This window comes from Aliiglaciecola litoralis (assembly GCF_039523355.1).
In the GTDB taxonomy this organism is placed as follows: Bacteria; Pseudomonadota; Gammaproteobacteria; order Enterobacterales; family Alteromonadaceae; genus Aliiglaciecola; species Aliiglaciecola litoralis.
The window spans coordinates 1-57,671 of the sequence record NZ_BAAAFD010000011.1; the positions used below are offsets into that span (position 1 = coordinate 1).

The following is a 57,671-nucleotide window of genomic DNA, read 5'->3' on the forward strand; positions in this document are numbered from 1 at the left end:
GGTGTTCATAGCTTTGACCCGTGACGCTGTCTTCTCCACACAAATACGCCCGACGCACACAACGCGACACACAATGATAATACGGCGTATCGGTCAAACTGATTTGGCGCTTTCTAGGAAGAGCCATACACACGTCCTTTGAGAATTGATAGACCTAAAGCCTAACTGAATTTGTCTAACAATGAGGTCCAGTTCTGCGTCCAGTTTGAGTGGGTGTCCTGACTAATAGCTATAAAAATCTAAAGGATGGGTGGGTGTCCTTGCTCTACTTGCACGGCAGTTTTACTTAAGGATTACTTTTGACCTTTTGGTGGGCGCTTTGAACCAATTTCCATTGGTCCTTTGCTTTTTGTAGATAATCGCCAATATCATTCCCTCCAGCCATTTCTTTCGCTATGTCGTTGATCATTTGATCGCGTTGAGCAATAAGTGCATCGGATCGAGCAAACAAATTTTGCGCCTCAGGATAGATCAATTTAATATCTTGAATCCCTTCAAGGGCAAGATAGCGACGTTCAAAAGCTGCAATAAAGAGTTGGCGTTTAGCCAAAAACAACATGTAATTTAGGCCTCTCTCATCAGAAAGGATTTGGATTTCAGCATCAGGAAGTTGGGCCGCATTTGCAATTTCAATCGCTTTCGCTTGGAGCGTTTTAGCAAGCTCAATATCGCTATCCATCACGGCCTTTTGCATGCCATCTTTGAATTCATCATTCTGTAATATATCTAAATAACTGAATTTTGGTTCAGTTATCGATTGGGATGAGATTGGTGATGGCAACACCGTTACTGGCGAAACTGAGGGAGTATTAGAAAAAGTCACATAGAGTAAAACAGCAACTACAACAACAGCGAAAAAACCCAACGTGAATTTCTTTGACATATACGGAAAACGACCTGTGCTAGATATAAGATGCAGGAAAAGGAAAATATTTGCGCACCGAGGATGGTGCGCAATTATCAATTACATATTCGTTGGTTCAGTATTCTCAACTCGACTTTTCAGTTTTTGACCCGGCCTAAAGGTCACAACTCTACGTGCTTTGATTGGAATATCTTCACCGGTTTTAGGATTTCTGCCCGGACGTTCGTTTTTCTTTCGCAAGTCAAAGTTACCAAACCCTGATAGCTTTACTTGCTCACCTGACTCCAGTGCCTCTCGCACTTCCTCAAAAAACGATTCAACAAGTTCCTTTGCGTCGCGTTTATTGATCCCTAGTTTTTCAAACAAATGTTCAGCCATTTCAGCTTTGGTTAACGCCATATGGTTAATCCCTCAATGAAGCCCCAAATTTTTCTGATAAATGGGACAGAATGTCTTCAACTACAGCTTGAATCTCGTTTTCTTCAAGCGTTCTCGATTGGTCCTGTAAGGTAAGAGAGATAGCCAAGCTCTTATAACCGGCCTCGATACCCTTTCCTCTATACACATCGAACAAGTTTAGGCCAACTAGTTGATTTCCGCCAAATTTTTCGATGTAAGATAATATTTCGCCTACCGCTTTATCTTCCTCTACTACAATCGCAATGTCACGCCTGTTAGCAGGAAATTTTGAAATTTCATCGGCCATGGGTAACTTTTTGGGACCTATTGCAGTGAAATTCAATTCAAAAACGAAGGTTTTTCCATTTAAGCCTAGTATTTTTGTAAATTTGGGGTGCACCGCTCCTACGTACCCGACTAAGGTTCCATCACGAAAAATCGCTGCGCTTTGGCCTGGATGTAATGACGAATGCTCAGCAGATTCAAAATGGAATGCAGAACCCACAGAAGTGGTCGCCAACAACGCTTCCACGTCGGCTTTAATATCGTAAAAATCGACACTAGCATCAGGCATATCCCAGTGCTCATTGTGACGATTACCGCTAATTACACCGGCAATAACTTGTTCTTGTCTCACCCCTGTTTGCTGAGTTTCATCTGGAACGAATCGCAGACCAGTTTCAAATAGTCTAACTCTACTTTGCTGCCTCTTTTGATTGTATGAGACGGCTTGTAATAACCCGGTCCACAAACTCACCCTCATAACTGACATATCGCTAGAAATGGGATGAGGAAGCACTAAACCTTCTACTTCAGGAAATAATGCTGACTGAGCTTTTGGGTCTACAAAGCTATAGGTAATTGCTTCTTGATACTCCCTTTCAACTAACGTCTGTTTTAGTCTACCTAAGGTTAAGTTTTGTTCCCGATGTTCGGACATTTTTAATTTTGCAACAGGCGACACTTCAGGAATATTGTTATATCCATAAACTCGGGCCACTTCTTCTATTAGATCTTCTTCGATGCTAATGTCAAAACGATAAGCAGGAACAATCGCTTCCCACTTATCTTGTGCAAAAGTTACTTGCAATCCTAACCGATACAGAATGTCTGTAACATTAGCCGCGTCCACTTCTATCCCTAATACTCGATTGAGTTTGGCAATTCTTAAAACAACATGACGCTGCACAGGCATTGCATCTTCATTAATGCTTTCAATTATTGGCCCAGCTTCACCTCCTACTATATCTAAGAGGAGTTGCGTGGCGCGCTCCATAGCGATACGTTGCAATTGAGGATCAACGCCCCTTTCGTAGCGATGAGACGCATCAGTGTGCAGCCCATATTGTCGAGCTTTCCCCATTATTGCGTCAGGCGTGAAAAAGGCACTTTCTAAAAAGATATTGCGAGATCCGTTAGTCACGCCAGAATCTAGGCCACCAAAAATCCCCGCCATCGCCAACGATTTTTGTTGGTCGGCAATGACTAAAGTGTTGCTTTTTAACTTGATTTCATTGCCATCAAGTAACGTTAAACTTTCGTCTTCATTAGCAAAACGAACAACAACATCGCCTTCCAGCTTATCATTGTCAAATGCATGCATAGGATGCCCAAGTTCAAGCAGCACATAATTAGTAACATCGACAACAGGATCAATACTACGAACGCCACAACGTCTAAGTTTTTCCTGCATCCATAGAGGTGTCGGTGTATTTAAATTTATTCCTTTAATGACACGCCCTAAGTACTTAGGACACGCTTGCGGATCCAATAGTTGAATGTTGCGAAAGTCTGCAATTGAGGCGTGTACGGGATCAATTTTCGGCGAACACACTTCAACCTGGTTTAACACCCCCACTTCACGTGCTAGTCCTCGTATCCCAAGACAATCCGCTCTATTGGGTGTTAAATCGACTTCTATAGTGACATCATCTAACTCTAAATATTCTCTAAAATCCACACCGTTAGGAGCATCTTCAGGAAGCTCTAAAATGCCTTCATGATCTTCAGAAATTCCTAATTCTGAAAAGCTACAAAGCATTCCATGGGATGGCTGTCCACGTAATTTTGCTTTCTTGATCTTAAAGTTACCAGGAAGAACTGCCCCTACCATGGCCACAGCAACTTTTAATCCTTGGCGACAGTTAGGCGCGCCGCAGACGATATCAAGTAACTCATCTTGTCCTACGTCGACTTTAGTTACTTGCAACTTGTCAGCATCGGGATGTTGTCCACACTCGACGACCTCACCAACGACAACGCCAGAGAACTCTGCCGCGACTGGCTCTACACCGTCAACTTCAAGGCCAGCCATACTCAATTGTTCTGACAACACTTGAGTAGAAATCGATGGGTTAACCCATTCTCTCAACCAATTTTCACTGAATTTCATTATCTTGGTCTTCCCTATTTAAACTGCTTGAGGAAACGTAAATCGTTTTCGAAGAATGCTCTAAGATCATTGACACCATAACGCAACATGGTCAACCGCTCTACTCCCATACCAAAGGCAAACCCTGTGTACTCTTCGGGATCGATATTTACCGATTTAAGGACATTTGGGTGAACCATTCCACAACCCAATACTTCGAGCCACTTACCGTTTTGCCCCATCACATCCACTTCCGCAGACGGTTCGGTAAATGGAAAATAGGAAGGTCTAAATCGCACTTGTAGATCAGCTTCAAAAAAGTTATTCAAAAAATCGTGTAGGATCCCTTTAAGTTCAGCAAAACTCACGTTCTTATCGACCATCAAGCCTTCAACCTGGTGAAACATAGGTGTATGGGTTTGATCGTAGTCATTACGGTATACTCGGCCAGGAGAAATAATTCGCAACGGCGGCTTTTCAACTTCCATGGTGCGTATTTGCACACCCGACGTCTGAGTTCTGAGCATCACATCGGGGTTGAAATAAAAAGTATCATGATCTGCACGAGCTGGATGATTAGATGGGATATTCAGCGCATCGAAATTATGAAAGCCATCTTCAATTTCAGGACCCGATTTAACACTGAAACCTAACTCGCCAAAAAAGCTCTCAATTCGACTGATGGTGCGAGTCACAGGATGAAGACCGCCAAGCTCACTGCCTCGCCCTGGCAAAGTGACATCTATAGTTTCGTTTGCTAGCTTTGCATTTAATTCAATGTCTCTTAAAGCCTCACCTCGAGCCGAAATGAACCCTTGGATCTTTTGCTTAGCTAGATTTATTTTCTGCCCCACAACCGGCCGTTCTTCAGCAGAGAGTTTGCCTAAGCCTTTTAACAGCTCCGTCATTCGCCCTTTTTTACCCATAAAGTCGACGCGCACAGCATCGAGTGTTTGAGCGTCTTGAGCGGCGTTAATTTGCTCTTCAGCTTCTTTGATTATGGCATCAAGATCCATAGTTTCCTCGGATTGGATTACGTAATTGGCCTTTTGAAAGCGGTGAAAATTCACCTAGGCATATGAAAAAATAGCGGGTAATTGTACACGAAGAAAGGCTTGAGTTGCTACCGAAATGCGTTAAAAGATCCCCTAACTTGTTAAAAACTAAGTTGTTGCTTTAGATGATTTCACATAACCACGAATCGACAATATATGTTCTGCTTTGTAAATGAATTAGTGTTAGTTTAATTTCTTCAAAAAATTTGATTTCAAATTAGAAAATTACCAATGAAACTAAAAATTGTTCAATTATTAATATTCTTGCTTTTAACTGGCTGTAATCCTGCTGTTGACGCTCCTCCTAATTCTAAGTCCACAACAGTAATAACAGCGCCAAGCAATACCCCTCTCAATGCGACTGCAGATAACCTACCTATCCCAAATAACTCAGAAAATAACCAATATGCCATTTTGTTCATTGGGAATAGCCACGTTTTAGGCTTAAGTGTAATTTTAAGAGAATTACTACAAAAAGGAGTCCCACAAAAAAACTTAGGGCAAATCGTAGTAAATACGGGAGATTATTTAGCTGATCGCTTGGACGACGGCCGCTCTTTAGAAACACTTCAAAATAACGATTGGTCTCATGCCATCTTCCAAGCTCAGAAATACTCTCAAAGTGGAAGTTTTGAATATCCTACAACAGGGGCGCAAACATGGATTCAATATGCTAAAGCACAAAATACCACACCAATTTTATTTCCCGAACATCCACAACGAAATAACAAAATAGAAGGCACAATGGTTCACAATTTACATGTCAGCATCGCTAAAAAACAAGCAAGCTGTGTTGCTCCTGTTGGATTAGTCTGGGATCGCGTAATTGCATTGAGACCCAATCTAGCTTTATATCAGGAAGACGGAAACCACGCTTCAAACTTGGGACGGTTTTTAACTGCATTGGTATTTTACGAAATAATCAGTGGTCAACCCGCCGATTTATTGCCTTATATAAGCAATGCAGATGCAGACTTAATTATACAGGATTTTATGGGACAAATTGTAACTGAAGTAATTGCAGCAAATCCTCCTTGCGAATACTAGTTCATTAGTATGCTGAATAGGTTTCAATAAGCACTCGTCTACAAATTAACTGGCGCTGTCCTAATAGCGACCTTAATAAACGACTTAGATAGCTGTTTTAGTATAAATTATTGTTCGAAAACAACAGAATACAATGGTTATCGATGCTACAAGAGTGGGTGCCCTCATTATGGTGGCTGGCCTCGTTAAATTGCGCGCGTAAAAATATTCCTTGGAGTGGGTGTCCATTTAACTATCGATGCTACAAGAGTGGCTGTCCACTTAATATGCATTAAGAGTGGGTGTCCTCATTATGGTGGCTGGCCTCGTTAAATTGCGCGCGTAAAAATCCACCTTGGAGTGGGTGTCCATTTAATACTAGAGTGGGTGTCCATTTAACTCCTAGAGTGGGTGTCCATTTAACTCGGTGTCCATTTAACTCTAGAGTGGGTGTCCATTTAAAAAGATGAGCGTAAACGAAAAAAGGCGAACCATCCAGGTTCGCCTTTTTCCGAAAGAACTTAAACTTAATTGTTAAAAATTAAGCCAATGCGCCTTTTGCTGCTTCTACTAAAGCAGTAAACGCGTTTTTGTCATGCACTGCGATGTCGGCAAGGATCTTACGATCGATTTCGACAGACGCTTTCTTCAAACCGTTGATAAAACGGCTGTAAGACATGCCGTTTTGACGTGCAGCAGCGTTGATACGTGCAATCCACAATTGGCGGAATTGACGTTTGCGCTGACGACGGTCACGGTATGCATATTGACCTGCTTTTGTTACTGCCTGGACAGCAACGCGATAAACTCGACTACGAGCTCCGTAATAACCTTTGGCTTGCTTTAGTACCTTTTTGTGTCGGGCACGTGCAACTACGCCGCGTTTTACTCTTGCCATTATTCAGTCTCCTCTATCTTAAACGTAAGGCAACATGCGTTGAATCAACGCAGTGTCAGCTACATGGGCCAATTTCTTGCCACGTAAGTGACGTTTACGCTTAGAACTCTTCTTGGTCAAAATGTGACGCAAGTGAGACTGTTTGCTCTTGAAGCGACCTGAAGCGGTTTTTCTAAAACGCTTAGCAGCTCCACGGTTGGTTTTCATTTTAGGCATTGCTAAAACTCCGCATTGTTAAGACCACTCTGTATTTTAGTGACAGGGGTCATTGTTACAAACTAGCAGCAAGGTGAACTAGGGTGCAGATCCGATTTTACGGTCCTTAGTTACTTGTAAACCTTTACTACTTCTTAATTGGGGCAAGCACCATGATCATCTGACGACCCTCAACCCGATGTGGGAAAGACTCGCAGTTGGCAATGTCTTCTAAATCCGTGCGAACACGTTTCAGTAAATCAATGCCGATCTCTTGGTGGGCCATTTCACGTCCGCGAAAACGGATCGTAACTTTAGCCTTATCACCCCCTTCTAGAAAGCGACGCAGGTTGCGCAGTTTTACCTGGTAGTCGCCTTCATCAGTGCCAGGGCGGAATTTAATCTCCTTGACCTGAATTTGCTTTTGTTTCTTCTTCTGCTCTTTTTGAGCCTTACTCTTTTCGAAAATGAACTTTCCGTAATCCATTACTTTACATACAGGCGGCTCAGCATTTGGACTAATTTCTACTAGATCCAAATTTGAAACGTCGGCAAGAGCTTGTGCATCGTTTAACGATACAATCCCTAACTGCTCACCGTCTTTACCAATTAAACGAACTTCGTTCGCCGTGATTTCTTCATTGATGTTGGCTTTATCGCCTTGAGCCTTATTATTAGCGCCTTTAATGTGTCGTTCCTCCACGAAATTAATCTAGTTGCTTAGACGCCACCTGTTGGCCAATCATTTCAATAAACGCATCTATTGAGAATTTGCCAAGGTCGTCGCCTTTGCGTGATCGCACTGCCACTTCACCGCTTTCCATTTCTTTATCGCCAACGACGAGTAAAAACGGAACACGCCTAAGAGTGTGCTCGCGGATTTTAAAGCCTATCTTCTCATTTCTCAAGTCAGACTTTGCTCTAAATCCACTTTCTTGCAATTTTTTTGCAATATTTGTCGTATATTCGGCTTGTTTGTCAGTAATATTCATCACCACCACTTGAATTGGTGCCAACCAAGTTGGAAACAGCCCCGCATATTCTTCGGTTAAAATACCAATAAAGCGCTCTAATGAACCCAAAGTCGCTCTATGGATCATCACCGGTGTCTTTCTTTCGCCATCTTCAGCCACATAAGTAGCGCCTAATCTTCCTGGCATAGAGAAATCTAACTGTACCGTACCGCATTGCCATGCTCTATCCAAGCAATCGTGTAACGTAAACTCTATTTTTGGACCGTAGAATGCGCCTTCACCTGGTAAGTACTGAAAATCAATGTCTTTGGACTTTAATGCATCGGCTAATTTCTGCTCAGCTTTATCCCAATCTTCATCAGAACCTACCCGTTTTTCTGGACGAGTTGAGAGTTTGACCACGATTTTGTCAAAGCCAAACACCTTGTAAACGTCGTATATCATTTCAATACACTTCGCGACTTCATCCTGGATTTGCTCTTCAGTACAGAAAATATGGGCGTCATCTTGGGTAAATCCGCGTACGCGCATCAGCCCGTGCAAAGCACCCGATGGTTCATTTCGATGACAACAACCGAATTCAGCCATACGTAAAGGAAGGTCGCGATAGGATTTTAAGCCCTGATTAAAGATTTGCACATGACCGGGACAGTTCATCGGTTTGATTGCATATTCACGTTTTTCTGATGTTGTGGTGAACATGTTTTCAGCGTACTTGTCCCAGTGCCCCGACTTTTCCCACAATACACGATCCATCATCAGTGGGCCTTTGACCTCACCGAATTCATACTCACGTTGTTTTACGCGAATGAATTTCTCCAGCTCAGTATAGATACTCCAACCGTCAGCATGCCAAAACACCATACCCGGTGCTTCTTCTTGCCAGTGGAATAAATCCAGTGTTTTACCAATTTTTCGATGGTCGCGTTTTTCCGCTTCTTCCAAACGGTTAATATAGCTTTTTAACTGTTTCTTATCAGCCCATGCAGTACCGTAAATACGTTGCAGCATTTTATTATCGCTGTCACCACGCCAGTAGGCACCCGCCACTTTCATTAGTTTGAAATGTTGACAAAAACGCATGTTAGGCACGTGAGGCCCACGGCACATATCGATATATTCTTGGTGATGGTACAATCCGGGTTGATCATCTTTACTGATGTTGTCGTCCAAAATTTCCATTTTGTAAGATTCACCGCGCTGTTCAAACGTATCGCGGGCTTGTTGCCAACTTACTTTTTTCTTAACAACGTCATAATTGGTTTTAGCGAGTTCTAACATGCGTTTTTCAAGTTTGACTAAATCGTCATCGTTGAGCGAATGTTCCATATCGATATCGTAGTAAAAACCATTATCGATCGTTGGCCCAATGGCCATTTTAGCGTCTGGGTACAATTGCTTTAACGCGTGCCCAATCAAATGTGCACAGGAATGTCGAATAATCTCAAGCCCTTCATCGTCTCTGGCAGTAATAATTTGCAGCTTGGCATCATCAGTGATCATGTCCACCGCATCCACTAAAACGCCATCTACTTTTCCGGCGATTGTTGCTTTTGCTAGGCCAGGACCTATGTCATTAGCTACATCAAGCACAGACACAGCGTTTTCAAATTGGCGTTGGCTGCCGTCGGGAAGGGTAATTGTTAACATCTTAACTCCTTGCACAGTGGTGACACCTACCAAGCGCCACATGTGAATTAATTTGTCTCATTTCTTGTTGTAATTGCCTTGCAATAAAAAACACCCAACTGGGTGTTTATGGCAAATAAGAGTGAAAACAGATAAAAAATAATTAAACAAATAACATGCTGTCCTGCTACAGTCAGAACAATGCGCTACATAATACCTAACAAGCCCAGTGTGATGCAATGAATCATATCTACAAAAGCAAATGAAGCCATTTACTCCCCTTAGTTTGGGACTACTCGTCAGCTTATTTATATCGGCTTCGGTATTGGCCGATACTGCTGATTTGGCTTGGGAAGTAGCAACCCAAAAACAAGGTATAAGCGTGTTCACTCGCGCCACCGCCAGCGGTTACAAAGAAATTAAAGCAAGCATGACCATAAACGCGCACCCCATGGACTTTGTCAATCTGTTAGAAAACATTGCACTTGCTCCACAATGGATTGCTAATTGTCGTAAAGTTGAATTACTTGAGAAACGAGGGAATTTTGAACGCGTCGTTAAAAGTACCTTTTCAGCTCCTTGGCCGGTGCAAGATCGAGAAATGGTAACCTATTCATTCACCTCTATTGATCCCAACAATGGTAAAATCACGATTGACATAAGCGATATGTCGCAGCGTTATCCAGATGATAAAGACGATGATAATGTAAGGATGCTTAACGTCAGTGGCCAATGGAAATTACTCAAGCTTGAAAATGGACTAACAACGCTAAGTTACCAAGGATATGGCGAGCCAGCGGGAAATCTTCCCATTTGGTTAAGTAACCAACTCGTCGTCTCTTCGGTTTATACGACGTTCAATAATTTACGCGAGATATTGCAAAAATAACCCTCAGAACAGCAACCACAGTGACCACTATTGTTTGAGTATCAATCTATTATCCGCCATGCGATAGCCTAAAGTTAATCTAATTAACCACGTATGTGTCAACTTGGAGGCACAGGCTATTATTTGTTCTGTATTCGGCCGTTTCTTGAATTGATTAGTGCATGTGAGGCTATTAATGAATTTCGCTGGCATTGAGGATTCATCAATTCCTGTTTTTTTATTACTTTTCGATATAAAAATAACCACTGACATAGTGAAATGAACCTTCGCTTTTTAATATGTGTTCCATAATCAACACTCACACGTCTAATTGGTAAACATCATGTGGCATTTTATTAGCGACCAAATTAGTCAACAAATCGGTGAAGATTTTATTTGCGATGATATCCGAGAAGGAAAGCCAGGTGATTCGCATAGTACCTATCGTATTTCTGATGGAAAGCGGCGCTTTTTCATAAAAATCAATGATTTTGAGAAGATCCCCCAATTTGAAGCTGAAGCTCAAGGACTCAAACACATGCAACAGGCCGATATTTTTAAAGTGCCTGAGGTCATTTGCTTGGGTCAAATTGAAGATAAAAGCTACTTAGTATTGGAATACCTAACCTTGTTACAAGGAGATGAGCAAGAATGGTTTGATTTCGGAGATCGGCTAGCACAACTGCACCAATCTCAGACACAAGAAATGTATGGATGGCAGGAAGACAATTTTATCGGGCTCACCCCACAACCCAACCGGTGGAGCAAAAAGTGGTCGCAATTTTTCGCTGAGCAGCGGATCGGTTTTATGTTGCAGCTATTGGCCGAGAAGGGTCATAAATTGGCGGATATAGATCGGGTAGTGACCTCCGTGCACGATTTGCTAGCAGGGCATAATCCCCCCTCATCAATGTTGCATGGCGATTTATGGATTGGAAACACAGGGTTCAATAAAAATCGCGCCGTCTTATTTGACCCTGCTTTTCATTATGGTGACAGAGAAACCGATTTGGCCATGACCGAATTATTCAATAAATTCCCCAATGCCTTCTATCAAGGCTATACACAGCGGTGGCCAATTAGTGAACACTATCAGTATCGTAAAACGGTATATCAGCTTTATCATATCCTCAATCATGCATTGTTGTTTGAGGGGCAATATTTGAAGTCCGCAGAAGCGATACTTAAAAACCTTGACTCTTAGTCTGGTCTTATTAATTGAGCTTATTGGAAACACAACAAATGCGCAGGCTCCTATTCCTTCCAGCGCCCCCTTGTGGAGAATCCTTGTTTTAAAAACAACATGAGAATTATCAGCAAGTTGGACTAGCTAGCGCAAATGAGCAGGTGAAACCTTGCTACAAGGTCCATACTTTGTGTAACGGGAATACTAAAACTCGTTACCAAATTAAGTAAACTACATCATGTACAGGAGAGGACTAGGAGAACCATCCATGAAAATAGCGGAAGGCGAAACACGACAAACTATCGAGTGCCCACACTGTGGCCATCATTTGCATATCATGTTGGATCACAGCAACGGAGACCAAGATTTTTTTGATGAATGCCCTAATTGCTGTCACGATATTCACGTTAAATTCCATATCGATGATCTACACCGGAAGCTTGACGTAACTATTATTTCCGATGACGAACAAGTTTATTAGAAATAGTTTAAGACAACCGTTGTTACATAAAGGGGCACAAATTGCAGGCAGCCAGCAGTTTGCTGATATTAATAAGTTGCGCGATGCTCTCCGCGTGCCGAGCACCGGCGATAGTCAATGATCTTGATACGTATCGACATAGGTTAGCCAATGTACTAAACCAGACCTTTGTTAAAATCGAACCCACAGTATCGTTACGTTTTCCGCCCGCAAGTCAACTAAGGGTTTCGATACCTAGCACTAACATCAGCATGCGCGACTTCTATGCCCTGAATGAATGTCATGTTTCTACTTTAATTGCGCAGCGCAATACCGCACTTGGCAAAGTGCAGCTACCGTCGGTCAGACTGGTTTATGAATATCAATTGATCTTTGGATTAGAAACTTGTTTAGCCAGCACGTCGGAGCAAGAACAACAACAGCGCCGTCAATTACAACAATGGATTGCACAGAAAAAAAAGCACTACCCTTTGGTGTGGGCTGATTTAATTCAAAACAGCAGTGAATTTAAAAATACCTTAAGTAGTAATCAATCATTGTTATCAAATGTTAAACCTGCCGAGCTGCAAGAATATAAGCAGGCATTAAACTACCTGATATCACTTTCACGCGGAGAAGCTGCCGTACCTGAACGCGTAGAAAAGTCACTGGATAGTTTACGCTCTAATCCATTGCTAGCGAAGCTGTGGCGCTCTCAAAGGTTGGTTACAGAACACTTGACTGATATCAATGAGAAATTGGCTCGCGCAGAAAAACAACTTACCTGCTCCTCGTCGCAGTCGAAGCAGCAAGTATCTTATTTAAAGAACGTCTTTAGCTCATATTTTGTTGATCGGATTCAACCTTTTGCGAGCAATATGAATCAAGTCCATTACACCTTATCTCCTATTATCATTGAACTTATGCAACGACCCGAGCTTTCTGCGGCATTTCAGCTGTATTTGTCTAATAATTTACAACAATTCCAAAACTACCAGCAGGCACTGCAAGCACATATTGAGTTTTGGCAGTCATTATTTGACTCCTGCGGGCTGTCACCACAGAAATCCATTTAAACTATCTCGATAACTGTATATAATTACAGTCATGCGCGATACTAACTACCGATATTCAAGACGAACCTGTTTTATTTACAATGCCAATAATGAATTGATTGGCAAAATTCAGTTTCAACGAGATCCACATTTTAAGCGATGGAAAATACAATATCTAAGCGATTCCCTACCCATTCACAGTTATGATAGGCCATGTGATGTGAAGGAAAAATTAGTAGAATTAGATCTGACTTGGGCGTGGGGCGACATTAAACATTACTAGCTAAATCCTCAGTGGGAACCAAGCCGACTCTGCGAGATTGGTCCCCAAAAACTATTGGAGCATGGCAACGGTTAGCTACTTAACAGAAAGCTTAATCAAGCGACCGTTTTCACCATCTTCTAGTACAAATAACTCTCCTTGTTGATTTTGTTCAATCTCTCTAACACGCTGTCCCCATTCATATCTAGCCGCTTCTTTAGCGCGTAAGTGCGGACGTTCTTGGTGCTTTTCAAATTCAACTCGAATAATGGCCTTGGACGATAAACCACCGATAAACCCATCTCCTTTCCAGTTAGGATACTTGTCACCTTTATATATTACAAAGCCAGCGGGACTAATTGCTGGAACCCAAGCGACTACAGGAGAAACGTAAACAGGTACAGTGTCGTGAGATGGGATCTCAACGCCAGAATAGTGTGCTCCCTCAGACACATTTGGGTAGCCGTAATTCCGTGCTTTTTCAATAAGGTTCAATTCATCTCCGTGTCTAGGCCCCATTTCATGGACCCACAATTGTCCGTCCAAATCAAAATCAATGCCAAGAGGATTGCGATGTCCTAACGACCATATTTGATTGGTTATCGGACCGTTTACATAAAACGGATTATCTTCAGGGATCGAGCCATCTTGATTAATTCGCACCACTTTACCCAGATTCATCGCCATGTTTTGCGCAGGCGTGAATTTCTGGCGCTCACCCGACGTGATAAATAACTTACCATCAGGAGACAGCGCCAAGCGATGTGCGTAGTGTCCATTGCCACTGACTTTGGGGGACTGTCGCCAAATTATTTTACGCTCCTCCAGTTTGGCAGCCGAATTGCTCAGACTCAATGTTGCTCGCTCAACCACCGCGCCACTAAAAGCATCATCATTTGGGTCCCGTTCTACGTAGGAAATAAACACTACCCCATTATCGCCAAAATCTGGGTGGACAATGATATCGCCCATACCACCTTGACCACGCGCTGAGATCTCAGGTGCGCCAGCCACAGTCGTTATTTTCTTGCCCGTGTTTTCAACAAGCCATATAGCACCTGATTTCTCTGTTACCAATGCCTGACCACTGGGCAAAAATGCCATTGCCCAAGGGCGATTAAAGGTTTCAAGTTCCTCACCTTGAATAACAACACCATCACTGCTGTTGATATTAACCATTGCCACCGCAGAAAAAGTGATAAGCATCCAGCCACTGAGGATCGTGAACATCCGTTTTGATATTAAAGCAATCATAATAGACCTTTTATTTAAGTTAATTGACATCTCTGTGCCCGTCGTTTACTCGTGAATTCGTTTACGTCATCTTAGCTAGAATAGTTCAATGGTTTTTAAGCTTAGAAGATGGAAGCGCTTCTGTGTATTAAACACCGTGTAAAAATGACGAATGACATTTGAAAAAAGTGCTTATTCAACCTCTTCCGAACTGCCAACTAGTATATTTATTTATTAATTTCAGCACGTTACATTTTGGCATGTGATTCGCATTAGGTTTAGGTGATATAGCCACTAAATTGATATTTTAAGTACCAAGGAGACTTTTATGAACATTTCTACTACTTTACGTCGATTTGCCGTTTTCGCTTTTGTACTTGCTGCACTGTCGGGTTGCGCGACCATTGAAGGCATGGGGGAAGACGTTGAAAATGCAGGTGACCAAATAGAAGATGCTACCGATAATCGTTAAGCAGTAAAGTAAGTAAAAGGCGACATCCTCTCGTGGATGCCGCCTTTTTTTATGGTTAAAAATAGGTTTCTTCTATTTTATTGTAAATATTAATCAATCCCAATTGCATATCATCAATGAATACATGCAATTTATCTTGGATCAGCGCCTGCGGATTAGCATCAGTTAGTTGCTTCTCTAGTTGTTTTATCTCTTTCAAGGGATCGTTGTAATTGGGAAGCAGCTCCAGACAATTAGCTACCTGATGCAAGGTATGCATCAAAGAGCGTGGAAATCGATCTTCCAATAACAGAAATTTCAACACATCCGGCCGTCTTATCCGTAAGCGCATCTCACGTCGGTACATTTGATAGGCAGTAAGCGATTTAAGTACACTCATCCATTGTAAATTTTCAAACGCAGATTGCTCAGTTTCGGTATCTGGCAATAAGCTAGCGCTGCGCACGTCAATGATCCTTGTGGTCATATCTGCCCTTTCTAAGTTTCGACCAATCCGCAAAAATTGATACCCTTCATCATGGGTCATGGTGCCGACTAAAATACCGGTTATTTTTTGATTCGATTCGATGATCTCACTTAAAAACTCGTAACGAGAGCGACGCGCTAAAGCTTTGTGATGGTTATCCTTGGCGAAAAGATACAGTTCGTTTATTTGTTCCCACGCTTCACGAGGAATAATTTCCCGCACTGTTCGGGCATTTTCTCGAGCGGCACTGAGCGAGCTTACAATCGATCCCATATTGCGTTTATCTGCCACCATGTAGTTCACCACACTGCGTTCGTTCGCATCACTGTGGTGAGCATAAAAATCTTCGCGGTTAGAAACGATATCGACAATGGGCTCCCAGCCCAACACAATGCTCTTTGGCAAATCGAGTAATAGGTTAAAATTAACGTTGATTAATCTTGCGGTATTTTCCGCACGCTCTAAATACCGCCCCATCCAACATAAGTTATTCGCTACACGTGACAACATACTAAGCGCCCTCCATGTCAATAATCCAAGTATCTTTGCTGCCACCACCTTGGGAGGAATTGACTACTGTCGAGCCTTTCACCATCGCGACTCGGGTGAGACCTCCCATAGTGACTTTAATGTCCTTGCCACTCAAAATGAACGGCCGCAAATCTAGATGACGCCCTTCGGCGGTATTATTTTCTACCAGAGTCGGAGCCGTCGACAATAACAGCATAGGTTGCGCCACGTAGTTGCGTGGATCAGCTTCGATCAATTTACGAAATTTATTGTGCTCTGTTACACCGGAGTGTGGGCCAATGAGCATGCCATACCCCCCAGATTCGTTTGCCGGTTTAACCACCATTTTCTCGATATTTTCCAGCACATAGTGTCGTTCATCGGGATTAATACATCGGTAAGTAGGTACATTTGGCAGCAATGCCTCTTCGTCCAGATAGTATTCAATGATTTGTGGCACAAAGCTGTACACCACTTTGTCATCAGCAACCCCAGAACCAGGCGCATTGGCTAACGCCACATTGCCCGCTTTCCAAGCTCGCATTAGACCAGGTACGCCTAAGGTAGAGTCTGGATTGAAGACTTCAGGATCTAAAAACGCATCATCAATGCGACGGTATATAACATCCACTCTGTTCAAACCACTAATGGTGCGCATGTACACGCAATCGTCTTCACCAACCACCAAATCGTCACCTTCAACAAGCTCAGCCCCCATCTGTTGGGCTAAATAAGCATGTTCAAAATACGCAGAGTTATAGATACCTGGTGTCAACACCACAATTTCTGGTTCATCGATATCTCGCGGCGACATATTGGCTAACATGTCATAGAGATCAGACGGATAATCGTCCACCGGTAATATATTGTATTCTTCAAACATTTCTGGGAATACGCGTTTCATGACTTGGCGGTTTTCCAACATATAGGAAACACCGGAGGGTACCCGCAAGTTATCTTCTAAAACATAAACAGTGCCCTGCTCGTCTCTTACCAAATCAGAACCGCAAATGTGTGCCCATATGCCATGAGGTGGACTGAAGCCTTTACATTGCGGTAAGAAGTTTTTCGATTTTTTCAGTAACTCAGCTGGGAAGATGCCATCTTTGATAATATTTTGCTCATTGTACAAATCATCAATAAACATATTCAGTGCTTTGACCCGCTGTTTCAGGCCCGCTTCTATTTGCTTCCATTCTTTAACATCAATGAGACGTGGAATAATATCGAACGGCCAGGCTCTATCGATCGACCCCTCTTCATCGTTGTAAACACGAAAGGTGATACCCATCACATGAATAGCAGATTCAGCAGCGATTTTATATTCACTTACCTCACTGTCACTTAAGCCTTTTAAGTAATCACACAAAGCCGCAGCGTAAGCTCTAGGTTTTCCGCGACTTTGGATCAATTCATCGTAAAATTGACCTACTGCGTAGTTTCCCCAACGTATAGCCATGTTCTCTCCGTGCATTACATAAGTTGAATATTTAGTATACGCAGAAGATCGCTGAAAAACAGTCTCACTGATACTTTAAAATTAATAGAACAGTTGTTTTACGTATCAGACCCATTCAGAATGCGAAATGACTTTTATCGTTCGGGATGGCGAAATCCTTAACACCATTACCGACTACTACTTGCGAGAATATTTGTGACTTATTGTTTGGCTGTAAGCTTAAATAAAGGGTTAGTTTTTGCTTCTGATTCTAGAACCAATGCCGGTGTCGATTACGTCGCGACCTACAGTAAAATGAGCCGGTTCGTGTTTGAGAATAATCGAACCCTCGTTTTATTAACCTCGGGCAGTTTAGCCACGTCGCAGGCCGTGCTGAACGCCATCGATAAGGATTTGAAAGATCCCGATGCTGAATTTGATATTAGCCAAGGAGATTACTTGCATGAAGTCGCTCAATATATTGGACAGTTAAGCCAAGAAGAACAAAAGCGTCATGCTGATGCGATGGATAAGTCCAAATCAAATAACGAATCGAGCTTTATTTTAGGTGGTCAAATTGCGGGGCAAAAAAGCCAAATATTTCTCATTTATCCGCAGGGTAACTTTATTTCCGCATCTGCTGAAACGCCCTTTTTGCAAATCGGTGAAAACAAATATGGTAAACCTATCTTGGATCGCTTCATCACCCCCACAACGTCATTAGAAGACGCTGCGCGATGCGCCATTGTGTCACTCGACTCGACGATACGCAGCAATATCTCAGTGGGCCCCCCAATTGAGTTAGCGATTCTGCGGGAAAACGAAATTTGCGAGCCCTATCACAACGTGATGGGCCCTAATAATGCAATGTATAAATCAGTATTGAAACAATGGAACGAAGGACTTAGCAACGCGATTAAACGCCTCCCTCGTTTCGAATGGGAGAAATCAGGCTGAGCTTTTAGCGTCGATGACCAACTCATGCACAAAGCGTAATTTATCCAATGCTGAGATTGAAATCACAAAAGGGTAAGCATCGTCCAACCCCATGCTGCGGTTCAATGCGTTTAGCACTTTGGTTAATTGGCACCAATCATTAAACAAATGAGTGAAGCTGCTAGCCGTGTATACCTGATCGTTGTTGGTTTCCATTGGGATTGGGTTGGCCAGCATGTTGCCAGACACGCTAAAATCATAATCATTAGCGGTTTCCAAGGTATCTATCATGTGTAGATAATGGGCCCAAGTTTCAGCCCAATCTTCCCAAGGATGCATACTGGCATACGCACTTATCCACACATTCTGCCAATTTGGATTTGGGCCATTTTTATAATAACTTTGCATAGCACCGACATAATCTAATCGTTCATCACCAAACAATTTCCTAAATTCCTCAAGCCTGTCACTGTTGGCGATCAATCGGTCCCAATAGTAATGCCCGGACTCATGACGAAAATGCCCAAGCAAGGTGCGATAACGCTCATTCATTTTCTCGCGCATATCGACTCTAGTGCCGTGGTCTGCTTCATTAATATTAATGGTGATCAGCCCGTTAGCATGCCCCGTGGTGACGAAACTTTTAATTGTCAGCTCGTTGCCATATTGGTCCTGAGTTTGATCTTTCAAAAAGCTAAAACCCAATCCACCATTTGGATTTTGTCGCCGACTTTGAATCGGCAAACCGAGTTTTAATAAGGTGTAAAGCAGTCTACGTTTGGCTTGTTCAACGCGAAACCACAAGGTTAAATTGTCGGATTCGTCAAGGTTTGGAATAGTTTCATTTAAGCGGCAAGATCCGCAATAATCCTCACTTTCATCAACAGATACCATCCAGTTGCATACGTCATATTGAGAATAATTTTTACATTGACGATAGAGCAAGCCATTGCTGGACGCTTGGAGGTTGCCATATTGATTGGTAGTAAACGCGCTTAATTGCGTATCTTCTGGAATGAATCCCAATATCAGCCCACATGACACACAACGGCTGTTGGCAAAATGCAGCGTGTTTCCACACTGGCAAGTAAATGTTTTCAAAGGATCCGCCTTTTTATTAAAACAATGGCACGTACTCGCGCTATTCTCATGAAATGATCTTATCAGTTTAGCGAAACACTAAAAATGTCTCAGAGAAACATTAATCAACAGCGCAGAGTAACATAATCCTCTAACAACTAAACCGTCGCGCTTATCTTGAAAGTGATCCAACTGCCGTTTTTGCAATAACGTTAGTGTGGATTTCGATGAACCTTGGGGAAGTCGCTAATGTATTTGATTTCCCCACTGCTTTGCTTAAATTTCCTTATGCTTGGTGGAGCTAAATATGGATCGCAACTGTTCTAGATTTATAGGTTTGAGTAAGCTTCTGTTAATCCCATATTTTGCGGCTGTATCTGAATCGACTTCCTCGCCACTCACTAGACTAATGTCGATAGGATCTGGGCACAGCGCTTCAATTTGTTTTATAAGCTCCAAACCATCACCATCAGGCAAATTTTTATCGACGAATACATGAGTGTAATTATTGTTGTTAGAGAGCTTTTGCAAACCACTTTGGTAATTCAATACAGCTTCAGCGTTAATCTTTAAACTTTGCAGTAGTAATACAATCAATTCCGCTGCGTCCTTGTCATCTTCCACTATTAAGACATGGTTAGATAATCGCTCTGGAACGTGATAGCTGTGGTTATTGTTTTCTTGTTTTTGTCGAGCTAACGAGTCAGCCAGTTGGTCATACAATTCGGTTTGTCGAACCGGCTTGCTAATGACATTATTGAACCCCAGCTGTTTGAGTTCCTTATCGCTACCTTTCATCCTCGCAGCGGTAAGAGCAAAAATCGGTTTGGCGAAGCCCTGTTTACGAATATTCACAATGGCTTGTTTACCATCCATGACGGGCATATGAATATCCATAATAACTAAATCGATATTGTGTTCACCTGATTCAATAATTGTGACCGCTTGTTGGCCATTTTTTGCGTACGAGACATTCAACCCGTAGGAACGGCACATGCCGCCAACTAATTGCCTGATATCTTTTAAATCATCAACAACTAAAACACTTCCTTGTAACGGTGCATATTCTTGTTTCGGTTGAATATCAGAAATACCGATTTCTAACGACTCCAAGTCCGAGCGACAAGATGGCGCCAAAGGCAAAATGACGGTAAAAGTACTACCTTTGTTCACTTCTGATTCTACCGATATTTCACCGTCCATGCGGCGAATAAGTTCGTTTGATATAGCTAACCCCAAACCAGATCCTGCCTCTCCCTTCATGGCCACTTTTTCTAATTGTTGAAACGGCGTGAAAATGGAATCAAGGTCTTTTTTGGGTATCCCTACTCCAGTATCTGACACGCTGATTTTTAGCAGCTCTGGGCTTGTGATCTGATCGTATTCAATTTTTAATGTGACGCTGCCCTTTTGAGTGAATTTAATGGCGTTGTACATGAGATTGATTATGACTTGTCGTAACCGAGTGGGGTCAGTAATAATATTTTTTGGAATGCGGTTTATACACTCACAATGCAGCGCCAATCCCTTACTTGCAGCGGGAACGTACATTAGCGTTAATATGTCCCCAATAAAGCTACTAAACATTACGGACTCTGATTTTAACTGGAGCTTGCCAGCGGCAATTTTTGACAAATCTAAAATATCGTTTAATAGACTAAGTAGATGGTTGCCATTGTTTAATATGGCTGAAAGCTCTTCATGTGCCTGATTGGCTTTATCGGAATTTATTAATAACTCAGCATAACCAAGAATCGAGGTAAGCGGCGTTCGCAATTCGTGGCTAAGGTGTGCAATAAACCTGTCTTTAGAGCGACTCTCGGTTTGCGCATCGATACTTTGTTGTCGCGCTTTTTGCACTTCCACGCGCGAAATAGCATATCGTATTGCCCGTGCAAAGCGTGCATCCGAGATCTCGCCTTTACTCAGAAAATCTGCTGCGCCGCCATCCAAAGCCAGCTTATCTAACTCTTCGTCTGGCTGACCGGTTAACATAATAATTGGCACATGTGAGCCAAGCTCATTGGCCTGATGAAGCACGTCTAAACCGGTATAGGCTCCTAATTGATGGTCCAATAAACATATGTCATGCTCGTTACACTGCAATTTATGCAGAGCCTCGTCTCGAGTCGTCACCCAATCGATCTCGAAATGATAATTATCCAGTTTTTCCAACTGTTCAACAGTTAGAATATAATCATCTTCGTCATCCTCGACAAAGAGTATTCGTGCTGATTTGACTTCCATAACTTGAATATTTACCCGTTGCTATGATTTGCTTTCGGGAAGCTCAACAATTTCAACCCAATATCTTCCCAGCGCTTTCATAACGTTCACCAGACCTTCGAAATTGACGGGCTTAGCAATATAAGATGCCGCACCTAATCCGTAGCCTTTGATTTTATCTTCTTCTTCTTTTGAGGTGGTTAATATGACAACCGGAATTGTGCGTAAATCAGGGTCAGCTTTAATCTCTGCCAAAGCCTCTCTACCGTCCTTTCTCGGCATATTAAGATCCAGCAGTATCAGGCCTGGACGAGGATACGTTTCTTTGTCCGCGTATTTGCCTTTTCGGTACAGGTAATTCATCAGCTCAACCCCGTCCGTAACCGTTTTCAATGTATTAAGAACGAGACTCTCTCGCAACGCATCTTTGGCTAACAATCTATCATCTTCATCATCTTCAGCCATCAAAATTATCAAAGGTCGTTTATTTTGATCTGTCATATTTCCCTCTTCTTAACTAAATCGTAGTTTCTTGTTTTTTGACAACGGGCAGTTTTATTTCAAAGATCGCCCCTTTCCCAAGTTCACTCTTAGCTTCTATTTTGCCACCGTGGCGTTCAACTATTCGTCGACACACTGCTAAGCCAATTCCCGTCCCTTGATATTCAGTTCGTCCGTGTAAGCGTTGAAATGGCACAAAAATTTTATCTGCAAACTCACTTTCAAAACCTATACCATTATCAGTCAGCTGGATAATATGCCATTCTTCTGACTCATTAATGAGTTCATTGAATAGTGATTGACTATGCCAAGTAAGCTTAATTAGTGGGGGGACATCCACTCTTCTGAACTTAATCGAATTTGAAATTAAGTTCAAAAAAAGTTGATTCATTTGACTGTGGTCTGCTGAAATTATGGGTAGCTTATCAATTTCAAATGTAGTTTGACTTTCTTCAACCGCGATCTCTAAATCACCAATCACGTTGCTCATGACCGTGTTTAAGTCTACTTCGACAAATGCTTTGCCTTTGGTTGTGACTCTTGAAAACTCCAATAGATCACTAATTAAGTTGGACATTCTTTTGGCCGCATTTTGCATGCGCTGTAAGTAATCCTGTCCTTTTTCACCTAATTGTTCAGCATAGTTAGATTCCAATCTGTCACCAAAGGCACGAATTTTTCGTAACGGCTCCTGTAAATCATGAGAAGCAACAAAAGCGAAATCCTCAAGCTCTCGATTGCTTCTGACTAATTCTTCAGAGTAAACCGTTAATGCCGCGGTTCTTTCTTTGACTTTTTCAGCTAGATTTTGGTTTTGTAACTCAAGTTCATTGCGAAACTGTTCTTCACTTGCCAGATTTGCCCGTGCGAGAAACAATAACCCAAGCAATAAAAATGTACTTGTGGCTGCCGACACGATAAACGTAACAACAGACTCATTTTTAGCTTTGCTCAATTGACTGATTAACACGTCACGGTATTGCAATTCTTTGTTGACGAGTTGATCAAAAAGCGCCTCAATCTGCTCAGAGTAACCATGTCCTAACCAAAATTCCCTTATGCTTACAGGTGCATCAGCATTGGCAGCTAGAGCTTGAGTGACACTTAGCTCTAAATCGCTGGTTTTTTTATTAATGACACCAAGTAACCGATCAATTAACTCGTCGCTTCCAACTATTTGTGTACCCAAGTCTTTAAATTTCGATAGCTGACTAGAAAGTGTTTCCATAGACGCTCTGTAGGTTCGCAGGTAGTCGTCTTCTCTTGTTAAGAGGAAACCGCGTTGACTGTTTTGCGCTGCGAGAATGTCCAAATGCAGATCATCCAGCGTCATAACAACGGTGTCAGTATTGGTAATATTTTGTTGAAGGCTGGTTAATTCTTTGGTTGTTTTTACTGCAAGATAGGCATTAGCACAGATGACTGCCAGTACGATGACCACAATGGTGACCCAAGAAAATACATTATTTCCCAGTAAACGACTGTACTTCATGTTTTAAACTCTTGTGGGAACCCACGCAATTGAAAATTGGTTACAACAAAGCAAATTTTAGACCATCATTTTAAGTCAGAAATATTTTGTAGTTTTTCACTACAGTCTTGACAGGCCAATAGAATTTTATCGATAGCTTCTAAGGCTTTTTCTTTTGGCATGTCATTTTGTAACACAAGTTTGATTAGTTCCGCATTCATTGAAATACGGTTAAGCGGTCCTCTGGCATCATGGACCTTTTCTTGTAAATTTTCAGTCGTTGCAGATTGTGACATTTTTTACCTCCACTTTACTCTTCAAAATCACCATATGCATGGAGTCTGTTATATAAGGTTTTAGTGCTAATACCCAACATTTCAGCGGCAAGTGTCTTGTTTCCTTCTACTTGCTCTAACGTCGCCCGGATCAATTCCTTTTCTACACTTTCAATAGTTTGACCCGCCGCTATTTGATTGGAGGTATTCTGACTACCGGCAAAAGGAGATGCGAAACTGCCGGGTAAATCAATGGTTGTTGTGTCTGGATCACTCATAATAAATGCGCGATGCACGGCATGACGCAGTTCCCTAACATTACCAGGCCAGTCATATTCGCAAAGTCTCTTTATTTGCGCTTCGCTCCATTTAAAAGAGGTGCCGTTTTCACTGTTGAGTTCATTTAGAAATGACTCAGCTAATAGCGGAATATCGGTTTTTCGTTCACGTAAACTTGGGATTTCAATAGGAAATACGGCCAATCTAAAGTAAATGTCTTCACGCAAAATATTGCTCTGCGCCAATTCCTGAACACTTCGGTTGGTGGCAGAAACAACGCGGCAGTTGACCGCAATTTCCTGAGTCCCACCAACACGAGTGACCCGTTTAGACTCTAATACTCTTAACAAGTTAGGCTGCATATCAATTGGCATTTCCGTAACTTCATCGAGAAACAACGTCCCTTTCTCAGCACGCTCAAAGACACCAATTTTACGCCCTACAGCGCCGGTAAAAGCGCCTTTTTCATGTCCAAATAACTCACTGCCTATCAGCTCTTTTGACATTGCTCCGCAATTTGTGGTGATAAGCGGTCCTTCAACGTTACTGGCACTATGAATTGCTTGCGCAACGACCTCTTTACCAACGCCACTTTCGCCCATTAACATGACATTCGCGTTCGTTTTGGACACCCGTTCAATCATCAAATACAGTTCTTGCATTTTAGGCGACTCACCGACTAGGCAACCATAATGAGCGGAACTGGCCGCCGTAGGTTTAGCTTGTCTTTTTGTCTTACGGTTCAGGACACGTTCAATATCTTCCCGCTGCAAGGGTTTGACCAAATAATTGATATTAGTACTGCATAAATCCGCCAGAATGCCTTTGACAGATGGATGCCCCGTGATCAGCGTTATGAATGTAGAACTGCCATTTTTAGACAACTCATCAATTAAGTGTAAACCACTGCCATCAGGTAACATGAAGTCGAGTAAAATATGGTCGAACTGCTGATGTTCTAACCACTGCTTCGCTTCTCTCAAGGTGCTAGCAACCGACACTTCATGGCCTAAAAATTCAATAATTTGATACGCGACATCTGTAAAATCAGTGTCATCATCGACTAATAATACCTTCAACACAGCCCACCCTAGAAAGTGAAAATTCTTAGTAATGTAAAAAGTCTACACTGCCAAGTCTGTAAACCCTACATTTTTATTGTACTTTTTTTACATTTTTCAAGTGGCAAATAGGCATGAAAACCACGCCCTGCATCGTGTAGGGAAATTCGGCATGATTATTGAAGTACAAATATTGAGACTGAATTTCAAGCTGCAAAAGCGCAGTTTTTAGCCAAATCGAATTTAACATAGACATGCACTGACTCGTTATACCGACAGGCACCGAAATACGTTTGGTAACTACCAAGTTAAACGCTAGCACCTCTTTTTAATCGGTTAATTACTTTTAGTCGTATAAGGGTTAGTTTTTCAGCCTATAAGCATGTGTTCCGGCGCTTGAATTTGGCTCGATTGACAAAATTTTCGCTCGAATTTTAGAGCTGGCAAGATTGGTAAAAGGCAATTTTTAAGTGAAAAAACTCGACAAAATCAATATTCTTTTGGTCGACGATAGTGAGCTCAATAATGAGGCGCTAAAAGAGCTTCTCGAACTTCATGGAGCGACGGTCGACACGGCTTTAAATGGTCAGCAATTGGTTGATACCTTACTTGCTAAGACCAAAGAGTTTGACATTGTCTTAACCGATGTCGACATGCCAGTGTTAACCGGAATTCAGGCGACTGAGATTATTAGGGAAAATGATGATTTTGAGTCGTTGCCGATTGTAGCCATTACCGGAAATGCCAAACCTGAGAATCAATGGGCGTGCTTTAAAGCTGGAATGAATGGTCACATAGCAAAACCTATAGATCTTCACAAGTTGTGCGAGCTGATCTTGACTCTTCTTAGCTCAAAAGAGTTAGGTAACGTTCATGAATCGATTCCAGCGCAACCTAACAACGGCAAAGGTTTAAAGCAGCAAATACTTGAACGATTCGATAACAATGTGGAACTTATTGAACGTCTGTTAGCTCTTTACGAAGAAGAGTTCGACAAGCAACTGAAGTGTTTGAAAAAGGCAAAAGACCTGCAGTCCACACGCTCTATTTTGCATGCGATAAAAGGCATTTCTGCAACAATGGGGATGGTGGATGTGCTTGCTCAAGTTAATAGTATAGCGGCCTCTGAGCTACATAATGAATTACCACGCTCAAAGATGGTTGAAAAGATTCAAACCTTATCGAAAGTAAACGCAGAAAACGTCAGTTTACTCAAATCAATGTTAAAACTTAGCGATTATAACGCGATGAGTTCAAAACTGGTGCTGGATGATTCCGTGTTGACACAAGATGAATGCAAGGAAATTAAACTGATGCTCAAGCAGAACGACTTGAGTGTCATCTCTTACATTAAGAAGATTAGAAATCAGCGCCCAGACAATGCCTTCATCGAACAATTGTTTTTATATGCAGATCAACTCAGATTTAAAAAAGCATTGAGCTTAATTGATCCGGAGTAGAAAATGAGCTTCAAGTGCAAGGTGAGTACTAATGAAAAATAAGATCATCAATGTAAACAGTATTACGCAACGAAAACCTGTATTGCTGGTTGCTGACGACCAACCACTTATCGTAAGGCAGCTGTATGAAATATTTCAGGATGACTTTCACGTATTTATGGCCAGCACAGGGGTGAAATGTCTAGAAATGGCAGGGGAATTACTACCTGACATTATTTTGCTTGATATAAATATGCCAGAGATGGACGGTTACGAGACGTGTGACAAATTGAAAACGAATGCTGCCACGTCACATATCCCAGTTATTTTTATTACATCAAATTTAGAGGAGGAGGATGAGGTCAAGGGTTTCGAGGCTGGTGCCATCGACTTCATTCGTAAACCTATTAATGCGACTATCACTTGGGCACGCACCCAAAGCCATGTAGAAGTAAAACGCCAAGCTGATTTACTGCGCTCGTTAGCATTAATCGACGGCTTAACAGGAGTGTGTAACCGATATCAATTTGACGAGCGTTTTGGATTGGACTGGTTATCTTGCGCGAGAGCCAAAGTGCCGCTGTCTTTGCTGATGATAGATGTCGATAATTTTAAGCAATTTAATGACGAATTTGGTCATGTCGCTGGCGATGAGTGTCTAAAAAGTATAGCCAAAAGAATCGCAACAACCGTACATCGTCCTGATGATTTGGTAGCGCGCTATGGCGGAGAAGAATTTGTTTGTGTCTTACCAGACACCGATGCAATAGGCGCAAGTAAGATAGCCGAAGATATACGCAAATTGATAGAAGGAACCCCTATCGAATTCGTCGACGAACACGGGGTGACTAAATCTGAAGATATCACCGTTAGTATTGGGGGGCATTCACTGCAACCAAAGCGCGGTGAAAGTGTTGAGAAATTAATTCAACTGGCTGATCAAGAATTGTATCGCGCAAAAAATTCCGGTAAGAACCAAGTTTGCGTAACGGCTCAGGTAAACTGATGCTGTAGTGGCATACGGTTCAATAGTTGACGTTAACTGATGGCTATGAAAGTAACGTTAATGGATTGGCCGTTAGTTTGTCTACCCAAAACATAACGTTAACAAGGTGTAAGTTGGCGCATCTTTAAATGAATAAAACTCTAGACTAACGTAACTTAACGAATATCGATTAAGATCCTACTTAATTTAATCATTAGTTTGCGAAGTTGTACGGGCGGACATCGCAAGCCTCACTAAGGGTAGTTTTCCTTGCCTCTCATAACCAACGATAGTTGCCCAAGTTAAGCCGGAAATAGTTGATTATAACGTGCACAAGCCAGTCATAATCAACTAAGTGGTTAAATAGTTCGAAAAATGGGTGTTAAACGGTTGGCCCTCTACCACGAATGGCGTTAACTGCAAGGGATAAGGTGATGGGTAAAATAAGTAAGAAAAAAAGACTTTGAATTATAAGATCTATTGACTCTGTGCTTATTCCCACGGTTGCTATTGTCGCTAAGGTAATGACTGTCATCAAACCTACTGCCCACTTAAACATCATACTGACTCCTTAAGTTATACTTCATTGTTTTTGACTAATAGAGCGTTAATGCAAATCTGTATTTAAGACAAAGAGCAGTTTTCATGCCATTGAAATGACGATTTTAAACTATTGATATATAAGAAGATTAATTTCTATTACAAAACTCGAAGAGACAATCACTGAGGTTGTTGTGAATGAATTACAATCCAGTAAGAAAAAATTACGCTTAAGGTGATGAATTACGTGTAAGTATTTGGGTGAAGAATCACCGCCTAAAGTAAAAGGAGTCGCGGACGTTTAATGGTCGCGTTGGCCCTTGGCCCCAGGGCTATGAGATTTAGACTTAAATAGTGGTGATCTGAGTCGTGTCGTGGAAAATATTGACGCGGTTTCTGCCAGCCGCCTTTGCGGTGTAAAGAGCGGCATCGGCTTGTTCAATTAGACGCTTAGGTTTCATTTTAGCGTCTGGCTGAACACTGGCTACACCAATACTCGCTGTCACGGGTAACTCTCTGCCATTGAGTACAAAGGGAGTTTCTTCAATTTTTCGACGCAGCATTTCAGCTATCGCAGGCGCTTCGCTTTTTCCACTTTCTAACAGCAACAGCACGAACTCTTCACCACCAAAGCGGGCAACCAAGTCTGTTTTCCTTTTTCCAGCCTTATCTAACGTAGTGGCGATATGGATCAAACAGGCATCGCCAACCAAATGGCCATAATTATCATTGAAGGATTTAAAGTGATCGATATCAATTAACAAAACGGTTACTGTCAGGTTTAGGCGTGTTGCATAATCCCACTGCTTTTCTAATTCAGAATTAAAGTATCCGCGATTATATATAGTGGTTAGCGCATCAATTTTACTTTGCTTTTCTAATTCAGAATTCTGCTCATCAAGTTTTAACTCTATCTCAAACGAACGAATATATTCCTTGGAAGAGCGAACGCCGATCATGGCAATAAATCCATAATACGCGGCTATCATCCCAGCAAAAGGCAACTTACCTTCGATTACCAACCCCATTATAATTGATGGACCAAGCAGAATCGTTAAATTGGTTAACGCAAATTTAATCCTAGGAATAAGGGCAACCACTGCCCCGCTGCATATCCCCCCGATTGCCAACATGGTCACATGCAGGATGGGGGTAAAACGTTCATCGTAAATAGAAAGTACGAAAAAAATGCTCAATATGCAGGCATGGCATCCTGATAATAAAAAAAACATTCCCCGCCATAATCGAGCAGAATAACCATAAATACGTTCTGCAAAGACGTGATGAACTGCGCGTAACAGACTAACGATTAACATGCTAAGCGCAAAAATCACACTCAACTCAGGTTGCAGCTGATAAAAGTCAAATGGCCAAAAAACCACGGGCATGACAATCGCGTACAAAAAGATCCCTGTCTTGGCGCGGCTCAACATGTCCATATCGATTCGGTATTGAATTTTTTCGTCTTTATCAATCAATCGTTAATACGCCATAATGGAAACAAGGAAGTTGAATTAAAATACTAATAACAAAGTGCGCAAATAGCTAGTTACTTCTTTGCTAAATGAGACCTACCAATATTCATCGCATGCTAACAAATATACTAGTTGCTAAAAATTTAAAATCAATTTATTCAATTAGTTGGATTCAACTCTACTCACAAAGTGATAGCTGCATACCTCCATTAACTGCCACATATATTTCGACAATTTGATAATCTCTTTGGACAAGAAGGAGAGTTAAGATGTTGTCGAATTTTAGTACACTGCTCGAAATGGCCAATGAACAGCCGGATCCACAACGGCTACTTTTTCTATTCGCTAGTGCCAAGACCACCAAGAAAAGTCGCAAACAAGACGATAAAAAAGGCACGATTGAACCCACTATGGTTGTGGATAAACTACCTGAAGAAATAAGTAACTTTTCAGCGTTAGTGAGCGAAGCAGATTGCGTGAATAAAAATTGGGATTTCGTGTTTATTGCTAGCCTAGGTGGTGAACTCAAAAAAGCGCCTAGTAGCGAAGATGCTGAACCTTACTTAAATAAGATGACCGATGATATTATGACCGGCAGTAATATCATGCAATACGTGGTGTTTGACCGAGATGAGAATCCAATAGAGCTCACCGCTGGTTAGCCCCCTCCTGAAGCGTTACCTTTAACGGCTAGAAGTAACGCCTAATTTTTGTTTTGTTTTATATGGCAGCGACTGCTCACATGTTGCTCTGTCCCTCACGTCTAGGTATTTCACTGCTCGGTTGGGATAGAGCTAACTCGAGGTTGAAAACAAAATAACGACAAGCACCAACATAACCACCCAAAATGCCGACATTAACTGCCAAAATATTAAGCCTCGACTTTGCTGTACCACAGGATCATCTTGCAAAAATACGGGATTGGGCTGCGTCACATCATCCACAAAATCTTGTAATCTGGTATAGCGATTAGCGAGGTCAAAGCTGACGCCTTTTTCCAATGCGCGGTCGAACCACACTGGAATAATGGGGTTATAGCTGCTAGCCGGCACATAACGAAGCTTGTCGAAATCAAGAGAATGAGCACACTGCTCAATTTTCTCACCATAAGGCAAGTGGCCGGTGAACAATTCATAGGTGATAGTCGCTAGCGCATAGATATCCCCCTGAACACCTGTGTTTTTGCCTTGCAAGTAATGAGGATCTGAATAACTAGCAGTGCCTAGTGCACCTAAATGTTCGAGTGGAATGAATATTTCCGCTATTCCTGCGACAAACACCGAGCCAAAATCGATCACTTTGATGTTCATATCGTCATCAATAATAATATTGCTCGGTTTTAAGTCTTGATGAATAGTTTCTGACCGATGAAAAGCAGCTAACGCCTGAGCAATTTGTTTAACAATGCCAATAGCTTTTTTAGGCGTTGGCAACGGATTTTCTTGCATCCATCGATCCAGCGAGATCCCTGGCACGTACTCCATCAAATAGTACAGGCAGGTTCGGTCCCTATGTTGGCTGATAATATTGACCACTCGAGGGCTACTGATGCGCTTGCCAATCCATTCTTCTTGAATGAAGCGGTCTATATAATGTACATCATCCTGAAAGTTTATTGACGGCGTTTTCATCACCATTTGCTGTTGGCTTTGTATATCGGTGATTAAGTAAACTTGACTACGACTGCTGGCAAAGAGTTCTTTATCAATGCGATAGCCGTCCAATTTCATGCCGGGCGCAAGATCTGGTGGAAACGGCAATCGAGTTAACTTTGCGTTCAGATCGTCGCGACTCTCTTCTGGTAAATTGATGATCTGGGCAATCGCACAACTGATATTGTCATCACTGTTAGCCTGTTGCGCTAGCGCTATCAATTGGTCACACATATTCTGAATGCTGACATTGGAACTCAATACACGCGCTAGCGATTCTTGAGAGACAAAATCATGTATGCCGTCCGTGCTTAACAACAACAAGTCGCCCTGTTCCGAGACCGATTTTCCGTAATCAATTTGCAATACGTTGTCCATGCCCACGGCCCGTGACAGGATATTTTTGCCGCCACCAAGGTTAACCGTATGGTCTCGGGTCAATTGAGTCAGTTCATTTTGCCTAAATCGATACAAACGTGAGTCGCCTGCGTGAAAAAAATGTGTAGTACAAGATTTAAGCACCACTGCGGTGAAGGTGCATAAAAAACCTTTTTCTTGCTGGGTAAAGGCATGGCTCTTTTTAAATAAATTGAGGTTGATGCTGGATAAGGTTTTTTGACCTGCGTGCTTGACTGACCATGTATCTGGCGTACGAAAGTACTCGGTTAGAAATGTTTCGACGCTATATTGACTCGCTTGTTTCCCTGCTTCGGCACTGCTAACTCCATCGGCTATCACTACACAAACACCTTTGTTGACAAGATCATGGTCATTATCCGGTACCTGAGTATTTACCGCATCTTCATTAACAGGTTTAAGCCCTGCAATTGAAGCGCACGCCATCTCAACATGCAGTGCTGTAGATTGATTAGGTTGCTCTTGCAATGCTTTGGTCATTACACTTCTCAAATGGCGATTAAATACACTTAGGGGCTCTTAAAATAAGCTCCTCTAATTTGCAGATAGACTAGCTTACGTCAATCATATGCACACTGCCATCAGCTGCCACCTCAGCAATTTGGCCTCTTGGCTCATCTAAAAACCAACATGCACAAAATATTACTATTGCAGAAAGGCTTATTATTAAAAAGAAGGTGCTGTAATCGACAAATGACAATACGGTAAGATAAGTCACACCACCAACATTACCATAAGCACCGGTCATGCCGGCTATTTGTCCTGTCATACGACGTTTCACCAAAGGCACAATAGCAAATACTGCGCCCTCGCCGGCTTGTACAAAGAACGAACACACCATCGTTGAGGCGACTGCGACTGGGATCCACCAAGTTCCGTTTATTTGACTCAGCATAAAATAACCAACCGACAAGCCACCAATCAAGATCAACAAGCTTTTACGTCTACCAACTTTATCTGAAAACCAGCCTCCAGTAGGACGTGCAATCAAGTTCATAAAAGCAAAGCCGGCAGCCAGTAATCCCGCTTTAACAGGATCTAGGCCAACAAAGGTATCTAGAAAAAACAGTGGAAGCATTGACACTACGGCTAACTCAGAGCCGAAAGTCACAAAATAGGCAACACTGAGAATAGCGACTTGTTTAAATTTGTATTTCTCCAATTCAGGCACGCCATGCGCTAGATTTTCTTTATTTACCTTATGGATTTGACTTGTTTGTAGAATAAATAACACGCCAAGCGCGCCCCACAAACTGTACATAGCTACATCATCAAATAAATTGACACCGGCTGGCGATAATTTCCACGCCAGTACGCCCAATGCCAAATACATGGGCACATTAGTCGCCAGATAAAAGAAATAATCTCCTTTACTGGTGACTTCTAAACCACCTGATTTTTTCGGTTTGAAATAGGTTGATCCTTTTGGCGTATTGCGCGCCTGGGTAAAATAGAAGACGCCGTAGAGGAGCGTAAACAAACCAGTTAACGCCAAAGCATAACGCCAACCATCATCACCGCCAAATAACATCGCAATAGTGGGTAATGTCATGGCGCCAGCGGCAGAGCCAAAATTTCCCCATCCCCCATAAATCCCTTCTGCTATCCCCACTTGTTTTGCCGGAAACCATTCGCCAACCATGCGAATACCAATCACAAAGCCAGCACCAACAAAACCAAGCAAAAACCGGAATAAGGCTAATTGGGCATAGCTATCAGCCATCGCAAAGCCGAAGCAGATAAATGAAGAGCTGATCAATAGGCCACTGTAGACATGACGCGGACCAAACTTATCCACCAGCATCCCTACCACTATGCGCGCAGGGATAGTCAGTGCGACATTCAAAATAAGTAACGCTTTGACTTGCTCCGTACTTAAATCAAAGGCCTCCTTGATAAACACCATCAAAGGCGCATGGCTAAACCACACTAGAAACGAAAGGAAAAAGGCGAACCAAGTTATATGCAGTGTTTTGATTTTAGGATCTCTAATATCAAACAGGTTTAGTTTGCTATGGGTGGACATTTCACACTCCTACTGTGCCCATGGCACGCTCGTAATTGTTTTGAATAGTAAACATAGTGACATGCTTTTCGAGCTTGTATTAGTGCTAAAAAGTGTCGGAATGTGCAGATTGAAAAGGGCTTAACTCTTAAGTGGTAACGGGTCTTAAGCTCACAATCCGCATAGGTTCTGAACACACTACTCAATAGTGGGTAGTCCAAATAGTTGAAAAAGAAATTAGCAACTAGTTGGAGATATAGAGAACTGAATTAGCAAGCGCTATAGTTAACCGCAACTGCGATTAACAGAGTGACAATAAAGATTGGAAACTACGATTCAAAAAGGACGGTCGACCCGTGCGCTAATCATGGCTACGATAGCCTTTGCAGTGAATTTTTCGGTCTGGACGTTATATTCGGTGATGAGTATTGAGTTAAAACTCAGATTAGGATTATCTGGGACTCAAATGGGCATACTACTGTCGGCTCCTATCATCACAGGTGCATTGTTAAGATTGCCGATAGGCATTTTATGTGAGCGATATTCAAGCAAAGTACTGTTTGTAATCCAAATGTTTGTTGTTGTGCCCCCCTTATTCCTATTGCCCGCGGTAGATAGTTTTGGCGGTTATTTAATCGTAGGCTTGTTAATCGGCATTTCGGGGGTGTCTTTCACCATTGGGATCCGCTATCTCACAGATTGGTTCAAAAGTACGGAACAAGGCACCGCAATGGGGGTGTTTGGTGCCGGAAACGCAGGAGCCGCCATTAGCCTGATTGTGGTTCCCTATATTAATGATGTGTGGGGGTGGCATTACATAGGGCCGACTTACAGTATTTTAGTGCTTATTACCTGTTTAGCGTTTTGGTTTATCGCCCCAAACGCGCCGCACTATCAAAGCAATGCTAAACCCAAGGATTTTGCTTTTTTTACTAAACCCTTGAAACAAGCGAAGGTCTGGCGTTTTGGCCTGTATTACTACTTTGTCTTTGGTAGTTTTTTGGCGTTAATCCTTTGGCTTCCTCAATACTACGTCAACGCTTATACGTTGCCATTCAATCAAGCCATGGCCTTGACCCTGTTATTTGTGATTAGCTCAAGCATGGCAAGAGCCGCTGGCGGCTGGTTTGCTGATCGGTTTGGCGCCCGTAATGTCAATTGGAGCGTATTTTGGATTTGTCTGATATGTCTGTTTTTCCTGAGCTACCCACCGACGACTATGACCATTCATGGAGTAGATAAAGACGTTAATCTATCAATTGAATTAAATGTTTGGATTTTCACGCTTTTGCTATTGATTATTGGTCTTGCGCAAGGGTTTGGCAGGGCAAGTGTGTATAAGCTTATTAATGATTACTACCCAGAACAAATGGGCAGCGTTGGTGGCCTCGTGGCCATGCTAGGTGCACTTGGTGGCTGCACGTTACCCGTGTTATTTGGTTTGGCCGTTGATTGGGTTGGCGTATATAGCGCTTGTTTTATGCTGTTGTATGGAGTCTTAGCAGTTTGCATGTTGCTGATGCATTTAGCGATTAAACGGGAGCGTTATATGCAACGTGTTGCTAATGCAAAGCAATTTAATTTTTTAGATCAGGACGAATGAGATGTTAAATATAACTGACCTGCAACAAGAACAAGCAATCACGCCTATTTTACGACTTGGCTTCCGCCCGTTTTTCCTGTTCGGCAGTGTTTTTGCGCTAGTCGCGATGAGTTGCTGGGTGTTGCTTTTAACTGGCACCATTGAATTGTCGCCATTCAACGGCGCAACATGGTGGCACAGTCATGAAATGCTCTTTGGTTTTGTTCCCGCCATTGTCGCTGGTTTTTTGTTAACGGCGGTACAAACTTGGACGAGTATTCCCAGTATAAAAGGAACAAAGCTGTTTGGTTTATTGCTGGTCTGGTTAACCGCTAGGATCCTGTTATTAGCTAGCCCAAATCTTTCAATTGCGATTATTATGGCGATAGATTTAGCTTTTTTACCCCTTACGGCCTATTTCTTAGCTGCCCCCATTATCAAGATTAAGCAATATCGCAACATGATATTTATACCCGTGTTGCTGTTGATGACAGTGGCAAATGCACTTACTTATTTACCACAATTTGGCTATTCAGCCTCTTTATCTGCGCAAGGCATGCATAGCATGGTGCTGTTAACCACCTTTTTAGTGGCCTTTTTAGGTGGACGTGTAATCCCAATGTTCACCGCGAATGGCACTCAAACACCAAAAGTAATGCCGATTAAATGGCTGGAAGCTTCGTCACTTGTCAGTTTAATTGTGTTATTGGTATTTTTTCTGAGCGGCTTCACACGATTCTCCGTAGTACTGGGTTGTTTATGTTTGATAAGTGCCCTACTAAACCTCATTCGCCAATTTCGCTGGCGCCCATGGGTCACATTGAACGCCCCATTAGTCTGGTCATTGCACTTTTCGATGTTATTTATTCCCGTTGGATTGACCTTGCTAGGATTGCACTTTCTGTTTGGTTTGCTCAGTTTAAGTACCGCTTTGCATAGTATTACGGTAGGTGCCATTGGCGGCATGATAGTAGCGATGACGTCACGTGTTTCCCTTGGCCATACGGGCAGAGTACTAGAGGTCGGCAGAACAATGCAGTTGGCGTTCATTGCCATCATTTTAGCGGCTTATGTTCGCAGTGTGTTAGTTGCCTTTTGGCCACAATACAGTGTGGAACTGTGGATCCTCTCCGCTGGACTTTGGTGTGTAACCTTTGCCTGCTTTATCGCATGTTACTTGCCAATACTCAGTGCTCCACGTGTCGACGGTCGACCAGGCTAATAAGAAATGAGTGGGAGTTTCACTAAAACAATATTGAAACTCCGATGAAACGATCATTCGCGGTATCTCCGATTGTACGTTTCGAATGCCCCTTAGGTAGTAGTTCCCCTAACCCTTTTTTACACACTCCATCTAATAATGGGTATACCACTGTTTTATAAGTGTTTTTTGCCTTGAAAAGCTTACAATACTGGCAAATAGTCAACGTAGGAAGACACCATGAAAACCCCTATCGCACTCGCTATCACTACCGCTTTAACGACTGGACTTACACTATCTCCCTGTGCGCAGGCTGATGGATTTAAAGATGTCCAACAAGCACTTAAAGACGGGCAAACTAATCTCATGCTGCGCTATCGCTATGAAAGAGTCGATCAAGATAACATTGATAAAACGGCTAATGCCTCGACGCTGCTGACTCGTTTGGGCTACAAAAGCGCCAGTATTAACGGTTTTTTTGGGCAAGTTGAAGTGGATAATGTGACTGCCATTGGCAATGAGAATTATAACAGTACAGTCAATGGTCATGTGCAATATCCTGTCGTCGCTGATCCAACAGATACAGACTTAAATCAAGCGTTTATCGGCTATAAAACTGACAATTTGCTCTTTACCGCCGGTCGTCAACAAATCAATCACAACGATCAACGATTTGTTGGTGGTGTGGGATGGCGGCAAAACGAACAAACCTACGACGGTTACCGACTGCAATATAACAGTGAATCGGGGCTAAGCGCCGAATACAGCTACGTTTACAATGTCAATCGCATCTTTGGACCTAATAGTGTAAATTCCGATTTGGGCGGTAATTTACATCTTTTCAATATCAAATATGCCATAGACGAACAGCACAAGATCACGGGTTTCATTTACGAATTAGACTTCGAAACCGCCAATGCGATTTCGACAAGAACCATTGGTACCCGTTATGAAGGCAATATTTCAGGTCTCAACATACTTGCATCCTATGCCAGACAATCCGACACAGGTGACAATCCCACCGTGTTTTCTACTGACTATCTCTCTTTTGAAGTTAGCGCCAAGCTTACTGAGGTAAACATTGCCATCGGTTATGCGTCGCTTGGCAGTGACAATGGACAGGGTTTTACTACCCCTCTGGCAACCTTACATAAATTTCAAGGTTTCACTGACAAATTCTTAAATACGCCAGCCAATGGCGTCAATGATCTCTACCTCAAGGCATCGGGAAAGTTAGGTAAACTAGGCCTGTCCGCCATTTGGCATAAGCTTGATTCGGATGTCGGCGCTATTCACTATGGCAGTGAAATTAACTTAGTTGCCAACTATCCGCTATATGACAAAGTTGGACTACTGATTAAATACGCCAATTACAGCGCCGATGGATTTTCTGTCGATACCAATAAGCTGTGGGGCATGCTTACCTTCAAGTTTTAGGTTAACCACACTTTATCGCCGGTCTTAGGAATAATTAGACCGGCGGTTTTTGCCATCATCTCAGCTCGTTGCACCTACTCACTTAGAGGTAACCCCTAAGCGCAATAACAAAAAACAGCACTATGGTTCACAATTAAGTCTACTGGATTAACAGACATGCAGCGTCGAATTTCGTGATTCTCCGCATAGGAACCTGTCCGAAATATTTAAAAGACCCGCTATTCAACCTAAGAAACCGACTTATCAAGGGTTAATTCGCTCAAACTGAAAAGGTGAAAAAGTGCAGTTACAAGATACTTTTGGAAGACGGTTCAATTACTTGCGACTTTCCATCACGGAAATGTGTAACTTCCGTTGCAACTATTGTCTGCCAAATGGTAACGACTGCGATACGCCAAAGGGCGGATTATCGTTAACTGAAATCAAAACCTTGGTCAGTGCATTCGCGGCCATGGGCACAACCAAAATCCGCATTACCGGTGGTGAGCCTGCTCTTAGAAAAGACTTAACGGACATCATTACACTTTGTAAACAAACTCCCGGAATTGAAAAAGTTGCCCTAACAACCAACGGCTTTTTATTAAATCGTGACATCAAAAAGTACACTCAGGCAGGACTCGATGCGATCAATGTCAGCGCCGATAGCTTAGATACTAGAATGTTTGCCGCGATCACGGGCAAAGAAAAGCTAGAAGATATTTTAGCGGGCATCGACAAAGCCATTAGTGCTGGTATGCACAGTGTCAAATTCAACACGGTTTTACTCAAGCAGTTTAACTACAAAGAGTTGGGTGGTTTTTTTGATTATTTAAAACACCATGCTGTGACATGGCGATTTATTGAATTAATGCAGACCGGTGACAATACTACATTTTTTGCTGACAACCATGTGCCGGGTAATCAGTTGAAATCGATTTTAATTAACCAGGGTTGGCAGCGCATCATGCGCAGCAAAGATGCCGGTCCAGCTCAAGAATTTAGCCACCCCGATTATCAAGGTAATATCGGCCTGATCATGCCTTACAGCAAAGATTTTTGTGACTCGTGCAACCGCCTTAGGGTGTCATCTCAGGGCAAACTGCACCTTTGTTTATTTGCTGAACAAGGCTTAGACATTCGCCATTTACTGGCCAGTGAAGATGTTGAGCAAGTCTGTGAGGCTATTATCGCGCATTTACAGGATAAGCGCGCTACCCACTACCTCAGTGAAGGTTATACAGGCGCGACTAAGCAACTTGCGATGTTAGGTGGTTAATATGAGTATCATAGGCGTAGTTCTATCTGGGGGCGCCTCTCGACGTATGGGCACCGATAAAGCATTATTAGAAATTGCACAGCAGTCGATGTTGGAGCGTGCCGTGCAAGTGCTCAAGCAAACCACGGTCACCAAGGTTGAGATCAGCAGAAACGGTCGCAACAAAGACTATATTAGCGACATCCTGCCGAACAAAGGTCCTCTGTCAGGGATCCATAGCGTCGCCATGCGCTTTCCTTACTCCGATTTGATTGTGCTACCGGTCGATTTACCGTTGATCAGTGTAAGTGCAATTCAGAGCCTAATAGATACGGGCATGACCGAGTGCCGCAACGTTCGATTTGCTAATCACAACCTACCGTTATATGTGCATAATTCTGCTCGTTTTAGACAAGCGATTGATTACACCCTACGCTGCACACAATCCTTTTCAGTAGAGCGGCTGTGTGAACATTTCCCACTGACCGAAATAGCCGTCACAGAGCCGTCTCAGCTGCTAAATACCAATACTCCAGAGCAGTGGCACAGCGCCTTGCAACTTATACCTCATAACCAAGTAAACTTAATTAATCAGGGATCACATGAGTCATTCAGATAAAGTATTTGAGGCGTTATCAATCGCGGTACTGACCGTGTCTGATACCCGAGATAAAAAGACCGATACTTCTGGTCTTTATCTGGCCACCAGCGCCACTGATGCTGGTCATCAAGTCACCCATCGAGACATTGTTATTGATGATATTTACCAAATCAGGGCATTAGTGTCGGGTTATATCGCTGATCCAAACATACAGGCAGTCCTGATTACGGGGGGAACTGGCTTTACACAGCGTGATTCGACGCCTGAGGCACTTACTCCGCTATTTGATAAAGAAGTTGAAGGATTTGGCGAGCTGTTTAGGTTTCTTTCCTATCAGGAAATCGGCACCTCAACAATTCAATCCAGAGCCATAGCTGGACTGGCAAATGGCACGGTTATTTTTTGCCTTCCTGGATCAACTGGAGCATGCAAAACAGCGTGGACAGGCATTATTCAAGCACAGTTAAATGGTGCTCAAGGCCCTTGTAATTTTACCCCACACTTAACTAGCTCATCTCCGTGCACGAGTCGCCAGCCGTGAGTGCTGCTAACGCGATGCATACGGGTTTGAGTCATGTTGATGAATCAGGTAAAGCCAACATGGTTGACGTTACACTCAAGCAAGAGACTATGAGACAAGCTATTGCTCAAGGTGCTGTTTCGGTCTCCTCTGAGGTGTTAGTACAAATTCAAAAAAATCAACTGATAAAGGGCGATGTGCTCAGTGTTGCCAGAATCGCCGGTATTCAAGCGGCCAAGAAATGTGCCGATCTCATCCCCTTGTGCCACCCGCTGTTATTAACAAAAGTGCAGATAGATTTCGAGCTTGATGTCATAGAAAGCCAAGTTTCCATCACCTGTTTATGCAAACTTAAAGGCAATACAGGCATTGAAATGGAGGCCCTTACTGGGGTTTCAGTTGCCGCATTGACCATATTTGATATGTGCAAGGCACTCGACCCTTCGATGACAATCCACTCGATTCGCGTGTTAGAAAAAAAAGGTGGAAAAACAGGAGATTGGCAGAGGACAAAGACATGATACAAATTAAATTTTTTGCAATGTTACGGGAGCGAATTGGCCTTGCGACACTGAACTTTGAGTATGCAGGAGAAAAAACCGTCGCTGAGATTAAACAACAACTTGTCAGTAAAGGAGCTCAGTGGCAAGTGCTAGCGGAACAAGAGGTATTGTGCGCAGTCAATCAAACCTTGTGCGGGCCAGAGTCCAAAGTTAATGACGGTGACGAAATTGCCTTTTTCCCCCCTGTCACAGGAGGCTAGACATGATCAGCATTCAAAAGCAAGATTTCGATCACTGCAGCGAGTATAACCAACTTCGAGATAACGCTGACAGTGATGGCGCGATAGTGACATTTACTGGGTTGGTGCGCGATTTTAATCAAGATGGGTCGGTGTCAATTATTGATATAGAGCACTACCCTGGAATGACCGAAAAGTCGCTAATGAGTATTTGCTCAGAGGCCAGAAATCGCTGGCAACTGGGGCAAGTTAAAGTGATTCATCGCATTGGCCCAATCGCAGCAACGGAGCAAATCGTGTTTGTCGGTGTCTCCGCCAAGCATCGAAAAGATGCATTCAATGCCTGTGAATTTATTATCGACTATCTCAAGACCAGCGCGCCATTTTGGAAACAAGAAGGCACGCCAACGGGCATGAAGTGGGTTAAAAGCAACACATCGGATACTGAAGCCATGACACGCTGGTTTGGTTAATTAGGATTGATTATTGGATTGCGAAAAAACGAAGCTTCGCGTAAATCTCTTGTTAAGACGTCGATGGTCTAGTCCAAATAAATCCCAAAACGGCCGCTATGGTAATGCCTATAATGGCTCTGATTGCGTTATGTTGGATGATAAATATCATCGGATAAGCAATCAGGATCAGCATGGTTGAGGTCGCGATACACTTTGTTTTTAAGCGAATGACTCCGTGTTTCTCCCAATCTAAAATAATCGGCCCCAAATACGGATTAGACAATAATTGATTATGTAAATAGACCGAGCTTTTTGAAAAGCAAAATGCCGCTAGCAATAAAAACGGAGTCGTTGGCAGCAGTGGCAGCGCAATACCGACAACGCCAAGCACCACAAAAAGCCATCCAAGAGACAGGTATAAGGTGCGTTGTATATGTTTGAGCATGTTAGGTTAAAATTCGATCAAACAAGCTAATAGATACCTGCTCACCTGCGACCACCCTGCCCCTTTGATTCTCAAGTACCGCATAGCAATTGCTGGTAGAGAAGCCTGACAACACCCCTGAGCTTTGTGAGCCTAAAGACTCAACCCATAACTGTCCGTTCTTATCAGTATGACAATAAGCCCGTTGAAAATCGGTTCTACCTGGTTTCTTGCGAAAACCATCACGGGTTTTGGCGGTAAGCGCCAGTGATGGTTGCACATCGCCTCCTGCTAAGAGCAATAACGCGGGCGCGGCAATTTGTTCAAAGGTCACAGCTGCTGAGACGGGATTGCCCGGTAAGCCGAAGAAAATGCATTTCCCGAGTCGCCCAAACGCCAATGGTTTACCGGGTTTGATAGCCAACTTCCAAAAGTCCACTTGTCCGGTTTCAGTCAAAATGTCGCGGGTATAGTCAGCTTCACCCACGGATACGCCCCCTGAGGTGATCACGCAATCAGCAAACTCGGCGGCTTGTTTAAAGGCGTTGGCAATAGATTGACGATCATCAACGATGATCCCTAAATCTAATACTTCGGCGTCTAGGCGGTTGAGCATGGCAACGAGCATTGGACCATTACTATCATATATATGTCCCGGTTGCGGTTGTTTACCTGCTACCAATAATTCGTCTCCGGTAGAAAAAACTGCCACTTTAATTTTACGATACACATTGAGTTGGGCTAAACCCACTGATGCGAGTAATCCGATATCAATTGCCGTAATACGTTTACCGGCTTTGAGTAAGATACTACCTTGGCTTATATCGCCACCAGCAGGTCGAATCGCTTCACCTAGCTTAACCTCTCCAAGGATGCTGATAGTGCTACCAACAGCTTGTGTGTTTTCCTGCATCACCACGGTATTCGCACCATCTGGAATTTCCGCGCCCGTCATGATGCGTACACATTCGCCTTCACCCAGTGCTCCTGAAAACGGCTTACCCGCAAAGCTCTTACCAACCTGTTTGAAGGTCTTTGATTTGTCCAGATCTTGATACCTTAGTGCGTATCCATCCATTGCTGAATTGTCAAAAGCTGGAACATTGATGGGAGAAATAATGTCGCTCGCGACAATCCGATCTAATGCACAATTAAGTGCACATAGTTGTGTTTCTGTGACTGGCTTGATGGTCTGCCATATGATTTGTTTAGCTTGCTCAATGGGCATTAAACCCGGCGCATCACATCCACACTGCATCAGCTATCCTCCTTTTTGATGATGCACCATCCACACGGCGGCCTCGACTCTGGAGCGTAAATTAAGCTTTTTTAGAAAGTGTTTTACATGCACTTTGACGGTGCCGTCTGAAATATCTAGCTCACGGGCGATGAGTTTGTTACTCATACCTTTAGCAATGAGTTTTAAAATTTCGTGCTCACGACTGGTCAAGCTGGCTAGCGCGCGATTACTGGTTCGTTCCGGTTTACGTAAGGCCGTGGCTAACACTTCAGTGAGCTTGGCACTCATCACCATTTTACCTAACGCAGCCTCACGCAGTTTATCGATGATCTCCTCTGGATCCATATCCTTTAATAAATAGCCATCAGCACCTAAGCGAATTGCTTCCACCACGTCTTCATCGTTATCAGATACTGTCAACATGATGATCCGAGCCGCCACACCTTTATCACGCAAGTGTTTCAGGGTTTCCAAACCATCCATACCTTGCATGTTCAGATCCAAGGTTATGAGATCAGGATCCAGTTCTAACGCCAACTTGATAGCCTCTTGGCCAGAGCTGGCCTCTCCGATAACCTTTAAATCATCTTCGAATTCGATGAGCTGATTTAACCCTTTACGCAATAATGGGTGATCGTCGACCATCATGATGGTTGCGGGCGTATCCTGAAACATGAATGAGTTCTCCGTTTTGCAAATATCTCGACTACAACGCTGTCTAATTCGAACTATACAGCAACTCCACGCCTATCAAAAAATTAGTTGGGGTAACTCACCTACTCCTTTATGGGTAGGCCGAATAAAATAGCTGAAGCCTTAATTTTATTCGTTTACAACAGGATAAAGCTACCTAACCTGTGTTAGAGCGCGGATATAAAAGGCTTTTTTATTCCTCCAAAATATCACTTCTCTACCTATTGATGCAGATTGCTCACCTCTATTGGCTAATCCATAGTGTGGACAATCTAAAGTTGCTCTTTGATGGAGAAAGCATTATGTCGGATCTACATAAATGGGACCCAGAAGACAGTGAATACTGGGAAAAAGAAGGTAAAAAAATCGCCAATCGTAATCTGTGGATATCGATTCCAAGTTTGCTAGCAGGATTTGCAATTTGGTTATATTGGGGCGTCATCACGGTTCAAATGTTAAACCTCGGCTTTCCATTTGAAAAAGCGGAATTATTTACCTTAATGGCGATAGCCGGACTCACCGGTGCGACCCTTAGGATCCCCAGTAGTTTCTTTATCCGCTTATGCGGCGGACGCAACACCATTTTTTTTACCACCGCGCTGTTAATGCTGCCGGCCGTCGGCACTGGATTTGCGCTACAAAGTCCTGACACGCCGCTGTGGCAATTTCAATTACTCGCGTTACTATCTGGCATCGGCGGCGGAAACTTTGCCTCTTCAATGTCAAATATCAGCTTCTTTTTCCCGAAAAAACAACAAGGACTGGCACTGGGCTTGAATGCTGGCTTAGGCAATTTCGGGGTGACAAGCATGCAAATAATTGTCCCCTTGTTCATGACTTTTGCGGCATTTGGTGCGCTCAGCGGCGATCCCATGGTGTTGGTCAATGCCTCTGGTACTTTGATAGGTAAAATCCCAGCAGGGACCGCAAGTTACATATCTAATGCAGGTTTTGTGTGGATGCTGCTGTTGGTTCCTCTGCTTTTCCTAACGTGGTTTGGTATGAATAACATCTGTACTGAAGACGTATCCCCCCAAATTGGTAATCCACTGGTGTCCTTTGCCTTGATAACCGTAATGCTTACAATCGGGCTGTCTGTGGCGGCCTTTGGCTTGTGGTTAATGCTGCCTGAATCGGCCAATGGTTCTGGTTTTGGTATCCCCAAAGAAGTGGTGTTAGTGCTGGTTGTCGCCGTTACTGTCGTGATCCTAAAAATGTTACCTGGATCAATTGGACAGAGTCTGACGCGCCAATATCAAATATTCAACAATAAACACACCTGGGCCATGAGCGTCATATATACCATGACGTTCGGCTCATTTATTGGCTTTGCTGCGTCCTTTCCGTTAGCCATCAAAGTAATCTTTGGTTATAGCCATATCATGGTAGATGGCAGCATGACCCACAATACAATAAACGCTAATGGACCCAGTGCGCTTATGTATGCATGGATGGGTCCATTCATTGGAGCATTGATACGCCCAGTGGGTGGCTGGATTGCCGATAAATTTGGTGGAGCCAAAGTGACCCAAGTTTGCTCTGTTGTGATGATTGGGTGCGCATTAGGGGTTGCTTACTATATGAAAGCCGCCTATCAATCGGCAACACCCGAAGAGTATTTTGTGCAGTTCTTCGTATTATTCTTGTTGTTGTTTGCCGCCACAGGAATTGGCAACGGTTCGACCTTTAGAACGATCGCCATGGTCTTTCCCAAAGAACAAGCTGGGCCAGTTTTGGGATGGACATCCGCAGTAGCAGCCTATGGCGCCTTTTATATTCCGCAAGTGTTAGGGGAACAAATCAAGGCGACTACTCCAGAGACCGCGCTGATAGGCTTTGCGGTATTTTATGGCGTGTGCATCTTGATAAACTATTGGTTCTACCTGCGCAAAGATGGCGAGTTTTACAATCCGTAAACGCGGTTTAATCAGACTAAACAAAAAGGTGCGATTACTCGCACCTTTTTTTATTTTTACTAATCAGCTCCTCAGAGAAGTGGCCGCTACCTAGGCGCTTACTGCTTTTAGTTCTAGTTGTTTGGCGTATTCTGGTAAAAAACTAAACTGCACCTTAGTGCCGCGCGCACCATTGCGCCCAATGGTCAAATCACCATGTAAATTGCGACTACGCTCTTGCATAATCGCCAAGCCATAATGATTAAGTTTATTTGGATCCTCTGGTATACCAACACCATTGTCGCTGATGGTCAATATCACTTCCGATTGTGCGGTATTTTCCAACTCAATGACTATCTTATCGCCTTTTGAATGGTAAAACGCATTCTGTGTCGCTTCTCGCGCAATTTGCAGCAAATGAATTTCTTCTTGAGGAGAAAACGGCACATTATCGACTCGATAATCCAGTTCAAATTGAAAATCATCATTGCGGGTCAGTAATTGTGAGATGGTCTGTTCCAGTGCCGCTTTAATGCCTTGGCCATCGAGTTTTAACCTAAAGGTGGTCAGTAGTTCGCGCAATTCGCTATAGGCTGCACCTAAGCCATTTTTAAGCTCACCTACGACTTCATCTATTTGTTCTTCGACATTGTCTTTTTTATGCAGTCGCTGCAAACGGGTTACTTGAATTTTCAAATAGGATAGCGCTTGCGCTAGTGAATCATGCAATTCACGCGCTATCACAGTGCGTTCATTCATCAATGCCATTCGCCGGTTTTGGTCATGTTGATGCTTCATGCTCAGTCCGTTGGCCACCTGTTCAGCGATCGATTCAAATAACTGGTGCTGCCATTCTTCCAAAGGCGTATTGTCTTCTGGGTGAACGACCAACACACCATAATTTTCGCCCCCTAGTGCCAATTGATAACGCATTTGATTGCTACTAGGCGGAAACACATCATTGTGTTCTGTACAATCCCCACATTGTTGTTGAACGCATTTTTCAGGCATCGCTTTGTCGCTGGTCACTAAGTGTTCGTAGGGGCCTACACCTTGTGCGGTCATCACGCATAAATCCAGATCTTTGATCCCAGTGACCTTGGCTAAATCACTTAAAACTGGTTTGAAATCGACAGAAGACGGATCCATTTCATTGAGTTTGCGAGACACTTTAAACAACAATTCCAATGATTGATTGATACGCGATAATTTTTGGGTTTTGCGTTTAACTTGTTCTTCGAGTTGCGATTGTGAACGATAGATTGACTCGCTCATTTTGTTAAAGGTCTTCGCTAAAATGGCGAGTTCGTCTTTACCCGATTCATCGGCGCGTACCGTAAAGTCACCGCGACCAAGCTGTCTTGCCACTTTAGTTAATTTTGACAGCGGCTGTTCGATGTGACGATTAACCAGCATCATAGCCAGAGCAATCAAAATCAAGGTGCTAAACAAAGCTAAACTCTGGATCAAGCGGATTGTCGCAATATTGCTTTCAGCATGTTGTTGGTAAGAGCTAACCAATCCATCAATATTCTCAACAAATTGTTGAATAGCACCATTCAACACTTGTGCATCAGCCGCTGGACTGGCAACAAATTCAACAAGCATCGGTTTAATTGAATCAAACCAATCGCGTTTTATCTGTGCGTGCTGTGCAGTTAATTGTGCAGAATTACTCAACGATTGTTGATTCATCAATACGCCAGTGGTCAGGCTGGTTTCGAAACTTTGCAATAATTGCTGAAACTCAGCTTTGTCGTTATTTGATTCATTGATCGCTTGTGCTTGACTGGCTAAACGATAACTTTGCATCCGCAAGGAACCGGCAACATTCAAGGCTAAGGCATCACTTTGTGCCCCATCGCTTATAAATACCGAACTAAACATGCTGACAATCGCTAGAAAGCTTACCGAAAACATTAAGACCGCTATTTTAAACACCGTGGAATGAATATACTTTTTGATCATGTTGAGCACTCGCGACCTTAATCAATGACTCTCTGGTGATACCTACAAAGAGTAATAGTCAGTCATTTTCTTGCATTTGATAGTAGCCAGTAGTCTAGACGCCTTTAGATCAAAGGAAAAGGCCTATTTCGGCAACTACCACTTAGGAGGTAACCTCAACAATACCGCGCTAAATCGGCCTATTGTGCCGCCAGCTCTAATCGACTTTAATCCTTCTAAAGCTTGAATTTGCAGTTGCCAACACGTGCTGCATTCACATTAACAAAGGAGTCTGGCGTGAGTCACTTTTTAGACAGATTGCAGTTTTTCAAACGTAACGAGGAATCGTTTTCAGATGGTCATGGCGTGACGACCAATGAAAACCGAGATTGGGAAGATGGTTATCGCCGTCGTTGGCAACACGATAAGATTGTACGCTCAACCCATGGCGTTAACTGCACGGGATCATGCAGTTGGAAAATTTATGTCAAAGATGGCCTAGTGACTTGGGAAACCCAGCAAACGGATTACCCACGAACCCGTCCTGACCTGCCTAATCACGAACCTAGAGGTTGCCCTCGTGGTGCGAGTTACTCTTGGTATATTTATAGTGCTAACCGCTTAAAATATCCTAAGATCCGCAAGCGTTTAGTGAAGTTATGGCGCGCCGCCAAAGCCCAGCATAAAGACCCTGTCGACGCTTGGCGCTCCATTGTCGAAGACCCAGCCAAAGCAAAAGAGTACAAGCAACAACGTGGTCTTGGCGGTTTTGTGCGGGCTGATTGGCGTGAGGCCAACGAAATTATCGCCGCGGCCAATGTCTACACTGCAAAAGAGTACGGACCAGACCGGATCACCGGTTTCTCGCCAATTCCTGCAATGTCGATGGTGTCTTATGCCGCTGGCGCTCGATATTTATCATTAATAGGCGGTAATTGCCTGAGTTTTTACGATTGGTATTGTGATTTACCACCCGCTTCTCCACAGGTGTGGGGAGAGCAAACCGACGTGCCGGAATCGGCAGACTGGTATAACTCTAATTATATTATTTGTTGGGGTTCTAATGTGCCCCAGACGCGCACGCCCGACGCTCACTTCTTAACGGAAGTACGCTACAAAGGCACTAAAGTAATCGGCATTACCCCAGATTACTCTGAAGTCGCCAAATTGACCGACCAATGGCTGGCCCCAAAACAAGGTACAGACGCGGCTTTGGCAATGGCGTTTGGTCATGTCATTCTTAAGGAATTCCACGTAGACACGCCATCGGCTTACTTTAGCGATTACGTAAAACGCTATACTGACTTCCCAGTACTGGTCATTTTAGACAAAGCAGAAGATGGTAGCCTGCACCAAGGTCGCTTTTTGCGAGCCTCAGATCTGCAAGCCAACTTAGGCCAAGATAACAACCCTGAGTGGAAAACCATTTCTATCAATGACACCGATGGCGAAATGGTTTCTCCAACCGGCTCAATCGGTTACCGCTGGGGTGAAAAAGGTAAATGGAATATCACTCAAACAGACGGGAAGTCGGGCAATGATCTTGACTTGCGCGTTAGCCTTAAACATGACCATGATGAAATTGTTGACGTTGCCTTCCCTTACTTTGGTGGCGCTGAACATGAATTCGGTTACTTCCAAAATACCGAACATGATGATGTGTTGCCGCGCAAAGTTCCGGCCAAAAAGCTTACGCTTGCCGATGGCAGCGAAGTCTACGTCGCCACCGTTTTCGACTTAACGTTAGCAAACTATGGTGTGGATAACGGTTATGACGACCCTAATGTGGCGTCATCTTATGATGATGACATTCCTTACACGCCTGCATGGCAAGAGCAAATTACCGGTGTAGCTCGTGCTGATGTAATCAAAATCGCTCGTGAATTTGCCGACAATGCGAACAAAACACGCGGTCGCTCAATGATCATTGTCGGAGCCGGTATGAATCACTGGTATCACATGGACATGAATTACCGTGGCCTGATCAACATGCTGATGATGTGTGGTTGTATTGGCCAAAGTGGTGGCGGTTGGGCCCACTATGTCGGACAAGAAAAACTGCGCCCGCAAACAGGCTGGCAGCCGTTGGCATTTGGCTTGGATTGGCAGCGCCCACCAAGACATATGAATGGCACGTCTTTCTTCTACAACCATTCCAGTCAATGGCGTTATGAAAAGCTGGAAATGAGCGAAGTCATCTCTCCAATGGCAAATAAAGAGAAATGGTCCGGTTCCATTATTGACTTCAACACACGTGCTGAGCGTATGGGCTGGTTACCCTCTGCCCCACAGTTGGGAATGAACCCATTACAACTGTGCAGAGATGCCGAAGCGGCTGGTAAAACCCCGCAAGAGTACGCAGTTGAACAGTTGAAATCGGGCGATTTGGATTTTGCATGTATGGAGCCTGAGAACCCTAAAAACTTCCCGCGCAACATGTTTATCTGGCGCTCTAATCTATTAGGCTCTTCGGGTAAAGGCCACGAATATATGCTGCGCCATTTGTTAGGCACTAAACATGGCTTAATGGGCAAAGATTTAGGTGAAGATGGCGGTAAGAAGCCACAGGATGTGAAATGGGTTGATGAGGCAGCCGAGGGTAAAGTCGACTTATTGGTTACCTTGGATTTTAGAATGTCTACCACTTGTCTATATTCAGACATTGTGTTGCCAACAGCCACTTGGTATGAAAAAGATGACTTGAATACCTCAGACATGCACCCCTTTATTCACCCGCTAAGTGCCGCGGTGGATCCTGTTTGGGAATCGCGTTCTGACTGGGAGATCTTCAAAGGGGTTGCCAAAGCATTCTCTAAAATGGCTGAGGGTCACTTAGGCGTTGAAAAGGATCTGGTTACTGTCCCCATCTTACATGACACCCCAGCTGAAATCGCTCAGCCTTTTGGTGTCAAAGCCTGGTGGAAAGGCGAATGTGATCTTATCCCTGGCAAAACCGCGCCCAATTTAGTGGTAGTGGAACGTGATTATCCAAATATCTATGCCCGATTTAACTCCATTGGCCCATTGCTTGAGAAACTCGGCAATGGCGGTAAAGGCATAAGCTGGAATACCGATGACGAGGTCAAGTTCCTTGGCGAATTAAATCATGTTCATCTTGAAGAGGGTGCGAATAAGGGCCGTCCTAAAATTGAATCTGCGATTGATGCGGCTGAAATGATCTTGTCATTGGCGCCGGAGACCAATGGTCAAGTCGCGGTGAAAGCGTGGCAAGCACTCGGCGAGCTAACGGGTCGGGATCATACTCATCTGGCGTTACCTAAACAGGACGAAAAAATCCGCTTCCGCGATGTGCAGGCCCAACCACGCAAAATCATCAGTTCACCCACTTGGTCTGGTCTGGAGGACGAACATGTGTCTTACAACGCCGGTTACACCAACGTGCATGAGTATATTCCATGGCGAACCGTCACCGGTCGTCAGCAATTTTATCAAGATCATGAGTGGATGCGCGATTTTGGCGAAACCATGTGCGTGTATAAGCCACCGATCAATTTGAAAACCGTCAAGCCGATTATGAATACTGATCCTAACGGTAACGTTGAGATTGCGCTTAATTTCTTAACACCTCACCAAAAATGGGGGATCCACAGTACCTATTCTGACAACCTATTGATGCTAACCCTATCTCGGGGTGGTCCCATCGTGTGGATGTCAGAAGTCGACGCCCAGCGCGCCGGTATTGTCGATAACGACTGGATTGAAGTGTTCAATGTCAATGGCGCTATTGCTGCCCGTGCTGTGGTCTCACAACGGGTTCCAGAAGGTGTCAGCATGATGTATCACGCCCAAGAACGTATCGTCAATGTTCCAGGCTCAGAGATGACCAAAACCCGTGGCGGCATTCATAACTCAGTGACTCGCTGCGTGATGAAACCGACTCACATGATTGGCGGCTACGCTCAACAATCTTACGGCTTCAACTATTACGGTACTGTGGGCTGTAACAGAGATGAATTTGTAATAGTGCGCAAGATGGCAAAAGTCGATTGGCTCGATGACGACAGTGTCGATCAGAGCTCACAAGAGTTTAATAATGCTTATGACAACAAAAAGGCGGAGAGCTAATCATGAAAGTACGAGCTCAAATCGGCATGGTGCTTAACCTAGATAAATGTATCGGTTGTCACACTTGCTCAGTTACCTGTAAAAACGTTTGGACCTCGCGTGAAGGTGTTGAATATGCCTGGTTCAACAACGTTGAAACCAAACCTGGCATAGGTTACCCCAAAGAATGGGAAAATCAGCAAAAATGGAATGGCGGCTGGGTTCGCCATAACAATGGCAAGTTAACCCCTAAACAAGGTGGCAAACTACGTATCCTTGCTAACATTTTTGCCAACCCTGATTTGCCAGGTATTGATGATTATTACGAACCCTTTGATTTTGACTATCAGCACTTGCACAAAGCGGGCGAAAGTAAACATCAACCAGTGGCGCGTCCACGCTCGTTGCTGACTGGCCAACGCATGGAAAAAATAGAATGGGGACCAAACTGGGAAGAAATTCTCGGCACCGAGTTCTCTAAACGTCGCAAAGACACCAACTTTAATCAAATGCAAGCTGACATGTATGGCGAATTTGAAAACACCTTTATGATGTATCTACCGCGTTTATGCGAGCACTGCATTAATCCAGCGTGTGTGGCTTCATGTCCTTCTGGCGCGATCTACAAACGCGAAGAAGACGGCATCGTATTGATTGATCAAGACAAATGTCGCGGCTGGAGAATGTGTGTGAGTGGCTGTCCATACAAAAAAATCTATTACAACTGGAAAACCGGCAAGTCTGAAAAATGCATCTTTTGCTATCCCAGAATTGAAGCCGGGCAACCGACCGTATGCTCAGAAACCTGTGTGGGACGCATTCGCTATCTTGGCGTCATGCTTTACGATGCTGACCGCGTGCAAGAAGCCGCATCAGTGCCCAACGACAAGGACTTATATCAGGCCCAATGTGACATCTTCTTAGACCCCTTCGATGAAGCCGTCCAAGAGGCAGCTCGCAAAGAAGGGATCCCTGATGCTTGGCTTGAATCAGCGAAAGCGTCACCGGTTTACAAAATGGCCATGGATTGGAAGGTCGCCCTGCCGCTGCACCCCGAATATCGCACCTTACCCATGGTTTGGTATGTTCCGCCACTTAGCCCAATTCAAACTGCCGTGGAAGCAGGTAAAGTGCCCATGAAAGGGGTATTTCCTGATCTTAAATCGTTGCGTATTCCGATGAAATATTTGGCCAATATGCTAACCGCAGGCGATGAAGCTCCGGTTGAAAAAGCATTGGAACGTATGATGGCAATGCGTATTTTCAAACGCTCACAACAGGTAGATGGTGAACAAAATCTGGCCGCCCTAGAGCAAGCCGGATTGACCGTAGCACAAGTTGAAGACATGTATCGCTACATGGCGTTAGCCAACTATGAAGACCGTTTTGTCATTCCCACTAGTCACAAAGCTTACGCAGAAGATGCCTACGACATGAAATCAGGCTGCGGATTTACCTTTGGTAATGGCTGCAGTGGTGGCGATAGCGAAACCGATTTGTTTGGCGGCAAAAAACAAGGTGTCCGTCAGGTCATCCCAGTGGAGGTACAAGACTAATGAAAATATTAACCTTATTATCGCGACTCATCGACTATCCTAACGATACATTGTATGCCCATGGCGATGACGTGGTCGACTTTATCGCTAATGACAAGCTGTTATCGCAAGCCGACAAAAGTGCGTTGATGGCCTTTATCGAGCAGCGCTTTAATGACAGTTTGTTGGATTGGCAGTCAGATTATGACGGGTTGTTTGAACGTGGCCGCTCGCTATCGCTATTAATCTATGAGCACTTGCATGGCGAGTCACGAGATCGCGGACAAGCTATGGTCAATTTACTCGCACAATACCGTGCAGCTGGATTGGATATTGGGGTACGCGAGCTTCCAGACTACATCCCGTTGTTTCTTGAATTTGCCAGCACCCAAGGCGAACAAAATGCGAAAGGCTGGTTAGAAGATATCGCTCCAATTCTCGCCTTATTGGCCGTCCGTTTAGAAAAACGTAACTGCAACTACAGCGCTTTATTCACTACCTTAGTTAGCCTATCGGGTGCCCAGATAGACATGCAAGCGCTGCGCGAACAAGTCAAAGACGAAAAACGCGACGATACCAAAAAAGCCTTAGATAAAGTATGGGAAGAAGAAGCGGTGACCTTTGGTGGCGACGCCATCAATGGCGGTTGCCCTACAAATGCTGCCAAACCGTCTGAGTCCCAACGTCGCGACCAAGACGTCCCTATTCAGTTTATTGATGCCGCCAATGCCCCTGTTAGCACTGGCGAGTTAAGGAGCTAATCATGCACTACCTCGACACCTTCTTTTTTGGTATTTACCCGTACATTGCGACCGGGATCTTTTTCTTAGGCAGTTTACTGCGTTATGACCGTGAGCAATACAGTTGGAAAACCGGCTCGAGTCAAATGCTCAGCAGTAAAAATTTTCGGATAGCCAACATTTTATTTCACGTTGGCATTATTGCCATATTGCTAGGACATTTTGCCGGCCTTGTCATTCCCTTTGAAATTTGGCATGCGCTGGGAATTTCTCTAGCCGTAAAACAAATCATTGCGATGGGTGTGGGCGGTTTTTTTGGTGTGCTGTGCTTCATTGGACTGACCTTGCTAGTCAAACGACGTCTATTTGATCCTCGCATTAAAGCCAATAGTAGCGCCATGGATACCGGCATATTGCTGCTTATTTACCTGCAATTAATATTGGGCATGGTGACAATTGTGATTTCGTTTGAGCACATGGACGGTTCTGTGATGCACAATTTAATGAGCTGGTCTCGTTATTTGCTTACTTTCCGCCCAGTTGAAGCGGTTGAGTATATTGGTACGGTGCACTGGGTTTACAAACTACATGTCACCCTTGGCATAACCATCTTTGTGCTGTTCCCATTTAGCCGACTTGTACATATTTGGAGTGTGCCGGTTCAGTACGTGCGTAGAAGCTATCAAGTTGTGCGTTCAAAAGGCTAAAACGTCAAGCCTAAAGTCAAAAATAGTCTGAGCAAGGAAGCTCATTGTTTTCACCTCAATGATTAATCAAGGTACCAGTATGTCACTCACAAACACATCAAGCATCACCGTAAACGGGCATGTTATTCCTGCCGCGGCGATTGACGCAGAAATTCAATATCATCCGGCAGAGACACGCCGGCAAGCGATGATAAAAGCAGCAGAAACACTCATTATCGGGGAATTGCTGGCACAAAAAGCAGTAGAGAAAGGACTGTTAAATGACGCAGACCGCACGGTAATCGAAGATCAACCAGCGCTAGTGGATGCCCTGTTAGATCAAGAAGTCGCTATTCCTCACGCAACCGACGAGGAGTGTCGCCGCTATTTTGAAGCGAACACGGCTACTTTTACCACCTCCCCTTTGGTTGAAGTTAGCCATATACTGTTGGCTGCAGATCCTAAAGATCTTGAACACAGAGCCGAAACACACGCCCTGGCATTGAAGATCATTGACCAACTCACCCGTAACCAAGCAAGCTTTGTGGAAATGGCCAAAGCCTATTCGGTGTGCCCTTCTAAAGAGGTGGGCGGTAGCCTTGGTCAGATTTCCAATGGTCAAACCGTGAGTGAATTTGAACGACAGGTATTTGCCTCGGATGTGGGGTTAATGCCGACACCGGTTGAATCTCGCTATGGTTACCATGTAGTTCTGATCGCGCGAAAAGTTCCAGGAAAGCCCCTGACCTATGATTTAGTAAAAGAAAAAATTCAGACATACTTGAACGATCGGGTACAACGCAAAGCCATCTCGCAATACTTACACCGCATGGTCAGTGACGCCAATATTATAGGGTTCCATTTCGATATCGAGGCCTCTCCACTTGTCCAATAAAGCGCCCCTTTAAGAATAAAGTGACCTGTTAAACAATCAAGCTATGAAGAAACATAATATGCATTGGGATCCGAAGTTAATTAGTAAATACAATATTAATGGGCCTCGGTATACCTCCTACCCTACTGCCCTGGCGTTACAGGAGAGTTTTGAGCAGCAACACATCCCGAATACATTAAACAAGGGGCCGCACGAACTCAGTCTTTATGTGCATATCCCATTTTGTCATAAGCTTTGTTATTACTGTGGATGTAATAAAGTCATAACCCGTCATCAACATAAAGCAGATATCTATCTTGACGCCTTAGCCAAAGAGATGGCGCTGTATTCACCGGTGGTGCGTGAAAAACACATCAGCCAATTACACCTTGGTGGCGGCACGCCAACCTTTTTGACCGAAATCCAACTCAGTCGCTTAATGGGGTGTATTGAACAATATTTTAACCTGCAAAAAGACGCTGAAATCAGTATTGAAATCGATCCGCGCAGTTGCAGTGATGAAAAGCTCATTCACTTACGCCAGTTAGGCTTTAATCGCGTTAGTTATGGAGTACAAGATCTCGATGAAAATGTTCAAATTGCGATTAACCGAGTACAAAATACCGATTTAATCCGTCACCAAATTGAGCTCAGCCGTCAACTAGGCTTCGACTCACTGAACTTAGATCTCATTTATGGTTTGCCGTTTCAGCGCCCTGAGAGTTTTGCGCAAACCTTACAACAAATAGTCGCTCTGAGCCCTGATCGAATTTCATTGTTTAGCTATGCTCATCTGCCCGAACGTTTTGCTTCACAACGTAAATTAGACAATAACCACTTGCCTGACGCCAGACTGAAATTGCAGTTGCAACAAATGGGGATCAATACGTTTGTGGACGCCGGCTACCAGTTTATTGGCATGGATCATTTTGCTAAACCTGATGATGCGTTAGCCAAAGCGCAACAACAGGGCAAATTACAGCGTAACTTTCAAGGCTATACCACCGCAGGACAGGATGCTTTGATTGGCTTAGGTGTGTCTAGTATCAGCCAAGTAAAAGGCGTTTTATGGCAAAACCATAAAGCGTTAACTGAGTACTATCAGGCGGTAAACCAAGGCAATTTACCTGTTGAACGAGGCTTTAGATTAGGTGTTGATGACAAGCTTCGCGCTGCGTTGATCAGCCAATTGATATGCCATTTTGAGCTCGATATTCTAACCTTTTCCAAACAGTGGCAGATAGCCGATTTTTGGCAATACTTTACCACTGCCTACCAACAATTAAGCCCCTTTATACAAGATGGATTAGTGGCCGTTAGCAAAGATCGCATTACAGTCAATGCCAATGGCCGTTTGTGGGTACGCAGCATTTGTGCCTGTTTTGATGCTTATCTAACCCAAGGTCAGCAGCGTTACTCTAAAGTCGTTTAGCATCGATATATAAAAAGCCAATAGCAGTTAAATTATTAGCTTTTTGTTGTTTTTGTAACTGGCCAAGCCCATCAGCTGCACCTCGACCATTTAGCATTTGCCCTTTCTATTTAATTTAATTTAACTTACTTTACCCATAGGAGCATTGACTCTTGATTGTCGATGATAATGGCGTAACTTGTGTTCGATGCGTCTGCCGCTACTGAAAGCCGATACGCGCTTCAAATAACCGATGACACGTGTACCGTAGTCAATGTCTTGACTGTGGCAGCTAGGGCAGCAACTCAAGGTACGTTTGTCTATCGTTTCGCACTTATTACAGATGGTTATTTTTACGTTTACACAAAAATAATTGCAGCCCGTTTTTGCCGCTATATTGAGTATATTTAAGTAGCCAGCTTGATCTAGCTTTTCTTCCAAATTCAGATGAAGGGCCGAACCACCATCAAGGTAGTCTAAAAGTTGCTTGCCATGTAACTGAAACTTATCTAACGAATTACACTGCTCATCTTCAACCACATAAAAATAGGAGTTGTAACAATCCCGCGGTACAAAATAGCCATCTTGTTTATCCCATTTAGCGTTTTTGACGCCAAGATTTTCGGCCGGTACAAACTCGGTATTGAACATATAACTATATTCAGCTTTGGCCGATTTGTTCGCC

General features: G+C 43.4%; 53 protein-coding genes and 1 pseudogene (1 of these 54 running past the window's edge). 26 read left to right on the top strand and 28 right to left on the bottom strand.

The window, feature by feature from the left end; genetic code table 11:
* The 5 genes and pseudogenes from ABD036_RS16025 to pheS all read right to left on the bottom strand — a co-directional run.
* Positions 1 to 127, bottom strand: a pseudogene (locus tag ABD036_RS16025) (transposase); the annotation flags it as partial.
* 159 nt (positions 128 to 286) lie between these two features.
* The gene (locus ABD036_RS16030; protein ID WP_343861731.1) at positions 287 to 865 is read right to left on the bottom strand and encodes a hypothetical protein; all 579 of its coding nucleotides are present in this window, start codon (positions 863 to 865) and stop codon (positions 287 to 289) included.
* Between the two features lie 99 nt (positions 866 to 964).
* The gene (gene ihfA, locus ABD036_RS16035) at positions 965 to 1,264 is read right to left on the bottom strand and encodes an integration host factor subunit alpha (RefSeq protein ID WP_343861733.1); all 300 of its coding nucleotides are present in this window, start codon (positions 1,262 to 1,264) and stop codon (positions 965 to 967) included.
* A 4-nt stretch (positions 1,265 to 1,268) separates the two neighbouring features.
* Entirely contained in the window at positions 1,269 to 3,656 is a 2,388-nt protein-coding gene (gene pheT, locus ABD036_RS16040) for a phenylalanine--tRNA ligase subunit beta (protein ID WP_343861735.1), read from the bottom strand.
* A 14-nt stretch (positions 3,657 to 3,670) separates the two neighbouring features.
* Positions 3,671 to 4,651: a phenylalanine--tRNA ligase subunit alpha gene (gene pheS, locus ABD036_RS16045; RefSeq protein WP_343861737.1), complete on the bottom strand. Its 981-nt coding sequence runs from the start codon at positions 4,649 to 4,651 to the stop codon at positions 3,671 to 3,673.
* 270 nt (positions 4,652 to 4,921) lie between these two features.
* Between pheS and ABD036_RS16050 the strand changes: the two genes are divergently transcribed.
* The gene (locus ABD036_RS16050) at positions 4,922 to 5,737 is read left to right on the top strand and encodes a hypothetical protein (RefSeq protein ID WP_343861739.1); all 816 of its coding nucleotides are present in this window, start codon (positions 4,922 to 4,924) and stop codon (positions 5,735 to 5,737) included.
* Positions 5,738 to 6,257: 520 nt separating this feature from the next.
* On the opposite strand, the gene rplT is transcribed toward ABD036_RS16050, so the two are convergent.
* The 4 genes from rplT to thrS form a co-directional block, all read right to left on the bottom strand.
* Positions 6,258 to 6,614, bottom strand: coding sequence for a 50S ribosomal protein L20 (gene rplT, locus ABD036_RS16055; protein WP_143835235.1), 357 nt, complete (start codon positions 6,612 to 6,614; stop codon positions 6,258 to 6,260).
* A gap of 18 nt (positions 6,615 to 6,632) precedes the next feature.
* Entirely contained in the window at positions 6,633 to 6,830 is a 198-nt protein-coding gene (gene rpmI / locus ABD036_RS16060; protein ID WP_006991117.1) for a 50S ribosomal protein L35, read from the bottom strand.
* Positions 6,831 to 6,957: 127 nt separating this feature from the next.
* The gene (infC, locus tag ABD036_RS16065; protein ID WP_343861753.1) at positions 6,958 to 7,512 is read right to left on the bottom strand and encodes a translation initiation factor IF-3; all 555 of its coding nucleotides are present in this window, start codon (positions 7,510 to 7,512) and stop codon (positions 6,958 to 6,960) included.
* 4 nt (positions 7,513 to 7,516) lie between these two features.
* Positions 7,517 to 9,433, bottom strand: a complete 1,917-nt coding sequence (thrS, locus tag ABD036_RS16070) for a threonine--tRNA ligase (RefSeq protein ID WP_343861755.1) — start codon at positions 9,431 to 9,433, stop codon at positions 7,517 to 7,519.
* A gap of 241 nt (positions 9,434 to 9,674) precedes the next feature.
* On the opposite strand from thrS, the gene ABD036_RS16075 reads away from it, so the two are divergent.
* The 4 genes from ABD036_RS16075 (at position 9,675) to ABD036_RS16090 (ending at position 13,002) form a co-directional block, all read left to right on the top strand.
* On the top strand, positions 9,675 to 10,301 hold the full coding sequence (locus ABD036_RS16075; protein WP_343861757.1) for an START domain-containing protein: 627 nt from the start codon (positions 9,675 to 9,677) through the stop codon (positions 10,299 to 10,301).
* A gap of 322 nt (positions 10,302 to 10,623) precedes the next feature.
* Positions 10,624 to 11,484 carry a fructosamine kinase family protein gene (locus ABD036_RS16080; RefSeq protein WP_343861759.1) on the top strand — a complete coding sequence of 287 codons (861 nt, stop codon included), beginning with the start codon at positions 10,624 to 10,626 and terminating at the stop codon, positions 11,482 to 11,484.
* A gap of 250 nt (positions 11,485 to 11,734) precedes the next feature.
* Positions 11,735 to 11,947, top strand: coding sequence for a CPXCG motif-containing cysteine-rich protein (locus ABD036_RS16085; protein WP_343861761.1), 213 nt, complete (start codon positions 11,735 to 11,737; stop codon positions 11,945 to 11,947).
* A 41-nt stretch (positions 11,948 to 11,988) separates the two neighbouring features.
* The gene (locus tag ABD036_RS16090; protein ID WP_343861763.1) at positions 11,989 to 13,002 is read left to right on the top strand and encodes a DUF3080 family protein; all 1,014 of its coding nucleotides are present in this window, start codon (positions 11,989 to 11,991) and stop codon (positions 13,000 to 13,002) included.
* Between the two features lie 337 nt (positions 13,003 to 13,339).
* On the opposite strand, the gene ABD036_RS16095 is transcribed toward ABD036_RS16090, so the two are convergent.
* Positions 13,340 to 14,497, bottom strand: a complete 1,158-nt coding sequence (locus ABD036_RS16095) for a PQQ-dependent sugar dehydrogenase (protein WP_343861765.1) — start codon at positions 14,495 to 14,497, stop codon at positions 13,340 to 13,342.
* Between the two features lie 307 nt (positions 14,498 to 14,804).
* Here ABD036_RS16095 and ABD036_RS16100 point away from each other — a divergent pair, with 307 nt between their 5' ends.
* A complete protein-coding gene (locus ABD036_RS16100; RefSeq protein ID WP_343861766.1) occupies positions 14,805 to 14,948 on the top strand; it encodes an entericidin A/B family lipoprotein in 144 nt (47 codons plus the stop codon).
* Positions 14,949 to 15,003: 55 nt separating this feature from the next.
* On the opposite strand, the gene ABD036_RS16105 is transcribed toward ABD036_RS16100, so the two are convergent.
* Positions 15,004 to 15,924 carry an alpha-E domain-containing protein gene (locus ABD036_RS16105; protein ID WP_343861768.1) on the bottom strand — a complete coding sequence of 307 codons (921 nt, stop codon included), beginning with the start codon at positions 15,922 to 15,924 and terminating at the stop codon, positions 15,004 to 15,006.
* Between the two features lies 1 nt (position 15,925).
* Positions 15,926 to 17,383 (bottom strand): circularly permuted type 2 ATP-grasp protein, encoded by a 1,458-nt coding sequence (locus tag ABD036_RS16110; protein ID WP_343861770.1) that lies wholly within the window; start codon positions 17,381 to 17,383, stop codon positions 15,926 to 15,928.
* A gap of 207 nt (positions 17,384 to 17,590) precedes the next feature.
* Between ABD036_RS16110 and ABD036_RS16115 the strand changes: the two genes are divergently transcribed.
* The gene (locus ABD036_RS16115) at positions 17,591 to 18,319 is read left to right on the top strand and encodes a proteasome-type protease (RefSeq protein ID WP_343861772.1); all 729 of its coding nucleotides are present in this window, start codon (positions 17,591 to 17,593) and stop codon (positions 18,317 to 18,319) included.
* On the opposite strand, the gene ABD036_RS16120 is transcribed toward ABD036_RS16115, so the two are convergent.
* From ABD036_RS16120 to ABD036_RS16150, 7 genes are all read right to left on the bottom strand, one after another.
* Positions 18,311 to 19,399, bottom strand: a complete 1,089-nt coding sequence (locus ABD036_RS16120; protein ID WP_343861774.1) for a zinc-binding metallopeptidase family protein — start codon at positions 19,397 to 19,399, stop codon at positions 18,311 to 18,313. The genes ABD036_RS16115 and ABD036_RS16120 overlap by 9 nt on opposite strands.
* A gap of 255 nt (positions 19,400 to 19,654) precedes the next feature.
* A complete protein-coding gene (locus ABD036_RS16125; protein ID WP_343861776.1) occupies positions 19,655 to 21,625 on the bottom strand; it encodes an ATP-binding response regulator in 1,971 nt (656 codons plus the stop codon).
* Between the two features lie 21 nt (positions 21,626 to 21,646).
* Positions 21,647 to 22,105 carry a response regulator gene (locus tag ABD036_RS16130; RefSeq protein ID WP_343861778.1) on the bottom strand — a complete coding sequence of 153 codons (459 nt, stop codon included), beginning with the start codon at positions 22,103 to 22,105 and terminating at the stop codon, positions 21,647 to 21,649.
* 16 nt (positions 22,106 to 22,121) lie between these two features.
* Positions 22,122 to 23,597, bottom strand: coding sequence for an ATP-binding protein (locus ABD036_RS16135; protein WP_343861780.1), 1,476 nt, complete (start codon positions 23,595 to 23,597; stop codon positions 22,122 to 22,124).
* A gap of 65 nt (positions 23,598 to 23,662) precedes the next feature.
* Positions 23,663 to 23,872, bottom strand: coding sequence for a histidine kinase (locus ABD036_RS16140; protein WP_343861782.1), 210 nt, complete (start codon positions 23,870 to 23,872; stop codon positions 23,663 to 23,665).
* Positions 23,873 to 23,886: 14 nt separating this feature from the next.
* Positions 23,887 to 25,212 (bottom strand): sigma-54-dependent transcriptional regulator, encoded by a 1,326-nt coding sequence (locus ABD036_RS16145; protein ID WP_343861783.1) that lies wholly within the window; start codon positions 25,210 to 25,212, stop codon positions 23,887 to 23,889.
* 73 nt (positions 25,213 to 25,285) lie between these two features.
* A complete protein-coding gene (locus ABD036_RS16150) occupies positions 25,286 to 25,447 on the bottom strand; it encodes a hypothetical protein (protein WP_343861786.1) in 162 nt (53 codons plus the stop codon).
* Positions 25,448 to 25,661: 214 nt separating this feature from the next.
* Here ABD036_RS16150 and ABD036_RS16155 point away from each other — a divergent pair, with 214 nt between their 5' ends.
* Positions 25,662 to 26,651: a response regulator gene (locus ABD036_RS16155; protein WP_343861788.1), complete on the top strand. Its 990-nt coding sequence runs from the start codon at positions 25,662 to 25,664 to the stop codon at positions 26,649 to 26,651.
* A gap of 31 nt (positions 26,652 to 26,682) precedes the next feature.
* The gene (locus ABD036_RS16160) at positions 26,683 to 27,636 is read left to right on the top strand and encodes a diguanylate cyclase (RefSeq protein WP_343861790.1); all 954 of its coding nucleotides are present in this window, start codon (positions 26,683 to 26,685) and stop codon (positions 27,634 to 27,636) included.
* A gap of 361 nt (positions 27,637 to 27,997) precedes the next feature.
* Here ABD036_RS16160 and ABD036_RS16165 read toward each other — a convergent pair whose 3' ends face one another.
* Both ABD036_RS16165 and ABD036_RS16170 read right to left on the bottom strand, forming a co-directional pair.
* A complete protein-coding gene (locus ABD036_RS16165; RefSeq protein WP_343861792.1) occupies positions 27,998 to 28,177 on the bottom strand; it encodes a hypothetical protein in 180 nt (59 codons plus the stop codon).
* A 325-nt stretch (positions 28,178 to 28,502) separates the two neighbouring features.
* On the bottom strand, positions 28,503 to 29,633 hold the full coding sequence (locus tag ABD036_RS16170; RefSeq protein ID WP_343861794.1) for a GGDEF domain-containing protein: 1,131 nt from the start codon (positions 29,631 to 29,633) through the stop codon (positions 28,503 to 28,505).
* Positions 29,634 to 29,899: 266 nt separating this feature from the next.
* Between ABD036_RS16170 and ABD036_RS16175 the strand changes: the two genes are divergently transcribed.
* On the top strand, positions 29,900 to 30,292 hold the full coding sequence (locus ABD036_RS16175) for a ribonucleotide reductase subunit alpha (RefSeq protein WP_343861796.1): 393 nt from the start codon (positions 29,900 to 29,902) through the stop codon (positions 30,290 to 30,292).
* A gap of 132 nt (positions 30,293 to 30,424) precedes the next feature.
* On the opposite strand, the gene ABD036_RS16180 is transcribed toward ABD036_RS16175, so the two are convergent.
* Together ABD036_RS16180 and ABD036_RS16185 are read right to left on the bottom strand one after the other, a co-directional pair.
* Entirely contained in the window at positions 30,425 to 32,179 is a 1,755-nt protein-coding gene (locus ABD036_RS16180; protein WP_343861798.1) for a bifunctional protein-serine/threonine kinase/phosphatase, read from the bottom strand.
* 70 nt (positions 32,180 to 32,249) lie between these two features.
* Entirely contained in the window at positions 32,250 to 33,725 is a 1,476-nt protein-coding gene (locus tag ABD036_RS16185; RefSeq protein WP_343861800.1) for a NarK family nitrate/nitrite MFS transporter, read from the bottom strand.
* 346 nt (positions 33,726 to 34,071) lie between these two features.
* Here ABD036_RS16185 and ABD036_RS16190 point away from each other — a divergent pair, with 346 nt between their 5' ends.
* From ABD036_RS16190 to moaE, 9 genes are all read left to right on the top strand, one after another.
* Entirely contained in the window at positions 34,072 to 35,307 is a 1,236-nt protein-coding gene (locus ABD036_RS16190) for an MFS transporter (RefSeq protein WP_343861802.1), read from the top strand.
* A 1-nt stretch (position 35,308) separates the two neighbouring features.
* Entirely contained in the window at positions 35,309 to 36,508 is a 1,200-nt protein-coding gene (locus ABD036_RS16195; protein WP_343861804.1) for an NnrS family protein, read from the top strand.
* A 219-nt stretch (positions 36,509 to 36,727) separates the two neighbouring features.
* Positions 36,728 to 37,924 (top strand): alginate export family protein, encoded by a 1,197-nt coding sequence (locus ABD036_RS16200; RefSeq protein ID WP_343861806.1) that lies wholly within the window; start codon positions 36,728 to 36,730, stop codon positions 37,922 to 37,924.
* 280 nt (positions 37,925 to 38,204) lie between these two features.
* A complete protein-coding gene (gene moaA / locus ABD036_RS16205) occupies positions 38,205 to 39,179 on the top strand; it encodes a GTP 3',8-cyclase MoaA (protein ID WP_343861808.1) in 975 nt (324 codons plus the stop codon).
* A 1-nt stretch (position 39,180) separates the two neighbouring features.
* The gene (gene mobA, locus ABD036_RS16210; protein ID WP_343861811.1) at positions 39,181 to 39,777 is read left to right on the top strand and encodes a molybdenum cofactor guanylyltransferase; all 597 of its coding nucleotides are present in this window, start codon (positions 39,181 to 39,183) and stop codon (positions 39,775 to 39,777) included.
* Complete coding sequence (gene moaB, locus ABD036_RS16215; protein ID WP_343861814.1) at positions 39,761 to 40,300, top strand: molybdenum cofactor biosynthesis protein B; 540 nt, start codon at positions 39,761 to 39,763, stop codon at positions 40,298 to 40,300. Before mobA ends, moaB begins: the two co-directional genes overlap by 17 nt.
* A gap of 14 nt (positions 40,301 to 40,314) precedes the next feature.
* Positions 40,315 to 40,800: a cyclic pyranopterin monophosphate synthase MoaC gene (moaC, locus tag ABD036_RS16220; RefSeq protein ID WP_343861961.1), complete on the top strand. Its 486-nt coding sequence runs from the start codon at positions 40,315 to 40,317 to the stop codon at positions 40,798 to 40,800.
* The gene (gene moaD, locus ABD036_RS16225; RefSeq protein WP_343861816.1) at positions 40,797 to 41,042 is read left to right on the top strand and encodes a molybdopterin converting factor subunit 1; all 246 of its coding nucleotides are present in this window, start codon (positions 40,797 to 40,799) and stop codon (positions 41,040 to 41,042) included. Before moaC ends, moaD begins: the two co-directional genes overlap by 4 nt.
* Before the next feature lie 2 nt (positions 41,043 to 41,044).
* Positions 41,045 to 41,494 (top strand): molybdopterin synthase catalytic subunit MoaE, encoded by a 450-nt coding sequence (gene moaE / locus ABD036_RS16230; protein WP_343861817.1) that lies wholly within the window; start codon positions 41,045 to 41,047, stop codon positions 41,492 to 41,494.
* A 52-nt stretch (positions 41,495 to 41,546) separates the two neighbouring features.
* On the opposite strand, the gene ABD036_RS16235 is transcribed toward moaE, so the two are convergent.
* The 3 genes from ABD036_RS16235 to narL are packed head-to-tail and all read right to left on the bottom strand — an operon-like array spanning position 41,547 to position 43,815.
* Complete coding sequence (locus tag ABD036_RS16235) at positions 41,547 to 41,921, bottom strand: YbaN family protein (protein ID WP_343861819.1); 375 nt, start codon at positions 41,919 to 41,921, stop codon at positions 41,547 to 41,549.
* Between the two features lies 1 nt (position 41,922).
* Positions 41,923 to 43,158 (bottom strand): molybdopterin molybdotransferase MoeA, encoded by a 1,236-nt coding sequence (moeA, locus tag ABD036_RS16240; RefSeq protein ID WP_343861821.1) that lies wholly within the window; start codon positions 43,156 to 43,158, stop codon positions 41,923 to 41,925.
* A 3-nt stretch (positions 43,159 to 43,161) separates the two neighbouring features.
* Positions 43,162 to 43,815: a two-component system response regulator NarL gene (narL, locus tag ABD036_RS16245; RefSeq protein ID WP_343861823.1), complete on the bottom strand. Its 654-nt coding sequence runs from the start codon at positions 43,813 to 43,815 to the stop codon at positions 43,162 to 43,164.
* 320 nt (positions 43,816 to 44,135) lie between these two features.
* On the opposite strand from narL, the gene ABD036_RS16250 reads away from it, so the two are divergent.
* A complete protein-coding gene (locus ABD036_RS16250) occupies positions 44,136 to 45,749 on the top strand; it encodes an MFS transporter (protein WP_343861825.1) in 1,614 nt (537 codons plus the stop codon).
* Between the two features lie 90 nt (positions 45,750 to 45,839).
* Here the strand turns inward: ABD036_RS16250 and ABD036_RS16255 are convergent, their stop codons facing one another.
* Positions 45,840 to 47,696: a HAMP domain-containing protein gene (locus ABD036_RS16255; RefSeq protein WP_343861827.1), complete on the bottom strand. Its 1,857-nt coding sequence runs from the start codon at positions 47,694 to 47,696 to the stop codon at positions 45,840 to 45,842.
* Positions 47,697 to 47,972: 276 nt separating this feature from the next.
* Between ABD036_RS16255 and ABD036_RS16260 the strand changes: the two genes are divergently transcribed.
* From ABD036_RS16260 to hemN, 6 genes are all read left to right on the top strand, one after another.
* Positions 47,973 to 51,761, top strand: a complete 3,789-nt coding sequence (locus ABD036_RS16260) for a nitrate reductase subunit alpha (RefSeq protein ID WP_343861829.1) — start codon at positions 47,973 to 47,975, stop codon at positions 51,759 to 51,761.
* Between the two features lie 2 nt (positions 51,762 to 51,763).
* Entirely contained in the window at positions 51,764 to 53,296 is a 1,533-nt protein-coding gene (gene narH, locus ABD036_RS16265) for a nitrate reductase subunit beta (RefSeq protein WP_343861831.1), read from the top strand.
* Positions 53,296 to 54,036, top strand: coding sequence for a nitrate reductase molybdenum cofactor assembly chaperone (gene narJ, locus ABD036_RS16270; RefSeq protein WP_343861833.1), 741 nt, complete (start codon positions 53,296 to 53,298; stop codon positions 54,034 to 54,036). The genes narH and narJ overlap by 1 nt, the downstream gene beginning before the upstream one ends.
* A 2-nt stretch (positions 54,037 to 54,038) precedes the next feature.
* Complete coding sequence (gene narI / locus ABD036_RS16275) at positions 54,039 to 54,722, top strand: respiratory nitrate reductase subunit gamma (RefSeq protein WP_343861835.1); 684 nt, start codon at positions 54,039 to 54,041, stop codon at positions 54,720 to 54,722.
* A 79-nt stretch (positions 54,723 to 54,801) separates the two neighbouring features.
* Positions 54,802 to 55,596 (top strand): peptidylprolyl isomerase, encoded by a 795-nt coding sequence (locus ABD036_RS16280; RefSeq protein WP_343861837.1) that lies wholly within the window; start codon positions 54,802 to 54,804, stop codon positions 55,594 to 55,596.
* A gap of 58 nt (positions 55,597 to 55,654) precedes the next feature.
* Complete coding sequence (gene hemN / locus ABD036_RS16285) at positions 55,655 to 57,007, top strand: oxygen-independent coproporphyrinogen III oxidase (RefSeq protein ID WP_343861839.1); 1,353 nt, start codon at positions 55,655 to 55,657, stop codon at positions 57,005 to 57,007.
* Positions 57,008 to 57,127: 120 nt separating this feature from the next.
* On the opposite strand, the gene nrdD is transcribed toward hemN, so the two are convergent.
* On the bottom strand, positions 57,128 to 57,671 hold the 3' end of the coding sequence (nrdD, locus tag ABD036_RS16290) for an anaerobic ribonucleoside-triphosphate reductase (protein ID WP_343861841.1). 1,265 nt of this gene lie beyond the right edge of the window; only the last 544 of its 1,809 coding nucleotides appear in the window; its start codon lies beyond the right edge, outside the window — the gene reads right to left on this strand; it ends in the stop codon at positions 57,128 to 57,130.

Excerpts from the sequence above, each read along its gene's own strand:
- ihfA (WP_343861733.1), bottom strand. The coding sequence starts at position 1,264 with ATGGCGTTAACCAAAGCTGAAATGGCTGAACATTTGTTTGAAAAACTA.
- pheT (WP_343861735.1), bottom strand. The coding sequence starts at position 3,656 with ATGAAATTCAGTGAAAATTGGTTGAGAGAATGGGTTAACCCATCGATT.
- pheS (WP_343861737.1), bottom strand. The coding sequence starts at position 4,651 with ATGGATCTTGATGCCATAATCAAAGAAGCTGAAGAGCAAATTAACGCC.
- ABD036_RS16050 (WP_343861739.1), top strand. The coding sequence starts at position 4,922 with ATGAAACTAAAAATTGTTCAATTATTAATATTCTTGCTTTTAACTGGC.
- rplT (WP_143835235.1), bottom strand. The coding sequence starts at position 6,614 with ATGGCAAGAGTAAAACGCGGCGTAGTTGCACGTGCCCGACACAAAAAG.
- rpmI (WP_006991117.1), bottom strand. The coding sequence starts at position 6,830 with ATGCCTAAAATGAAAACCAACCGTGGAGCTGCTAAGCGTTTTAGAAAA.
- thrS (WP_343861755.1), bottom strand. The coding sequence starts at position 9,433 with ATGTTAACAATTACCCTTCCCGACGGCAGCCAACGCCAATTTGAAAAC.
- ABD036_RS16075 (WP_343861757.1), top strand. The coding sequence starts at position 9,675 with ATGAAGCCATTTACTCCCCTTAGTTTGGGACTACTCGTCAGCTTATTT.
- ABD036_RS16080 (WP_343861759.1), top strand. The coding sequence starts at position 10,624 with ATGTGGCATTTTATTAGCGACCAAATTAGTCAACAAATCGGTGAAGAT.
- ABD036_RS16085 (WP_343861761.1), top strand. The coding sequence starts at position 11,735 with ATGAAAATAGCGGAAGGCGAAACACGACAAACTATCGAGTGCCCACAC.
- ABD036_RS16095 (WP_343861765.1), bottom strand. The coding sequence starts at position 14,497 with ATGATTGCTTTAATATCAAAACGGATGTTCACGATCCTCAGTGGCTGG.
- ABD036_RS16100 (WP_343861766.1), top strand. The coding sequence starts at position 14,805 with ATGAACATTTCTACTACTTTACGTCGATTTGCCGTTTTCGCTTTTGTA.
- ABD036_RS16105 (WP_343861768.1), bottom strand. The coding sequence starts at position 15,924 with ATGTTGTCACGTGTAGCGAATAACTTATGTTGGATGGGGCGGTATTTA.
- ABD036_RS16110 (WP_343861770.1), bottom strand. The coding sequence starts at position 17,383 with ATGGCTATACGTTGGGGAAACTACGCAGTAGGTCAATTTTACGATGAA.
- ABD036_RS16125 (WP_343861776.1), bottom strand. The coding sequence starts at position 21,625 with ATGGAAGTCAAATCAGCACGAATACTCTTTGTCGAGGATGACGAAGAT.
- ABD036_RS16130 (WP_343861778.1), bottom strand. The coding sequence starts at position 22,105 with ATGACAGATCAAAATAAACGACCTTTGATAATTTTGATGGCTGAAGAT.
- ABD036_RS16135 (WP_343861780.1), bottom strand. The coding sequence starts at position 23,597 with ATGAAGTACAGTCGTTTACTGGGAAATAATGTATTTTCTTGGGTCACC.
- ABD036_RS16140 (WP_343861782.1), bottom strand. The coding sequence starts at position 23,872 with ATGTCACAATCTGCAACGACTGAAAATTTACAAGAAAAGGTCCATGAT.
- ABD036_RS16150 (WP_343861786.1), bottom strand. The coding sequence starts at position 25,447 with ATGTCTATGTTAAATTCGATTTGGCTAAAAACTGCGCTTTTGCAGCTT.
- ABD036_RS16160 (WP_343861790.1), top strand. The coding sequence starts at position 26,683 with ATGAAAAATAAGATCATCAATGTAAACAGTATTACGCAACGAAAACCT.
- ABD036_RS16165 (WP_343861792.1), bottom strand. The coding sequence starts at position 28,177 with ATGATGTTTAAGTGGGCAGTAGGTTTGATGACAGTCATTACCTTAGCG.
- ABD036_RS16175 (WP_343861796.1), top strand. The coding sequence starts at position 29,900 with ATGTTGTCGAATTTTAGTACACTGCTCGAAATGGCCAATGAACAGCCG.
- ABD036_RS16180 (WP_343861798.1), bottom strand. The coding sequence starts at position 32,179 with ATGACCAAAGCATTGCAAGAGCAACCTAATCAATCTACAGCACTGCAT.
- ABD036_RS16185 (WP_343861800.1), bottom strand. The coding sequence starts at position 33,725 with ATGTCCACCCATAGCAAACTAAACCTGTTTGATATTAGAGATCCTAAA.
- ABD036_RS16190 (WP_343861802.1), top strand. The coding sequence starts at position 34,072 with ATGGCTACGATAGCCTTTGCAGTGAATTTTTCGGTCTGGACGTTATAT.
- ABD036_RS16195 (WP_343861804.1), top strand. The coding sequence starts at position 35,309 with ATGTTAAATATAACTGACCTGCAACAAGAACAAGCAATCACGCCTATT.
- ABD036_RS16200 (WP_343861806.1), top strand. The coding sequence starts at position 36,728 with ATGAAAACCCCTATCGCACTCGCTATCACTACCGCTTTAACGACTGGA.
- mobA (WP_343861811.1), top strand. The coding sequence starts at position 39,181 with ATGAGTATCATAGGCGTAGTTCTATCTGGGGGCGCCTCTCGACGTATG.
- moaB (WP_343861814.1), top strand. The coding sequence starts at position 39,761 with ATGAGTCATTCAGATAAAGTATTTGAGGCGTTATCAATCGCGGTACTG.
- moaC (WP_343861961.1), top strand. The coding sequence starts at position 40,315 with ATGCATACGGGTTTGAGTCATGTTGATGAATCAGGTAAAGCCAACATG.
- moaD (WP_343861816.1), top strand. The coding sequence starts at position 40,797 with ATGATACAAATTAAATTTTTTGCAATGTTACGGGAGCGAATTGGCCTT.
- moaE (WP_343861817.1), top strand. The coding sequence starts at position 41,045 with ATGATCAGCATTCAAAAGCAAGATTTCGATCACTGCAGCGAGTATAAC.
- ABD036_RS16235 (WP_343861819.1), bottom strand. The coding sequence starts at position 41,921 with ATGCTCAAACATATACAACGCACCTTATACCTGTCTCTTGGATGGCTT.
- moeA (WP_343861821.1), bottom strand. The coding sequence starts at position 43,158 with ATGCAGTGTGGATGTGATGCGCCGGGTTTAATGCCCATTGAGCAAGCT.
- narL (WP_343861823.1), bottom strand. The coding sequence starts at position 43,815 with ATGTTTCAGGATACGCCCGCAACCATCATGATGGTCGACGATCACCCA.
- ABD036_RS16250 (WP_343861825.1), top strand. The coding sequence starts at position 44,136 with ATGTCGGATCTACATAAATGGGACCCAGAAGACAGTGAATACTGGGAA.
- ABD036_RS16255 (WP_343861827.1), bottom strand. The coding sequence starts at position 47,696 with ATGATCAAAAAGTATATTCATTCCACGGTGTTTAAAATAGCGGTCTTA.
- narH (WP_343861831.1), top strand. The coding sequence starts at position 51,764 with ATGAAAGTACGAGCTCAAATCGGCATGGTGCTTAACCTAGATAAATGT.
- narJ (WP_343861833.1), top strand. The coding sequence starts at position 53,296 with ATGAAAATATTAACCTTATTATCGCGACTCATCGACTATCCTAACGAT.
- narI (WP_343861835.1), top strand. The coding sequence starts at position 54,039 with ATGCACTACCTCGACACCTTCTTTTTTGGTATTTACCCGTACATTGCG.
- ABD036_RS16280 (WP_343861837.1), top strand. The coding sequence starts at position 54,802 with ATGTCACTCACAAACACATCAAGCATCACCGTAAACGGGCATGTTATT.
- hemN (WP_343861839.1), top strand. The coding sequence starts at position 55,655 with ATGCATTGGGATCCGAAGTTAATTAGTAAATACAATATTAATGGGCCT.